The organism is Acinetobacter sp. BHS4, from assembly GCF_018454425.1.
Taxonomy (GTDB): domain Bacteria; phylum Pseudomonadota; class Gammaproteobacteria; order Pseudomonadales; family Moraxellaceae; genus Acinetobacter; species Acinetobacter pittii.
The window spans coordinates 57672-115342 of sequence record NZ_CP075323.1 but is presented as its reverse complement, the minus strand read 5'-3'; the positions used below and the strand labels follow the sequence as shown (position 1 = coordinate 115342).

The 57671-nt window shown below is 39.3% G+C and carries 56 protein-coding genes and 1 pseudogene (2 of these 57 cut by a window edge); 27 read left to right on the top strand and 30 right to left on the bottom strand.

The genetic code is table 11. The annotated features are described in order from the left end of the window. On the bottom strand, positions 1 to 919 hold the 5' portion of the coding sequence (locus tag KIP84_RS00530; RefSeq protein WP_213689125.1) for an alpha/beta fold hydrolase. It extends 278 nt beyond the left edge of the window; the window shows 919 of its 1197 coding nt (coding positions 1-919); the start codon lies at positions 917 to 919; its stop codon lies beyond the left edge, outside the window. A gap of 241 nt (positions 920 to 1160) precedes the next feature. Here KIP84_RS00530 and KIP84_RS00525 point away from each other — a divergent pair, with 241 nt between their 5' ends. Continuing rightward, the gene (locus KIP84_RS00525) at positions 1161 to 1919 is read left to right on the top strand and encodes an AcfC family putative adhesin (RefSeq protein ID WP_213689124.1); all 759 of its coding nucleotides are present in this window, start codon (positions 1161 to 1163) and stop codon (positions 1917 to 1919) included. A gap of 74 nt (positions 1920 to 1993) precedes the next feature. Here the strand turns inward: KIP84_RS00525 and KIP84_RS00520 are convergent, their stop codons facing one another. From KIP84_RS00520 to pncB, 5 genes are all read right to left on the bottom strand, one after another. Beyond that, on the bottom strand, positions 1994 to 2413 hold the full coding sequence (locus KIP84_RS00520) for a hypothetical protein (protein WP_213689123.1): 420 nt from the start codon (positions 2411 to 2413) through the stop codon (positions 1994 to 1996). Positions 2414 to 2543: 130 nt separating this feature from the next. Continuing rightward, positions 2544 to 3764 carry an acetamidase/formamidase family protein gene (locus tag KIP84_RS00515; protein WP_060465119.1) on the bottom strand — a complete coding sequence of 407 codons (1221 nt, stop codon included), beginning with the start codon at positions 3762 to 3764 and terminating at the stop codon, positions 2544 to 2546. Between the two features lie 426 nt (positions 3765 to 4190). Further along, positions 4191 to 5042 carry an archaetidylserine decarboxylase gene (gene asd / locus KIP84_RS00510; RefSeq protein WP_213689122.1) on the bottom strand — a complete coding sequence of 284 codons (852 nt, stop codon included), beginning with the start codon at positions 5040 to 5042 and terminating at the stop codon, positions 4191 to 4193. Continuing rightward, on the bottom strand, positions 5039 to 5887 hold the full coding sequence (locus KIP84_RS00505) for a rhodanese-like domain-containing protein (RefSeq protein ID WP_151302203.1): 849 nt from the start codon (positions 5885 to 5887) through the stop codon (positions 5039 to 5041). The genes asd and KIP84_RS00505 overlap by 4 nt, the downstream gene beginning before the upstream one ends. 148 nt (positions 5888 to 6035) lie before the next feature. Further along, positions 6036 to 7250, bottom strand: a complete 1215-nt coding sequence (gene pncB, locus KIP84_RS00500) for a nicotinate phosphoribosyltransferase (protein WP_017398994.1) — start codon at positions 7248 to 7250, stop codon at positions 6036 to 6038. Positions 7251 to 7418: 168 nt separating this feature from the next. Between pncB and dtd the strand changes: the two genes are divergently transcribed. After that, positions 7419 to 7862, top strand: coding sequence for a D-aminoacyl-tRNA deacylase (gene dtd, locus KIP84_RS00495; protein WP_002119296.1), 444 nt, complete (start codon positions 7419 to 7421; stop codon positions 7860 to 7862). A 44-nt stretch (positions 7863 to 7906) separates the two neighbouring features. Here dtd and KIP84_RS00490 read toward each other — a convergent pair whose 3' ends face one another. Then, entirely contained in the window at positions 7907 to 8386 is a 480-nt protein-coding gene (locus KIP84_RS00490; protein WP_002119134.1) for a hypothetical protein, read from the bottom strand. 251 nt (positions 8387 to 8637) lie between these two features. Next, positions 8638 to 8973 (bottom strand): ciprofloxacin tolerance protein AciT, encoded by a 336-nt coding sequence (aciT, locus tag KIP84_RS00485; protein WP_002119105.1) that lies wholly within the window; start codon positions 8971 to 8973, stop codon positions 8638 to 8640. A 113-nt stretch (positions 8974 to 9086) separates the two neighbouring features. Here aciT and KIP84_RS18955 point away from each other — a divergent pair, with 113 nt between their 5' ends. Continuing rightward, the gene (locus KIP84_RS18955) at positions 9087 to 9359 is read left to right on the top strand and encodes a hypothetical protein (RefSeq protein WP_081403691.1); all 273 of its coding nucleotides are present in this window, start codon (positions 9087 to 9089) and stop codon (positions 9357 to 9359) included. Between the two features lie 23 nt (positions 9360 to 9382). Here KIP84_RS18955 and serB read toward each other — a convergent pair whose 3' ends face one another. Further along, positions 9383 to 10606 carry a phosphoserine phosphatase SerB gene (gene serB, locus KIP84_RS00480; RefSeq protein ID WP_213689121.1) on the bottom strand — a complete coding sequence of 408 codons (1224 nt, stop codon included), beginning with the start codon at positions 10604 to 10606 and terminating at the stop codon, positions 9383 to 9385. Positions 10607 to 10665: 59 nt separating this feature from the next. Between serB and KIP84_RS00475 the strand changes: the two genes are divergently transcribed. From KIP84_RS00475 to glmS, 8 genes are all read left to right on the top strand, one after another. Further along, the gene (locus KIP84_RS00475; RefSeq protein WP_014207968.1) at positions 10666 to 11973 is read left to right on the top strand and encodes a hypothetical protein; all 1308 of its coding nucleotides are present in this window, start codon (positions 10666 to 10668) and stop codon (positions 11971 to 11973) included. Between the two features lie 240 nt (positions 11974 to 12213). Then, a complete protein-coding gene (gene ribBA, locus KIP84_RS00470) occupies positions 12214 to 13335 on the top strand; it encodes a bifunctional 3,4-dihydroxy-2-butanone-4-phosphate synthase/GTP cyclohydrolase II (RefSeq protein ID WP_002119278.1) in 1122 nt (373 codons plus the stop codon). A gap of 11 nt (positions 13336 to 13346) precedes the next feature. Beyond that, on the top strand, positions 13347 to 13817 hold the full coding sequence (gene ribE / locus KIP84_RS00465; RefSeq protein ID WP_002119264.1) for a 6,7-dimethyl-8-ribityllumazine synthase: 471 nt from the start codon (positions 13347 to 13349) through the stop codon (positions 13815 to 13817). Positions 13818 to 13820: 3 nt separating this feature from the next. Then, entirely contained in the window at positions 13821 to 14270 is a 450-nt protein-coding gene (gene nusB, locus KIP84_RS00460) for a transcription antitermination factor NusB (protein WP_002119137.1), read from the top strand. 16 nt (positions 14271 to 14286) lie between these two features. After that, positions 14287 to 15204, top strand: a complete 918-nt coding sequence (gene thiL / locus KIP84_RS00455) for a thiamine-phosphate kinase (protein WP_213689120.1) — start codon at positions 14287 to 14289, stop codon at positions 15202 to 15204. Next, entirely contained in the window at positions 15182 to 15697 is a 516-nt protein-coding gene (locus KIP84_RS00450; RefSeq protein ID WP_213689119.1) for a phosphatidylglycerophosphatase A, read from the top strand. Before thiL ends, KIP84_RS00450 begins: the two co-directional genes overlap by 23 nt. Positions 15698 to 15712: 15 nt before the next feature. Then, a complete protein-coding gene (glmU, locus tag KIP84_RS00445) occupies positions 15713 to 17077 on the top strand; it encodes a bifunctional UDP-N-acetylglucosamine diphosphorylase/glucosamine-1-phosphate N-acetyltransferase GlmU (RefSeq protein ID WP_068564620.1) in 1365 nt (454 codons plus the stop codon). 12 nt (positions 17078 to 17089) lie between these two features. Continuing rightward, positions 17090 to 18928: a glutamine--fructose-6-phosphate transaminase (isomerizing) gene (glmS, locus tag KIP84_RS00440; RefSeq protein WP_032023095.1), complete on the top strand. Its 1839-nt coding sequence runs from the start codon at positions 17090 to 17092 to the stop codon at positions 18926 to 18928. A gap of 241 nt (positions 18929 to 19169) precedes the next feature. Here glmS and KIP84_RS00435 read toward each other — a convergent pair. Continuing rightward, positions 19170 to 19400 (bottom strand): annotated as a pseudogene (locus tag KIP84_RS00435) (hypothetical protein). Between the two features lie 1037 nt (positions 19401 to 20437). On the opposite strand from KIP84_RS00435, the gene KIP84_RS00430 reads away from it, so the two are divergent. Then, the gene (locus KIP84_RS00430; protein WP_063097652.1) at positions 20438 to 21655 is read left to right on the top strand and encodes a hypothetical protein; all 1218 of its coding nucleotides are present in this window, start codon (positions 20438 to 20440) and stop codon (positions 21653 to 21655) included. Positions 21656 to 21841: 186 nt separating this feature from the next. Then, positions 21842 to 22465 carry a LysE family translocator gene (locus KIP84_RS00425; protein WP_130119609.1) on the top strand — a complete coding sequence of 208 codons (624 nt, stop codon included), beginning with the start codon at positions 21842 to 21844 and terminating at the stop codon, positions 22463 to 22465. Here the strand turns inward: KIP84_RS00425 and murI are convergent. From murI to hutC, 10 genes are all read right to left on the bottom strand, one after another. After that, positions 22452 to 23246: a glutamate racemase gene (gene murI, locus KIP84_RS00420; protein ID WP_213689118.1), complete on the bottom strand. Its 795-nt coding sequence runs from the start codon at positions 23244 to 23246 to the stop codon at positions 22452 to 22454. The two genes, KIP84_RS00425 and murI, sit on opposite strands and share 14 nt — an antisense overlap. A 23-nt stretch (positions 23247 to 23269) precedes the next feature. Continuing rightward, complete coding sequence (locus KIP84_RS00415; protein ID WP_213689117.1) at positions 23270 to 23908, bottom strand: HAD family hydrolase; 639 nt, start codon at positions 23906 to 23908, stop codon at positions 23270 to 23272. A gap of 104 nt (positions 23909 to 24012) precedes the next feature. Further along, entirely contained in the window at positions 24013 to 25839 is a 1827-nt protein-coding gene (locus KIP84_RS00410; protein ID WP_213689116.1) for a DUF885 domain-containing protein, read from the bottom strand. A gap of 254 nt (positions 25840 to 26093) precedes the next feature. Then, the gene (hutG, locus tag KIP84_RS00405) at positions 26094 to 27014 is read right to left on the bottom strand and encodes a formimidoylglutamase (RefSeq protein WP_151767031.1); all 921 of its coding nucleotides are present in this window, start codon (positions 27012 to 27014) and stop codon (positions 26094 to 26096) included. Positions 27015 to 27024: 10 nt separating this feature from the next. Then, positions 27025 to 28230, bottom strand: a complete 1206-nt coding sequence (hutI, locus tag KIP84_RS00400) for an imidazolonepropionase (RefSeq protein ID WP_213689115.1) — start codon at positions 28228 to 28230, stop codon at positions 27025 to 27027. A gap of 51 nt (positions 28231 to 28281) precedes the next feature. Further along, positions 28282 to 29694: an amino acid permease gene (locus tag KIP84_RS00395; protein ID WP_213689114.1), complete on the bottom strand. Its 1413-nt coding sequence runs from the start codon at positions 29692 to 29694 to the stop codon at positions 28282 to 28284. 64 nt (positions 29695 to 29758) lie between these two features. Next, entirely contained in the window at positions 29759 to 31297 is a 1539-nt protein-coding gene (gene hutH, locus KIP84_RS00390) for a histidine ammonia-lyase (protein WP_000421598.1), read from the bottom strand. 87 nt (positions 31298 to 31384) lie between these two features. Continuing rightward, a complete protein-coding gene (gene hutU, locus KIP84_RS00385) occupies positions 31385 to 33061 on the bottom strand; it encodes a urocanate hydratase (protein ID WP_213689113.1) in 1677 nt (558 codons plus the stop codon). A gap of 251 nt (positions 33062 to 33312) precedes the next feature. Next, a complete protein-coding gene (locus KIP84_RS00380; RefSeq protein WP_213689112.1) occupies positions 33313 to 33888 on the bottom strand; it encodes a HutD family protein in 576 nt (191 codons plus the stop codon). After that, complete coding sequence (gene hutC, locus KIP84_RS00375) at positions 33885 to 34637, bottom strand: histidine utilization repressor (RefSeq protein ID WP_005300446.1); 753 nt, start codon at positions 34635 to 34637, stop codon at positions 33885 to 33887. Before hutC ends, KIP84_RS00380 begins: the two co-directional genes overlap by 4 nt. A gap of 356 nt (positions 34638 to 34993) precedes the next feature. Here hutC and KIP84_RS00370 point away from each other — a divergent pair, with 356 nt between their 5' ends. Further along, positions 34994 to 36106: an acyltransferase gene (locus tag KIP84_RS00370; RefSeq protein ID WP_213689111.1), complete on the top strand. Its 1113-nt coding sequence runs from the start codon at positions 34994 to 34996 to the stop codon at positions 36104 to 36106. Between the two features lie 32 nt (positions 36107 to 36138). Here KIP84_RS00370 and zigA read toward each other — a convergent pair whose 3' ends face one another. From zigA to KIP84_RS00355, 3 genes are all read right to left on the bottom strand, one after another. After that, on the bottom strand, positions 36139 to 37404 hold the full coding sequence (gene zigA / locus KIP84_RS00365) for a zinc metallochaperone GTPase ZigA (protein WP_213689110.1): 1266 nt from the start codon (positions 37402 to 37404) through the stop codon (positions 36139 to 36141). Positions 37405 to 37545: 141 nt separating this feature from the next. Next, a complete protein-coding gene (locus tag KIP84_RS00360; protein WP_213689109.1) occupies positions 37546 to 38232 on the bottom strand; it encodes a D-Ala-D-Ala carboxypeptidase family metallohydrolase in 687 nt (228 codons plus the stop codon). A 164-nt stretch (positions 38233 to 38396) separates the two neighbouring features. Further along, positions 38397 to 39785, bottom strand: coding sequence for an amino acid permease (locus tag KIP84_RS00355; protein WP_213689108.1), 1389 nt, complete (start codon positions 39783 to 39785; stop codon positions 38397 to 38399). 356 nt (positions 39786 to 40141) lie between these two features. On the opposite strand from KIP84_RS00355, the gene fahA reads away from it, so the two are divergent. The 4 genes from fahA to KIP84_RS00335 all read left to right on the top strand — a co-directional run bounded on the left by fahA (position 40142) and on the right by KIP84_RS00335 (position 43708). Beyond that, positions 40142 to 41449 carry a fumarylacetoacetase gene (gene fahA, locus KIP84_RS00350; RefSeq protein ID WP_213689107.1) on the top strand — a complete coding sequence of 436 codons (1308 nt, stop codon included), beginning with the start codon at positions 40142 to 40144 and terminating at the stop codon, positions 41447 to 41449. After that, a complete protein-coding gene (gene maiA / locus KIP84_RS00345) occupies positions 41436 to 42068 on the top strand; it encodes a maleylacetoacetate isomerase (protein WP_017398972.1) in 633 nt (210 codons plus the stop codon). Before fahA ends, maiA begins: the two co-directional genes overlap by 14 nt. Before the next feature lie 17 nt (positions 42069 to 42085). Beyond that, positions 42086 to 42634 carry a VOC family protein gene (locus KIP84_RS00340; protein ID WP_002119119.1) on the top strand — a complete coding sequence of 183 codons (549 nt, stop codon included), beginning with the start codon at positions 42086 to 42088 and terminating at the stop codon, positions 42632 to 42634. A gap of 294 nt (positions 42635 to 42928) precedes the next feature. Next, entirely contained in the window at positions 42929 to 43708 is a 780-nt protein-coding gene (locus KIP84_RS00335; RefSeq protein WP_002119135.1) for an IclR family transcriptional regulator, read from the top strand. A gap of 70 nt (positions 43709 to 43778) precedes the next feature. On the opposite strand, the gene hppD is transcribed toward KIP84_RS00335, so the two are convergent. Next, positions 43779 to 44834 (bottom strand): 4-hydroxyphenylpyruvate dioxygenase, encoded by a 1056-nt coding sequence (hppD, locus tag KIP84_RS00330; RefSeq protein ID WP_002119157.1) that lies wholly within the window; start codon positions 44832 to 44834, stop codon positions 43779 to 43781. Positions 44835 to 45362: 528 nt separating this feature from the next. Between hppD and KIP84_RS00325 the strand changes: the two genes are divergently transcribed. Further along, entirely contained in the window at positions 45363 to 45812 is a 450-nt protein-coding gene (locus tag KIP84_RS00325) for a DUF523 domain-containing protein (protein ID WP_213689106.1), read from the top strand. A gap of 41 nt (positions 45813 to 45853) precedes the next feature. Here the strand turns inward: KIP84_RS00325 and KIP84_RS00320 are convergent, their stop codons facing one another. From KIP84_RS00320 to pncA, 3 genes are all read right to left on the bottom strand, one after another. Beyond that, positions 45854 to 47197 carry an MATE family efflux transporter gene (locus KIP84_RS00320; RefSeq protein WP_213689105.1) on the bottom strand — a complete coding sequence of 448 codons (1344 nt, stop codon included), beginning with the start codon at positions 47195 to 47197 and terminating at the stop codon, positions 45854 to 45856. 176 nt (positions 47198 to 47373) lie between these two features. Beyond that, positions 47374 to 48312, bottom strand: coding sequence for a bile acid:sodium symporter family protein (locus KIP84_RS00315; RefSeq protein ID WP_130625728.1), 939 nt, complete (start codon positions 48310 to 48312; stop codon positions 47374 to 47376). A 53-nt stretch (positions 48313 to 48365) separates the two neighbouring features. Beyond that, positions 48366 to 49010 carry a bifunctional nicotinamidase/pyrazinamidase gene (gene pncA, locus KIP84_RS00310; protein WP_213689104.1) on the bottom strand — a complete coding sequence of 215 codons (645 nt, stop codon included), beginning with the start codon at positions 49008 to 49010 and terminating at the stop codon, positions 48366 to 48368. 328 nt (positions 49011 to 49338) lie between these two features. Between pncA and dapA the strand changes: the two genes are divergently transcribed. From dapA to KIP84_RS00285, 5 genes are all read left to right on the top strand, one after another. Further along, on the top strand, positions 49339 to 50232 hold the full coding sequence (dapA, locus tag KIP84_RS00305) for a 4-hydroxy-tetrahydrodipicolinate synthase (RefSeq protein WP_017402863.1): 894 nt from the start codon (positions 49339 to 49341) through the stop codon (positions 50230 to 50232). A gap of 15 nt (positions 50233 to 50247) precedes the next feature. Next, entirely contained in the window at positions 50248 to 50850 is a 603-nt protein-coding gene (locus tag KIP84_RS00300; RefSeq protein ID WP_002119179.1) for a hypothetical protein, read from the top strand. Between the two features lie 36 nt (positions 50851 to 50886). Beyond that, complete coding sequence (gene purC / locus KIP84_RS00295) at positions 50887 to 51606, top strand: phosphoribosylaminoimidazolesuccinocarboxamide synthase (RefSeq protein ID WP_002119240.1); 720 nt, start codon at positions 50887 to 50889, stop codon at positions 51604 to 51606. A gap of 191 nt (positions 51607 to 51797) precedes the next feature. Continuing rightward, complete coding sequence (locus KIP84_RS00290; RefSeq protein ID WP_032036259.1) at positions 51798 to 52001, top strand: hypothetical protein; 204 nt, start codon at positions 51798 to 51800, stop codon at positions 51999 to 52001. Positions 52002 to 52150: 149 nt separating this feature from the next. Beyond that, positions 52151 to 52987 (top strand): formate/nitrite transporter family protein, encoded by an 837-nt coding sequence (locus tag KIP84_RS00285; protein ID WP_057085416.1) that lies wholly within the window; start codon positions 52151 to 52153, stop codon positions 52985 to 52987. A gap of 13 nt (positions 52988 to 53000) precedes the next feature. Here KIP84_RS00285 and KIP84_RS00280 read toward each other — a convergent pair whose 3' ends face one another. The 3 genes from KIP84_RS00280 to KIP84_RS00270 form a co-directional block, all read right to left on the bottom strand. Continuing rightward, entirely contained in the window at positions 53001 to 54266 is a 1266-nt protein-coding gene (locus KIP84_RS00280) for a replication-associated recombination protein A (protein ID WP_032057143.1), read from the bottom strand. Between the two features lie 105 nt (positions 54267 to 54371). Beyond that, complete coding sequence (locus tag KIP84_RS00275) at positions 54372 to 55544, bottom strand: PQQ-dependent sugar dehydrogenase (protein ID WP_213689103.1); 1173 nt, start codon at positions 55542 to 55544, stop codon at positions 54372 to 54374. 110 nt (positions 55545 to 55654) lie between these two features. Continuing rightward, the gene (locus KIP84_RS00270; RefSeq protein WP_213689102.1) at positions 55655 to 56113 is read right to left on the bottom strand and encodes a YcgN family cysteine cluster protein; all 459 of its coding nucleotides are present in this window, start codon (positions 56111 to 56113) and stop codon (positions 55655 to 55657) included. A gap of 193 nt (positions 56114 to 56306) precedes the next feature. On the opposite strand from KIP84_RS00270, the gene KIP84_RS00265 reads away from it, so the two are divergent. The 3 genes from KIP84_RS00265 to KIP84_RS00255 all read left to right on the top strand — a co-directional run. Beyond that, on the top strand, positions 56307 to 56465 hold the full coding sequence (locus tag KIP84_RS00265; protein WP_002053759.1) for a DUF1328 domain-containing protein: 159 nt from the start codon (positions 56307 to 56309) through the stop codon (positions 56463 to 56465). 171 nt (positions 56466 to 56636) lie between these two features. Continuing rightward, positions 56637 to 57374 carry a dienelactone hydrolase family protein gene (locus KIP84_RS00260; RefSeq protein WP_213689101.1) on the top strand — a complete coding sequence of 246 codons (738 nt, stop codon included), beginning with the start codon at positions 56637 to 56639 and terminating at the stop codon, positions 57372 to 57374. Positions 57375 to 57558: 184 nt separating this feature from the next. After that, positions 57559 to 57671 carry the 5' end (the start) of an HIT family protein gene (locus tag KIP84_RS00255; protein WP_002119132.1) on the top strand. The gene runs 250 nt beyond the window's last position, so only the first 113 of its 363 coding nucleotides appear in the window; it begins with the start codon at positions 57559 to 57561; its stop codon lies beyond the right edge, outside the window.

Genomic DNA, 57671 nt, shown 5'->3' with positions numbered 1-57671 from the left:
TTAAGTCTGCGTTAGGGCGAAATATGCTAGAAGGAGACTTCTTCAAATCAGATTGAAGTTCAGATAAACAGCGGCTACGTGCTTGAGTTAGCACCATATTCATTTCTGGACTGACTAAGTTTTCAGGAACAATGCTTGGTTCTGCTGCTTGTGCTCCCAATAACACAATTGGGAAAAAAGCAGCCACACTAGGTTCTGGGTTTGGATTAGTTTTCACATATTCTGCAATGCCTTCGTATTGATAGCCGCCTGGCGCAAGAGCGATTGCCCCTTTTAAATCTAGTTCGGGAGCATCTTTTTGACCATAGGCAGACACTGCAATTGCCGCAGCCCCGCCTTGACTATGCCCCATCACCAACCACTGTTTATTAAAATTCTTAGGCTTAAGCATATGTAATGCCCGCACTGCATCGACCACCGTATGCAGCTGGCTCTTTGCATTCATATAAGGATGTGCGCCTAATGTACCTAAGCCCTGATAATCCGGTGCAACAACTGCATAGCCACGTGCAAGCCAACCATCTAAAGCTTTGGAAGCAACTTCTTGATATGAGTGAACTGGCCCACCCACATAATCATCCGAAGGTGCACAAGTATCAGCAACCCCAGTCGTACCATGCGCCCAAGCAAGTATCGGCCAGCCATTTTTTGGTGGCGTTCCTTTTGGTAATAAAATAAAAGCCGATGCAACAATAGGTTCGCCCTGAATACCTCGACTACGATAATTTACTAATAAGCGCTGATCTGCATGAGGAAACAAATCCGTCACAGCTTGCTGTTCTAGCGACAATATTGAACCCGGTTTTTCGCTCACAATTTGCTTACCCAAATCTGTAATTGGAGCAGCCATAGCAGAACCAGATGCCAAACAAATACTGCTAAATAAAATTTTTAAAAAAGAATTACTTTTTCTAATCAAGGGATTACTCCTCTATTATTTACATTACATCTATTTAAATAATTAATTTATAAAATATAAATTACCATAAAATTATCTATATTTATATTCAACTCAAAATAATTTACATTTATATAGTCTCTTAAAATCTCATTAAAATATATTTTAAAGAAATGTATTATAAATATCGTTTCAAAAATTAATCCCATTTCAATAATAAAAAATATATGCTGATATTTTCTTAATTACGATAGCGATTAAAATGCCAAAACAAAAATTTATACCCTACCTGATTTTTCTTATTCTCGGTTCTCTATCTATCCATAGTTTTGCAGATGTACAAGTATATGGTCCGGGTGGGCCAGCACCCGCTATGAAAGAAGCCGCCAAACAATTCACCAATAAGACAGGAATAGCAGTTCATGTGACTTCTGGTCCTACTGCTCAATGGTCTGAAAAAGCGAAACTAGATGCAGATGTTATCTATAGTGGTTCCGAAGCCATGATGTCTGATTTTGAAAATGTTTTTCCTGAGCAAATTATAAAAGACTCGGTAGAACCTTTATATCTACGTCCCGCAGCGATTTTAGTGAGAAAAGGAAATCCTAAAAATATTAAAGGATTTAAAGACCTCGCTAAATCTGGCGTTAAGGTTTTAGTTACACATGGTGCAGGTCAAGTTGGTATGTGGGAAGATATTGCTGGCAGAACCGGAAATATCCAATTAACAAAAGCTTTTCGAAAGAATATTGTTACCTATGCAGCCAACACAGGGATTGCCAAGAAAAACTGGGAAGAAAATAGCAGCTATGATGCTTGGTTAGTCTTTAATATTTGGGGAATCAGTAACCCGGACGTTGGACAAATTATCCCTATCGAACCAGAGCTAGTTGTCTATCGTGACACAGGTGTAGCCTTGACTAAACATAGTTTAAAAGACGCTGAAGCTAAACGTTTTGTAGAGTTTCTATCTTCACAACAAGGCAATACTATTTTCAAAAAATATGGTTGGACTAAATAATTAAAAAAAAGGGAGCCAAGCTCCCTTTTATTTTTTAAAATTATTCACTCTAGTTCACCTAGAATATATTCGTTTCAAATTAAATATACACCTGCGGCATATAAAGCGCCCAATATTAAACAAAAGGCTGAGCTGACATACCAAAATAAATCACTATTACCGACAAATTTTGACTTTAACCATGGAAAAGCAAAACCACGGATAAGAAACACTGCTGCAACAAGCGACAAAATAATTTTTGTAAAAGGTAATACCTGTATTCCCTTTGCTGCAAAGAAGGCATATGTAGCACATACTGTTAGAATTAATCCCACAGTTATAGCTGTAAAATTAGGATACCAGTGCCCTCTTTCAACCATCTGGACAATACTTTTCCCCGCCCCTAAAAACCGAAAACCATTTGCTCCCCAGAACACACAAAAAAAATGAAGTAATGCGGTACAGAATGTTAATAGTGCAGCAAGATATAGTAGAACGTTCGGAAGTGATTGCATTAGATTTTATACTAATCAATATATGTGAGATTTATTATACTTAATTATAAAATATATAAAACTTATAAATAGTTAAAATAAAATTAACTTGGTATTTAATATTTTAAATACCAAGCTTGGGTCATCTCAATTATTTACTCTCAAACTCTTTAAAATCAGCTTTTCTGATTTTTGCATGGATCCCTTTGGTTTTATCTACTACTTGTGAAACTTCAAAATCAGTCGCGGCACTTAAATAGGCATACGCTGTCGCTTCATCAATACCGTATTCTTGGTTTAAGAAACGAATGGCTTCACGTGTAGATTTCTTCATCGCTTCATCAAGATCTTCATCAAGTCCCGGTGTAATCCAAAACTCAGCATTTTCAGCTAAAGGTTGTTTTAAATCTTTGCCCGGTATTTTGTCCTTACCTGCTTTAAGTAAGGTAAATTTCAACGTGGCGCGGGCTGAAGCTTCTAGTGCCGTTAATGCTACTTCGCCATCCCCTTGCGCGAAATGACTATCACCCGTATAGAATAATGCACCTTTAACCTGAACAGGATAATACGCAGTTGAACCTGCACCTAGTTCATTAATATCAATATTTCCGCCATACATTGCAGGTGGTACAGAGTGAACAGGCTCAGACGTATTGGCTGCTACCCCCATAATCCCCATAAAAGGATAGAGCGGAAAACGTATTGATTTACCAGATTCTGTTTTTAATACACCTTCGTATTCACCTTTAGCATTTTTTTCGATTGGGGTGAAAATCGATACATTTCCATAGCGTTCAGGATGCTCAGCCGATGCATTTTCTTGCTTTGCTTTTTTAGGAAACTCCCCTACTAAAGCACCTTTACCATGTCGATTTGAAATCACACCGTAAGGAACACGTGGCTCAACTTTAAGTACTTCAACTTTCAGAATATCACCGGGCTGTGCGCCTTCAATTGCAACAGGGCCTGTCACAATATGCGGCCCATCTTTATGAAAATCATGCTTTAAATTTGACTGCGTAATTGTTTTTGCATCTTCCAAGATTTCATTAGATTTGACACCTTTCGATTGAAAGAACTTTTCAGCATTACGCCCTTGGTCTTCAAGCAAACCTTCATGAGAAACCGTATCAAATGTCACAACACTACCCGACGGAACAGTAAGCACGGGTTTAGCATCTCGATTTGGTAAATAGCCCCATGTAATGGTATTTAAAGTAGATGGAACATAATAATTACCTTTATATTCCCCAGTTTGAAGTTGAGTAGGCTGTTTTGAAATTTGATTTAAAACTTTAAAATCATTGGCATGAGTGAGTGAAATACAAAGTACAGATAAAACTGAAGCTGTCAGACATTTAACTTTTAACATGATTTCAGAACCTAAAAAATATGAAAGTTACAGTAAAGTCCTGAATAATTAGCAAGCATTGTGCCAAGGCTAAAGTTGTGTAATATCTAAAAAGTGCTTCATGCTTATAAAAAACTAAATAAATTTTTTAGATTTAATAACTTATCCTCAAATAAAATTAAAACCTCGACTTAAGTCTAACTTAAATATTTCATTCTATTTTTATTTATTAATTTTTAATCATATTAATATTTTTGCTCTTTTCAGATACATATTTATAGACTAGCTTATATAAGGTACTCATTTAGATCACTTAATAATAATTATATTTCCATATAATATAAATCCAAACATAATTATATATTTTACTTTTATATAATTTAAATCAAAAAAACCCTGAATAATTAAAGTCAGGGTTTACTTGTTTTTAGGGAGCTATATAACGGACTAAACGGTATGTCCCATGCGCTCGCCCATTACAACTACAGACTCAGCTTTAAAACGTTGTTCCCATTCGATCTTATTTTTTTCAAATAAAATAACGGCTGTAGAACCTAAATAAAAACGTCCAAGCTCAGCACCTTTCTCTAGCTTTAACTGATGATGTTGTAATTCGATACGGCCTGAAGGTTTTACCTTGCCTGTTGCCACAGTTTCAATACCAGCAACAATCATTGCACCTACTAGAACAACAGCCATACGGCCAAGTTCAGTATCGAACAAACACACCATACGTTCATTACGAGCAAATAATCCAGGTACATTTTCAGCAGTGACCTGATTTACTGAAAATAGCTCGCCTGGCACATATAACGTTTCTGTTAATGTCCCTGCAAACGGCATATGAACACGGTGGTAATCACGCGGTGATAAATAAACTGTCGCGAACTCACCGTCTTGGAATGGCTGAGCAAGTTGTGGATCGCCAATGAGTTTCTCTACAGAGAAACTTTGACCTTTTGCTTGAAAGACTTCACCTGCAGTAATCTTACCAATTTGAGAAATTGCGCCGTCCGCTGGTGACACAATGCTATCTGCATTTTCGTCAACGAGACGTACACCTTCTTTTAATGCACGGGTAAAAAAGTCATTAAAAGATTTATATTTCAGTGCATTGCCTTGTTCAGCAATCGATAAATCAATCCCATATTTAGCTTTAAACGCATGAATAACAGCGTTTTTCACAACTGGATTTTCACTCGCAGCAACTTTACCTACCACACGGCTCAATTGATGCTGTGGTACAAGGTTTTGTGCCTTAATAAATAATTCTTTTTTTAATCGAGATGTGAAACTCACGACGGTGATTCTCCAGTAATAATAGGACTATCGAGGCGATTGCCCCATTCACTCCACGCACCATCATAGGCTTTTGCTTCCCAGCCCAAGAGTTTAGCCAGAATATAGGCCAAACCGGAACGGTGATGTGACTGGCAGTACACAACTACAGGTTGTTGTAAATCGAACCCAAGTTGTTCAAGGCGCTGCCGCGTGCGTTCAAGCGGATGCAATTTTAGATGATTTTGACGATTAAGTGCAGTACTCCATTCAAAATGGAGGGCATTTGGAATGTGACCGCCGCGTCGCGCTGCTAAACGGACACCACTATATTCATCACTCGTCCGGCAATCCCACAGTTGCACACTTTCTTGCTCAACTTGATTGCGTAGCTCTTCATAGTTCACACGGAACTGAGCGGCATGTGATAAATCAATTTGAATTAAGTCTGTAACAGGAGAAACTTTTTCGACTTCTGCTGTAGTGGGTAAGCCTGCACCTAACCATGCATGGATACCCCCGTTAATTAAACTGGTACGGGTGAATCCTAAGCAATGCAAATTCCAGATTAAACGTCCAGCCCATGCTCCACCTTCATCGTCATAGACCACAACATGATGATTCGGTGAAATATTCAATTTCTCAATTAGTGCTTGTAAACCTGCTTCATCTGGCAAAATGCCAGTGGCTTCTTCGTGTTGAGACACTAACCATTTTGGTTGTAAATGAATAGCATGCGGAATATGAAGTTGCTCATAAACAGATGCACGGCTCAAATCTACAATACGAATATATTCGTTGCCTAGATAAGGCACTAATTCTTCTGCTTCTATTAATAAATCGAGTTTAAAATTCGGGAGTGTCATCGTCATGCTTTCTTTTTATACCAGCTTATTTTCAATCTTAACATAACCATATATCTAACAAACTCTGATTTTCTGCTACGCTTTAGCAGAAAATCAGATATCAGCATTCTCACTTTTAAAAATAAAAAATAGCGAGACTACTTTTTACTTAAACCGCTTCTTCAAGTTCTTCGATTTCAAAAACCTGACGTAAATAGGCCAAGAAAGTATCGTTGTCGGTCATGGTTTTACCCGGACTATCAGAGATCTTCGCAACTGACTGACCATTACATTCAACCAGTTTCAACACAATATTCAGTGGCTTTTGCCCCATATCGTTAGTCAAATTAGTTCCAATACCGAAACTCACCTGAAAACGATCTTTAAAGTATTGATGCAACTCCCATGCCTTTGGCAAATTAAGACCATCACTAAATGTCAACATTTTAGTTTTGGTATCAATTTTTAATTTACGATAGTGCGCATAAGCCTTATCACCCCATTCATACGGGTCGCCACTGTCATGACGTAAACCATCAAATAGTTTGGCAAAATACAGGTCAAAATCACGTAAGAAAGCATCCATCCCTACCACATCAGTTAGGGCAATTCCTAAATCTCCACGATACTCTTGTACCCACGTTTCTAAAGCAGCTTTTTGGAAATCACGCAAACGTACATCAAGTGCCTGAAAAGCTTGTAGGAATTCATGTGCCATGGTCCCGATTGGAGTAATGTTAAGCTCTTTAGCCAGCAACACATTACTTGTACCACGGAACACATTTGGCACAGTTTTATGAAATGCCGCTACGACATGTTTTTGCCAAGCAAAACTATAACGACGACGTGTACCAAAATCAGAAACTAAAAACGGTGGATCATTTGGTTGTTGAGATTTTTCATATTGCTGAATCAAATCGAGTTTGGCTTGTAAACGGCGTTCGCCTTCGGCCCAAACTTGATCTGTTTTGATACGGCTAAAATACAACTCGTTTACAATGGCTAGGACAAAAATCTCGAACATCATCGCCTGAACCATCGGTCCTTCAATATGAATATCTAAACGGCCTTCTGCATCAATACTAGCCTGAATAAAACGACGTTTGAGTTGGAATAATTCTAAGTAATCGACAAAGTCGCTTTTAATAAAGCGTAATTTTCTTAAATATTGTAGCTCGTCTTCTTTATATTTGAGATTACATAAATGGTCGAGTTGCTCGTTTAAGTCATCCAAAATATCCACTAATGGATAGACTGTATCTTCTAAGTTTCTGCAACGAAAATGATAGACACTATGTGTTTGCGGGAATTTATGCAGAACCACTTGTAGCATCGTAAATTTGTACAAGTCTGTATCTAGTAAAGAATGGATAATTGGAGACATAGTCAATGATTATTCGCTTGCTTCTTAGCATTAAAGCATATTTTTATGGATGAATTGCGAGGTTTTATACCATTGTTGCAGTTCCATGAAATTTCCTTCTAAAAATCACTTAATTTAAATTCTGCTAAACTATGTTAATTCAATTAATTATAGAAATTTGCTTTAACTATGCGCGCTTTAATACAACGAGTTCTTGAAGCCAAAGTGGTTGTAGACGGTGAAACTACAGGCGAAATCCAACACGGCCTACTGGTGTTTTTAGGCATTGGCCGAGATGATACTTTGGCTATTGGCCAAAAGCTTATTGATAAGATTTTGAAATATCGAATTTTTGATGATGAACAAGGCAAAATGGGCTGGAACGTGTCTCAAGCAAATGGTGGAATCTTGCTTGTGTCACAATTTACCTTGATGGCACAAACACAAAAAGGTCTGCGTCCAGACTTTGGCCCAGCAATGCCACCTAGCGACGCAAAAGCGTTATACGAACAATTGGTTGAATATGCACATTCTCAATTTGAAAACGTTCAAACCGGAATTTTTGCTGCGGATATGAAAGTTCATTTGATTAATGATGGTCCGGTGACATTCAATCTAGAAGTCGAAGCATAAATATAAAAAAACTCCCAAAATGGGAGTTTTTTTATATCTGGATATTAACGTCCAGTTTTCTCTTTAATAAAAGCACGTGCCTGACGTACTTTATCTTTTACTGGTTTTGGTAACTTAGGCGGAATGAGCTTAGCAACTTGGTTGAACCACACCAATAGGCTGAAGTCACCTTCCATTTTAATGCTGCCATCTTGCATACCCGTCATAAATGCTGTTGGGTCACCTTTGATCAAAGTTTTTACACCTTGCTCACTGTCTGCAAATTGCAAAATAAAATCAGCTTTTTCAGGTGCGCCTGCAACAGTATCAATCTGACCATTATTAATAATGATCTGACGTGCAACACCTAAATCTGTACCGATCTGAATACGGAATGCGCGGTCATGAATCAGTTCAATAAACTTAGGGCTAGTACGCGCCAACTGCTTCATACGCAGCACTAAACCTGCTACCAACAAATCTAATGGGTCTGTACTGACATCAACAAGAGGTAACTTGACTACAGGTATGGAAGAAAGTTTCATGAACATTCACGCCTATTGTATTTTTATGAAAACTTTAGAGCAAAACTTAGCAAGGAAATACCATTGCCTGTGTTTTATGCATCAATTGATATTTTTTAGCTGGCAACGCAATCTAGATGAAACGTCAACAGACCCATCTATCGTAGCATAACTGGCTATTTTTTAATAAATGCTTTGTATAATAAAAATCACGTTTCGTAAATGAAAAAGGCATGCTGTGCATACCTTTTTACCGTTAGATAACAATTTAATTATCGGCTAGAACATTGCTGCTGATCATCTTCATATACTGGCGTGTGTTCTATATATTGGCGATTTGCCAATGCCTTTTGTGCTTGTTTATCCTCACGTAACAAAATAAATGTAACCATTACCATCGCTAGACTTAATGCAGTTAAATAACTATATGTGACTGGCATTTCAAAAGTGACTTGAACTCCAAAACGGACCACTTCCAATAGCCCCCAAAAGAACATCCCTGCAAGCATAAAACCAAGCCAACGACGGTAAGGAGAAAAGAAAACAGCAACAAGCGCGACAGCAATTAAGCTGAATCCGGCGATAGCGGCAAAATTCGCTGTTACCATAGAAACCTCCGTCTTAATGAAAACGTCTAAAAACATTCGGTCTTTAATACCCGACCTCATTCCAAAAACAACTTTAATTCATGATTTGTGTTGAAGCTTACGATGCATTATGGATGTTTTTTTTTAGAAAAAAAGACCCGTTTTTTCTTAATGCGACATACTTTGTCGCAACATTCTTTTGTCATTACATTTTTGTAAAATTCAAAAAGTTCGATTCCCTATATGGCATCAATTCTGGCGTGTCATTACAAAAAAATATGCCGTTTTTAAGGACCAAAATAAGTTTTTTTCAGATTTTTTTATTGCCTTTTTTCTGTGCAAAATTTTGTCATAACTTGCTTGTTTTTATGACTATTCTGCATAAAAAAAGCGCTACTCTGAAGTAGCGCTTAAAGCTTATCCATATAGGTTAAGCACGATTTAAATCTTTATCATGCATACCGAGTAAATAAAGCACACCATCTAAACCAACACTTGAAATCGCTTGATTTGCGTTTTGGCGTACTAATGGTTTTGCACGATAGGCAACACCTAAACCTGCAATCGCAAGCATCGGTAAATCGTTTGCACCATCGCCTACTGCTATCGCTTGCTCTAGAGAAATCCCCATCTTATTTGCAAGCTCGCGTAATAACTCAGCTTTAAGGGCACCATCTACAATCGCACCTTTCACTTCGCCTGTTACGAAACCGTCTTGGACATCTAAAATATTAGCGTGAACTTCATCAATACCGAGTTTGCCTTGTAAATATTCAGCAAAATACTGGAATCCACCAGATAAAATTGCCGTTTTATAGCCAAGTGCTTTTAAAGTCGAGATAAGACGTTCTGCACCTTCGGTAATGGTTAAACGCTCTGCAATTTTAGGTAAAACAGCAGCATCAAGTCCTTTCAATAATGCAACACGTGCACGGAAGCTTTGCTGGAAATCAAGCTCACCTTGCATTGCTCTTTCAGTAATTTCAGCAACTTGTGCGCCTACCCCTGCTTCAATCGCCAACTCATCAATCACTTCTTGTTCAATTAACGTTGAGTCCATATCGAAACACACCAAACGACGGTTACGGCGATAAGCGTTGTCTTCTTGAACAGCAACATCAATATTTAATTCGCTTGAAAGAAGTAAACAAGCAGCACGCATGGCTTGTGCATCTAAAGTTGGGCCGCTGCTTAAACCAAACTGTACACAGGCACGACGTGGGAATGCGCTATCTCTTTCGAAGTCTACACGACCTGATAAACGCGTTACTGTTTCGATGTTAAAGCCTTGGCTAGACACAATTTTTGTAACTGCTTGTAAGTGTGCCGCAGTGAGTTCTGGGGCTAAAGCCGTGACGATATAACGAGTCCGACCACCTTCACTTACCCATTGATCGTATTCTGCGCCCGTGATTGGTTTAAAGCGCACTGTTAAGCCAATATCATGTGCTAAAATCAGAATCTCTTTCATTGCCAATGCGGTCGCAGTTTCATTATCAGAAGCGACCACAATGCCTAATGTAAGTTGATTATGAATAACAGCCTGACCTACATCCAGTATTTGCAATGAATGTACGGATAGTACTTGCATTAATCGGGTAAACTGGTTTGGTTGGTCCGGTCCTAAAAAGGATATAAGAATGATTTCTCGCATGAATTGACTCTAGTCTGAGTGACAACTATTGTAAGAATCATAATCGAATTTCAATATAATTGCCTTGGAAGTTTAACTTGATTGCGCCTAGACAAGGGCTATTTGCTAGCCTACTGATCGTTAGTTTTGCATTGCATACCTTTTTATTGGTCATTGCAACGACACACCAGCTTAATGAAAACCGTGCGAGTCAAGGTCAGCTCATGACCAGTCAGCTCGTTGCAGACAGCTTATCTGAGCTTGAACCTGCTAATACGGTGTCTTTAGCTCTGATTGCCAATCGCTATGCGACCAATCCAAGTGTTGCGTCTATTCGCATTCTTGATGCGAACAAACAGGTTCTAGCAACGAGCGGAATTTCAAAAACCCGCCAAGGCGAAATTTTTGCTCGTGATGCCCTTCAAAATGAAAAGAAAGTCGGATCTATCGAAGTTACGTTGATTCAGCCAAGTATTGGAGAAATTCTTCGTACTCAATGGCTTGCCATTTTAGCTTCTCTGTTTTTGCATGTTTTATTATGGCTTGCCTATCGCGCGATTGCTCGTCCAACACGAAGCGAATATTTGGCACGCATTAATGAAGAAAACCGCTTGAAGCATGAAATTCAGCAGTTAACTCAAGCATTGGCTCTAGAAAAACAAAATACGGTAACTTTGGTTGCACAAGCGCAGCAACAAGCGAAAGCGAAACCAGCAGCTCGCCAACAAGCCGAGAAAACTTCAGATTCAGCTGACCAACATACGTTGGCACTCAATATTCAGTTTTATGATCCTAAACAGTTATTAAGCAGTGTTAACCAATCGGTATCTGTTCCTTATTTCAAACTCTGCCAGCTCTTTTTAAACAAGAGTATTGAGTTATGCGTTAAGCATTATCAATTGAAGCTCACAGATATTGAAGTAGTAGATGAGTTTAATGCCGAAGGCGCGACACTTGCGATTTCAACCTCTCATACGCATGCCGTAGAATGTCTGCTTATGATTGGAACCGTATTCCAATTACTTTCAGATGTTTTATATAAACGTTACCGTGAAGATAAACGTTTTGCGCTGCAAACTCGTAGTGCAACGTGTAATGCTGTGGAAGCTATGCAAATCGATGCAAAAGAAGCTGCTCAACGTTTAGCACAGCATCTTCACGCTAAAGAGTCAGCTTTATATCTCGAAAATGAACAGCTTAAAGCAATTCAAGACAGCTACCAACTTGTTGCAATGCCAAACCCAAGCAATGTGATGACACGTCATGCATTTATGATCAATGGTATGAATGCAGAATGTGCTGAACTTGCTCAAAATATCCGGACTGAAATTTTAATGGGGAAAAAATCAATCCCACAAAATGATAGTCCAAGTAGTGCAGCTTCATAAAAAGTAACTACGCGCATCAGAACCTAGCCTTTTGGCTAGGTTTTTTTTATTTAAATTCATGGCTTTTATTTAAAACCACTCCATTTTCTTATGATTTATTTGTATAAATAAATCTCGATCTATTCTTAGATGTCACAAATTTGGATAAATCAGAATCATAGGCAAAATTCTCTAAACAGCGTAAACTATGCAAAATTTATTAAATAGAAATTGTCTTACGACAAAAAAAGGTGAAAGCGAATGCCGCTGAGTCGTGTTGAAGATCTTGTCGCCGATATTCGTGCAGGCAAAATGGTTATCTTGATGGATGACGAAGATCGCGAAAATGAAGGTGATCTTGTCATTGCAGCAACGCATGTTCGTCCTGAAGATATTAACTTCATGATTACCCATGCACGTGGTCTAGTTTGCCTAACGCTAAGCCGTGAGCGCTGTAAACAGTTAAACCTTCCGTTGATGGTTGACCAAAACGGTGCTCAGCACAGTACAAACTTTACCTTATCAATTGAAGCCGCTGAAGGTATTACCACGGGTATTTCAGCAGCAGAGCGTGCACATACAATTCAAGCTGCTGTCGCAGCGCATGCAAAACCAACTGATATCGTACAGCCGGGTCATATTTTCCCGTTAATGGCACAACCAGGCGGTGTTTTACACCGTGCAGGCCATACCGAAGCAGGTTGTGATTTAGCTCGTTTAGCAGGCCTTGAACCGGCTTCTGTCATTTGTGAAATCATTAATGAAGATGGCACAATGGCACGCCGTGCAGATTTAGAAATTTTTGCTGAGAAGCATGGCTTAAAAATTGGTACAATTGCGGACTTGATTCACTACCGCATGACCAATGAGCAAACGGTTGAACGTCTGGATCAAAAAACCATTCAAACAGAATATGGTTCATTTGAACTCTATCGTTATCGTGAGATTGGTAACCCTGACATTCATTTGGCTTTAGTTAAAGGCGAGCCAAAAGAAGGTGTTACAACAGTACGTGTGCATGGTTTTAGTCCAATTCGCGATTTGCTTAAGCTGAATAAAGCTGATGGTGAACCTGCGTGGAATTTAGACCGTGCCCTACAGACGATTGCAGCGAGTGATCGCGGTGTTTTAGTCTGGATCGGACAAGATCATTTGCAAGACTTGGGACCAGCGTTGGATGATTTAAATAAGCCAAAACCGGTGAAATCCAATGCAGCACTTTCACATCAATATCAAACCATTGGTGTCGGTGCTCAAATTTTGCGTGACTTAGGTGTTGAAAAAATGAAGCTTCTCAGCTCACCATTACGTTTCAATGCCTTATCTGGCTTTAATTTAGAAGTAGTGGAATATGTCACTGCTGATCAAATCACAACGAAATAATCGAGGTTGCTATGGCAATTCGCCGTATTGAAGGTTTATTACATCTCGCAAGCGAAGGTCGTTATGCGATTTTAGTGGGTCGTTTCAACAGCTTTGTTGTTGAACACTTATTGGATGGTGCAATCGACACATTAAAACGCCATGGTGTAAATGAAGATAACATTACTGTTATTCACGCTCCTGGCGCATGGGAACTCCCGATTGTTGCTAAAAAATTAGCTACATCAAACCAGTTTGATGCCATTATCGCACTTGGCGCAGTGATTCGTGGTAGCACACCACACTTTGACTTCGTTGCCGGTGAATGTGCAAAAGGTTTAGGTGTAGTCGCGTTAGAAAGCAGCTTGCCTGTCATCAATGGTGTCTTAACTACTGATAGCATCGAGCAAGCCATCGAACGTTCAGGTACAAAAGCAGGAAACAAAGGTAGCGAAGCTGCATTGACTGCTATTGAAATGGTTAATTTATTAAAGGCAATTTAAAGCATGTCTCAAACACTGCAAGCCGCTTATGCAGCAAAACGTAAAGCACGTCGTTTTGCTGTACAAGGTATTTATGAGTGGCAAATGAGTCACAACCCTGTACATGAAATCGAAGCACGTACCCGTGCGGAAAATGCAATGCACAAGGTAGACTTAAACTACTATCACGAACTGTTAACACAAGTGATTGCACAGCACGAAGATCTTGATGCATTACTTATTCCGGTTCTTGACCGTGAACTTAGTGCACTTGATGGTGTAGAGCTAGCAACATTACGCTTGGGTGCTTACGAGTTACGTGATCATTTAGAAGTACCTTATCGTGTCGTTCTAGATGAAGCTATTGAACTCGCTAAACACTTTGGTGGAGCAGATAGCCATAAATACATTAATGGCGTTCTAGATCGTTTAAGTTCAACACTACGTAGTGCTGAAAAACAACAAGCAAACTAATAGGTTTGAAGTTGATATGGCTGAGTTTTCTATTATTGACCAATACTTTAACAGACAATCTTACACAGATGTCACCTTGGGTATTGGAGATGACTCAGCCTTAATTACCCCTCCCGCAAACCAACAATTGGTGATCTGTGCAGATACACTGGTTGCTGGACGTCATTTTCCTCTTGATACTTCTGCCCATGCAATTGGCTGGAAAAGCGTAGCTGTTAATCTTTCAGATATTGCAGCAATGGGGGCAAAACCGCATAGTATTTTACTGGCGCTCAGCCTACCTACAATTGATCATGAATGGCTTGAAGGATTCAGCCAGGGAATTTATGACTGCTGTAATCAATTTGGCGTTGCTCTTATTGGCGGAGATACGACTCAAGGCCCTCATCTCACTATTACTGTTACGGCCATGGGCTGGATTGAAACCGGACAAGCCGTGTTACGTTCAGGTGCCAAAGTCGGTGACTATGTTTGTGTGAGCGGTCAAGTTGGTGATGCCGCGTATGGTTTACAGCACCTAGGTCATCCATTACAAGAAAGACTAGACTACCCGACACCACGTTGTCAGCTTGGACAACAATTGAAGGGATTAGCCTCTAGTATGATTGATATTTCTGATGGATTAGCCCAAGATTTAGGTCATATTTTAAAAGCTTCAAACGTCGGTGCCCGATTACTTTTAGAAAAGTTACCGATTGATTCAACACTACAAGCACTACCGGAACAGCAGCGCTGGCAATATGCGCTTGCTGGTGGCGATGACTACGAATTATGTTTTACAATAACACCGCAAAATTATGAAAAACTTTTGCAAAAACAACTAGACATTAAGATTACAATGATCGGAGAGATCGTTGAGCAAACACAACTAACTTTTGAGCATTTGGGTTCAGATTACCCATTGCAAATTCATGGATACCAACACTTTGCATAAGCCACCGATTCATTTTAAGGACATGTCTTGGTTCAACCGCTGCATCGTTTTCTGTGGAGTTGGTTTCGGATCTGGTCTCGCACCTAAAGCTCCCGGTACTTTTGGCTCTGCCTTTGCCCTACTTTTCGTTCCAATCTGGTTATCGCTTGGCTTTAACTTAAGCTTGATCGCTATCCTTATCATGTCCTTGGTCGGGATTTATATTTGTGGTCAAACTGCGAAAGTCATAAATGTACACGATGATGGTCGAATTGTGTGGGATGAATTTGCAGGGCAATCTATTACCTTTCTTCCTCTCATTTACTTACAACAAATGAACTGGATGTGGGTGATCGTCGGCTTCATATTATTTCGAATTTTCGATGTTTGGAAACCTTGGCCTATCCGTGTTATTGATCGTCAAGTGCATGGTGGTTTTGGTATTATGCTTGACGATATTATTGCCGGTGTATGGGCTGCTCTTTGTACACTAATTATTATCCATTTGACTTAATCATTAGAGTTATTCATGTCAACTACCGTCATTATTCTTGCTGCTGGTAAAGGAACGCGTATGCGTTCTCAGCTTCCTAAAGTATTACAACCTTTAGCGGGTCGCCCACTATTAGGGCATGTCATTGAAACAGCAAAACAATTACAAGCTAAAAATATTATTACGATTTATGGTCATGGTGGTGACCGCGTACAACAAACATTTGCTCAAGAAAATGTTCAATGGGTTGAGCAAGCTGAACAACTTGGTACAGGTCATGCAGTACAAATGACCTTACCTGTACTTCCTAAAGAGGGTGTTTCACTGATTTTATCAGGCGATGTGCCATGTATTAATGCAAATACGCTACAAAAATTATTAGACGCATCGACCCAAACAGGAATTGGCTTAGTTACCCTCACTGTAGATGATGCTACAGGCTATGGTCGTATTGTGCGTCAAGATGGCAAAATTCAAGCCATTGTTGAACATAAAGATGCAAACGAAGCACAACGCCAAATTAAAGAATTCAATACGGGCATTTACTGTGTTAGCAACGCAAAACTTCATGAGTGGTTGCCTAAACTTTCAAATGAAAATGCACAGGGTGAATATTACTTAACTGACATCGTTGCAATGGCAATTGCAGATGGCTTAGAAGTTGCCTCTGTTGAACCAGAGCTTGCTTTTGAAGTTGAAGGGGTTAATGACCGCTTACAACTTGCAGCTTTAGAACGCCAGTTCCAGCAAGAGCAAGTCAAAAAGCTCATGCAGCAAGGTGTAATGTTCTTTGACCCTGCACGCTTTGATTTACGTGGTTCTGTAAAAGTTGGACAAGACGTTCGTATTGACATCAATGTTATTATTGAAGGTGAATGTGAGCTTGGTGATTTTGTAGAAATCGGCGCTGGCTGTATTTTAAAGAACACCAAAATTGCAGCAGGCACTAAAGTTCAGGCCTATAGCGTTTTTGATGGCGCAGTTGTAGGTGAAAATGCTCAGATTGGACCATTTGCACGCTTACGCCCAGGGGCTAAATTGGCAAATGAAGTACATATTGGCAACTTTGTTGAAGTTAAAAACACATCGATTGGACTAGGTAGTAAAGCCAACCATTTCACATACTTAGGTGATGCGGAAATCGGTGCTGAATCAAATATTGGGGCAGGTACTATTACTTGTAATTACGACGGTGCAAATAAACACAAAACCACTATTGGCGATGCCGTTTTTATCGGTTCTAATAGCTCGCTGGTTGCTCCGGTGACCATTGGGAATGGCGCAACAGTTGGTGCGGGTTCTGTGATTACGAAAGATGTAGCCGAACAAAGTCTCTCCTTTGAACGTGCGCAACAAATTTCAAAAGCAAATTATCAACGTCCCCAAAAGGTTAAAAAATAAGAGGATTGAAGTATGTGTGGTATCGTCGGAGGCGTTGCAGAGCGTTGTGTAACCGAGATTTTAATTGAAGGTTTAAAACGTCTTGAATACCGCGGTTATGATTCTGCGGGTGTTGCTTTACTGAATAACCAACAAATTTTACGTGAGCGTCGTGTAGGTAAAGTTATTAATCTTGCCGATGCAGTTGCTGAACACCAGCTTACAGGGGCTATCGGGATTGCGCATACCCGTTGGGCAACACATGGTAAACCAACTGAAAATAATGCTCACCCACATATGTCGGGTAAGGTTGCTGTTGTACATAACGGTATCATTGAAAACTACCAAGAATTAAAAGACGACCTTCAAGCTTTAGGTTATGTTTTTACTTCTCAAACAGATACTGAAGTTGTTGCACACTTAGTTGCTGAAGCTCTAAAAAGCACAGATAGCCTTTTAGATGCTGTTGAAACTGTTGTACCTCAGCTTAAAGGTGCTTACGCACTCGGTATTATCCACAGCGATTATCCAGATGAACTCATTACTGTACGTGAAGGTTCACCTTTAGTCATTGGCGTAGGTATTGGTGAAAACTTTATTAGTTCAGACCAACTTGCACTTCTACCAGTGACTAACCGCTTTATGTACCTAGAAGAAGGCGATATTGCACGTCTTACTCGCACTTCAATTGAAGTATTCGCAAATGGCGAGCGCGTTGAGCGTCCAGTACGAGAGCTTGATGCAACCGTAAGCAGTGCATCAAAAGGTGAATACAAGCACTACATGCTCAAAGAAATTTATGAGCAACCAGAAGCAATCAAGCAAACGATTTCTCAAGCACTTGATGGCAATAGCTTACGTGATGATTTCTTGAAAAATGCTGATGCAGATTTCAACAAAATTCAAAGCGTACAAATCATTGCTTGTGGTACAAGTTACCACTCAGGAATGATTGCAAAATATTGGTTTGAACAACTGATTGGCGTGCCTTGCCAAGTTGAAATCGCGAGTGAATTCCGCTATCGCACCCCTGTAATTGTTGAAAATACACTTTATATTTGTATTTCACAGTCAGGTGAAACTGCCGATACTTTAGCTGCACTACGTGAAACTCAAAAGCGTGCGAAAGCAAACAATATCGATATTCAGACTTTGACTATCTGTAACGTTGCTACGTCTTCAATGGTTCGTGAAACTGATCATCACTTATTGACTCTTGCTGGTCCTGAGATTGGTGTTGCTTCAACTAAAGCGTTCACGACTCAGCTCGCTGCGCTTATGTTGTTAATCTTGAAAATTGGTCAAGTGAAACAACGTATTAGCCCTGCTCTTCTTGAAGAAATTACACGTGAGCTATGGCACAGCCCGAAAGTTATTCTTGATACGCTTAAACATGATCCAGAAATTTTGCGTTTGTCAGAATTATTCGTTGAAAAAAATCACTGCTTATTCTTAGGCCGTGGTACGAATTATCCAATCGCATTAGAAGGTGCATTAAAGCTAAAAGAAATTTCATATATTCACGCAGAAGGCTATGCAGCTGGTGAGTTAAAACACGGCCCATTAGCACTTGTTGATAATGAAATGCCGATCGTGATTCTTGCTCCAAATGATGAAATGCTTGATAAGCTAAAATCAAATATGGAAGAAGTTCAGGCACGTGGTGGTGAATTATTTGTTTTCGCGGATGAAAATAGCGGAATCAGTGAAAAAGACCGTCAACACGTTGTACATATTCCAGCAGTAAACGAATGGTTAGCTCCAATCGTTTATAGCGTACCAGTTCAGTTGTTGTCTTATCACGTTGCTGTATTACGTGGTACAGACGTTGACCAGCCACGTAACTTGGCGAAATCAGTAACTGTAGAATAATAATCAGACATGCTATCTATGCCATAAATGGTGTAGATCGCTTCTGTTGATTAGAAAGCCCGATATGCATTAATTCCTATCGGGCTTTTTTATTGCGTTCATACGACTACACAGACGCTTTTACGTGTAAAAAATCTAGTTTGATAGTAGAAAACTCCCCTAGGACCCTGTGTCACAACGGACTTTTACTTTTGCGCTGATTTAAAGTTTGAGAGATCATTGCGACACAGAGATAAAGGAGCTAAGCGAACTTAGCCCATTTCATTTTTGTCGCAGCGTTGAATGCTGCTGAATAAGTTAGGGGCAAAGTCCTGTGGGAGAACAGGACTTTGCAAACTGGTATGTTTTAAACGTTGTACGGGTTGAGGTGAACAAACCTTTTAAATTCCTGCTGACCATTGGCATCATCATTTGTAATACTGCAAGCACCGACCACAAGGTTTAAAACTAATATAAATTTATGAAGTTTCATATTATTCTCATGATTATTTATATCTTTAGATAAAATAAAAATATGATTAATTCAAATATTAAAATAATTTTTTAAATAACAGTTAATCCTCCCATAAATATAGGAAAATATAATAATTGAAATTTTAAAATAAAAATAATTTATAAATTTAAAAAATCAGGTCGCAAAAAACCTAAATTTTAAATAAATAAAATAGTTAAATGAGAGAGAAAATGAGTTTGAATAATGGCATGGCCAACTCCTTAAAAATGGAGTCCTACCACCAGATCACCGCGAATTAATTTATGGTGGTAGAACGAAAGAGGGTTGACAGACTAGACTTAGCGACCAGCACGCGCGAACGCGTCCCCCTTCCGCCCTACCATAGAGAAAAAGGGGGCACAAAGGTTCCACATGGGAAATACTAAGGAAGTATAACCCATTTGCTAAGTACGGTCTGTCAAAACCGTCTGGCAATGTAGGCCAGCAACGAAATATTAATCGGTATAATAAAGAACGTCAATTTATTTTAATGAAAAAGTTTAAATATAATAATTTTATTTATATTTAAATAATATTATTCTCTTTATTACATTTATGGCTTTTAATTAAATTTAAAATGTAAAATTGAGTTATATATATTTAGCTAACAAAATAGATTAATCGTTAATTTTAATTTAACAGTTTATATAAATATATAGAGAGATATTGCCCGATCATGTAACTTGGCTAAGTCAGTAACTGTAGAATAATTTAAAAATATCGTGTTATGAAAGTCACCTTTGTTCTGATAATTCATCTATTAAAAAGCCTAATATGTCTTTGAAATACCTACTGGACTTTTTTATTACGTTCATGAAACTTTAGAAAATAGTAGTATCTTCTTCTTAAGATATTCTAATAAATACAACTAAATCAATATGTTATATACAAAAACCAACAAAAATTCTTGGATTTATATGTGAAAAATTATGGTATAAATCACGCTTCGAAGTTTACTTGATAATTATTAATTTCGACAATTACAAAAACTTTCTAATTATAAGGAGCAACTCATCATGGCTAATGGATTTCCAGGTGGAAACTTTAGAATCGTTAACAAAGAAACAGGTGCGTGTATCGCAAGCGCATACGGTGGACAAACCCATGGCTTACAAGATGCTGTAAGTTCACTTGGAGAAACGGGTAAGATAGCTTACTCGCATACGAATGATCGACTATTTACAGTACATGACAAGGTTAAAAACATAGAAGAAGAACTTTGGTATTTTGACAGCCGCGACTATCGCAGTGGGCGAGAGAATAAGCTATACAACAAAGTTAAAGATATTCGTTCTAGTTGGGTGCTGGGTGCTTATGTTAAGACAGATGCGATTGCATATAAATTATTAGACAAGGACTTAGAGCATTTCCTCAGTCTTTTACCACAGCAAGATGAAGAAACACTCGCCCACTTAAAAACCAGTGATTGTCTTGATATCGTTAGTCTATTAGATACCTTTATTGATAGTAACGGCGAAGAAACGATTAAATCGGAGCTTGTTGGTAAACTTGATGAGACTAAGCTGAATGACTTTTTAGATGCAGTACTCGCTCATGAGTCAATTCGTCACATCGAACAAAAGTTCCATGAATATGCTTCCTCTCCGTTGCTATTTTTAGATATTCCTGAACTTAAAGATTTACCTAATAGCCCTTTCACTCAGCATAACGAACAACTCTATAAGATTATTCTTGCCTCTGTGCAATTAGATGTCTTGGATCAAAAAGATTGGACTACAAGGTCAGAGTTCCGATTGCATTTACGCCATGACAATATCGATGCTCTACTAAAAAATATGAAGAAAGAGAGCATGGCGGAGCTTCATGTAAAAGCATATAAAGAATATGAAAATACTCAAGACCTCAAAAAAGAAGCCGTAAAAGTCCTTTTAGAGCTTAGAAAAACTCTAAATTTACATACGAATGAAAAAAATATGGATACGGTCAAAAAGATTTTAAAAGTCAGCTTAAAATCAAATGAATCTTTTGAACAACTGCAAACAGCATTGAACAGTACCAATGGTAAAGAAATAAAACCAGTGAATTGGCATAGTGGCGATGTTTTCTTACAAGGCGCGGGTCGTCAGTACCAAACTAATTGGGCATTTGAAGATGGTTATATCTTTGTAGAAGGCCAACCAGATGCTGTACTGACACATATCTGGGGTTCATCTGTAGGTATTAGTCAACGATCTGATGACCCAAACCAACGTTGGGAACTTAAAAGTGCTTAATAGACAGTGACTCTAAAAGCTAAATAAGCTTATTTTCAATCATCCAAAGAATTTAAATCATTCTTTGGATGATTTTTAGTTTTTATAGCCATAAATCTGATTATAAAATTGAAGTACTTATCAATTTCTTATACTTTAAATTGTTTAAAATTCATTCAAAAATAGCAACAATAAGATAGGTAAAACATGATTTCTTTAGAGCTTTTCATTACATTTTTAATTACTACGATTATTTTTGCTTATATTCCGGGTCCGGCAATGCTGTATACCGCTGCGCAGACACTTTCTCGTGGTAGAAAATCTGGTTTGATGGCTGCATTTGGAATTTTCTTAGGAGGCTGTTTTCATATCATTGCAGCCTCTTTAGGCTTAACGACCATCTTTCAAATTATTCCAAAACTCTATGATATTATTAAAATTTTAGGTGCTTTGTATTTAATTTGGTTAGGCATTAAATTAATTAGATCTACCTCGTCCCCGACTCTTCAACAAAATCTTGAAAATGGTCAGTTATCTTTGAAGCAGAGCATTCTGGTTGAAGTTTTAAACCCTAAAACCGCTATTTTTTATATTGCCTTTTTACCTCAATTTATTAATACATCATTAGATTTTCCAGTTTGGTCTCAGTTCATTATTTTAGGACTGATTGTGAATCTGATCTTTGTTTCTGCTGATGTGGTTTGTGTGTTTTTAGCTAATTACATTAGCCAAAAATTAACTAAATCAAAGAAGCCCCAAAAATCTATGTCAGTGATGGGTGGTCTCATTTTTATGGGGCTAGGCTTTTTTCTTGGATTTAAAAATCAGTAGTTTCTACGGGTAAATGCGTACCTAACAAAGAAAAACTAACATCCGCAACTTCCAACGGGTCTGAACTGGTCCAAATAATATGATTTCCCTCATTTGGACTTTCAGAACTTAACTTATATTGATTGAGCTGCCGAATTAATTGCGCTGTTACAGCTTCCGAAGGCTCAATGATTTGAATATCACGGCCTACAATTTCCTGAATCGTATCCGAGACAAAGGGATAGTGGGTGCATCCTAAAATAATCGTATCGACTTTTTGCTCGACCAACGGCGCCAAAATATTTTCTAAATAATCTTTAACTTCCGCGGTATGTGCTTTGCCCGTTTCAATTTTTTCAGCTAAGCCAATACACGGCACTAAAGACACTTTAATATGTTGCGCATACGTTTCAATTAAACTTTTTAAGTTTTTGCCCTTCACCGTAGTTGCGGTTGCCAAGACAGCAATATGCTTACTTTGTGTGATTGCTACAGCTGGTTTTACCGCTGGTTCTATGGCAATAAGTGGCACATTAATTTGCGCTCTAATCGTTTCAATCGCTACTGCCGTCATGGTGTTACAAGCAACCACAATCGCTTTGCACTTCCCGTCATTTATAAGATTTGAAATTAAATGCGTGGTTCGTGAAACAATCCAGTCGCTATCCTTATCTCCATAAGGGACATATTTTGAGTCTGCAAAGTAAATAATATCTTCATTCGGAAGCGCCTGCCGAATGTGCTTAAAGAGAGACAACCCGCCTAAACCAGAGTCAATCATTCCAATCGGGTTGTTATTCATGGTTTATCCTGTATTTCATATATTTAGAAAAATTCTTTCATGGTTGCCAAGTCATTGAGCACGACTTTGGGTTGAATGGTTTTTAATTTTTCAGCCGATGTATAACCCCAACCTACCGCAGCAAAATCAATGCCTGCTTTATCTGCAGCTTCGCCATCAGTCGTTTGGTCTCCGACATAAATAGCCTGCTCTTTATTTAAATTCAAAATATTGAGAACACGCTTAATTCGTTTAGCTTTGCCAAATATAGACGAGCCACCATCAATATGGCTAAAAAGTTCACATAGTTCTTTACCAAGAATACTTTGACAGTTTTCTTTAGAGTTTGAAGTAATAATTGCGAGCGTATATCCTCGATTGTGGAGTTCAATTAAGTGGTCCCGCATACCTTCAAACATGTAAACTTCTTGGTCTCTTTCTTTCATTAAACGAATGAAATCTTTGGCAATCCAAGGCAGTTTCCACCTAGAAACCTTCATCTCTTTCATAATTTCTTTTGGTGAAAGATGTTTGTACTGCTCTACTTCATGTAGCTCTACAGATTTAAATTTATATTTCTTGGCAAGCTGATTTAAAGCACCTAAAAAGAAGCTAAAGGAGTCGACTAAAGTACCGTCCATATCAAAAATAATAGCTTGGTATTCTTTTAAAGATTTTTCCATTTTAAAGTTCTGAAATAAAATATATTTTTTATAATTATATTCTTTTTTTTATTGGTTTTTAAATCAGGCCCAACGAGGACCTGACCTAAATTTCGGATTTTATTTTAAGCTGCCGCTTTTTGTTCTTTTATCCAATTTTTAATACGGGCATCGAGTATATTTAAAGGCAGTGTTCCTGCATTTAAGATCATGTCATGGAACGCTTTGATATCAAAACGATCTCCAAGCTCATGTTTCGCAAGCTCCCGTAGCTCTAAAATTTTGAGTTGGCCCATTTTGTATGCCAATGCTTGGGCAGGAATAGCAATATAGCGGTCTGCCTCTGCCTGAATATCAGGTTCATCTAAAGCTGAGTGTTCACGCATAAAATCAATCATTTGCTGACGGGTCCACTTTTTATAATGTACACCCGTGTCCACCACTAAGCGACAAGCACGGAACAACTCACTCGATAGTCTTCCATAGTCTGAAAGCGGGTCTTTATAGAAACCAACATCTTTACCCAGTTGCTCTGCGTAAAGTGCCCATCCTTCAATGTAGGCGGTGTGGTTGGGTTGCTTTCGGAACATCGGTAAATTTGGCAAGTTTTGGGCAATATCAATCTGCATATGGTGCCCAGGAATCGCCTCATGATAAGCGGTCGCTTCCATTGATATTTTGGAACGTTCAGAGAAGTCGCCAGTATTTACATATACCTGTCCGGGGCGTGAACCATCAGGTGTGCCTTGGTGATACTCCGCACCTGCCGCTTCTTTTTCTCGATATTGCTCTACAGGTAAAACTTCGACTTTATTTTTTGGTAATAAACCAAAGAGCTTCGGCAACTCTGGCTGCATTTGGGCAATATATCCTCGATAAATCTCTAAAATTTCTTCACGGGATTTTGGGAAAACAGCGGGATTTGTTTTTAAGGATTGTTGGAAACTTTTTAAATCGTTAAAACCTTGTGCTTTGGCAATTTTCAGCATTTCCGCTTCTATACGAGCAACTTCTTTTAACCCAAGCTGATGAATATTTTCAGGGCTTTCAGAGGTTGTCGTATTGTTTTCTACATAAAAGCGATAGAGCTCGTCACCGTTTGGCAAGCTCCATATACCCTCGTGTTGTCGTCCATAGGGTAAGTAATCTTTCTGAATAAACGTCCCGAGTTTTTGATAGGCAGGCCGAACATTCTGGTCTATGGCTTGTAGCACTTCACGGCTTAAACGCTCTTGTTCTGCTTTCGAAATATTTTTTGGAAATTGCTTTAATGGAGAGGCAAAAACACTGTCTGCCCCTGCGGGAACTGCAATACTATTAATCTGCTTTGCCACCTTTTCAATTAAATATTTGGGTGGCATCAAACCATCTTTTTGGCCTTGTTTCGCTAACTGAATACCTTGATCAAGAATAAGAGGAATTTGTTTTAAACGAGAAATATAGTCTTGATATTGCTTAGTATTATCAAATGGAATCGAACTAATAAATCCCGGAAATTGTAAATGTAGCCCCCACATTTGATTAAAAGGCATCTCATACAATTTCAAATCATAATTTTTAAGTGTTTCTTTCAACTGATAAATCATTAAATCTTTATTTAATTGATCAGTTGCTGAAAACCCAGTGCTATCAATTGCTTCAAAACGTTTTAAAAAATTTTGCGTACTTTTTTTATCTTTCTCGATCTGATTTTTTGAAAGCTCAGTCCATCGATTGTTATAGCGTAAATCTCCTAAAACGGTTGCAGTTTCAGGACTATTTTTCAAAGTATATTCCCACTGTTCTTGTAAAAGCTGGTTTAAAACTTTCACCCGAACAGAGACATGACTATTTGGTTTAGATTGTGATTTTTCGATGGTATTTGTATTTGTTTCGGGGGGTGCAGCATTAGAAGAATGAGACATCCAAAATAAAACACTGATACAAGCCAATTGTAAGGTTCTGTTTTTCATTTAATTATCCAGAAATATTTAACGAAGGTTAAAATAAAGACAAAACAAATTACGTGCCAAGCAGCATATAAAATGGTGTAAAAATCGAGTATTTTTTTAACTAAATGATTTTATAAATTAATTTTCTTTTTAATTATATTATTTATAGTTGCTATCTATATTCCACATCTGACTTTAATAGACCAAGAACTTAAAAAAAAGTGCACATGAACGATCTCAGTGCACTTTTTTATTTCTACATTAAAAATTGTTTCTCAAGAAAACAAATATTGATAAACAATATAGGCAGCCAACTTTGCAGTTCTATTGTCTAAATCAAATTTTGGATTGCATTCAGCAATATCTAAAAGTTTAATTTTGCCAGTCTCTTGAATATGCTTAAAAATCGCTTCAAAAGTCGCTAAATCAATTCCTTTAACAGCTGGTGCACTGACCCCCGGTGCAACCGCAGCCGCGAAGACATCTAAATCAATCGTAACGTACAAACAGTCTACTTTTTCAATAAAAGCATCAACCGCTGCGAGCACGTTGTTTAGGTTAAAAATATTAACCTCATGGTCACGTAAATATGAACAATTTAGAGCATCGGCTGTATCAAACAAAACTTTAGTATTGGCATGGTTGGCGACCCCAATACATAAATAATTAAATTGTTTTTGATGCTGTTCTGAAAGTCGAGCTGCCTGTAAAAATGGTGTTCCAGAGGTGGCATGTTCAGCTTCACGCAAATCAAAATGGGCATCGAAGTTAATAATGCCTATTTTTTTATCTGGCGCGTGGGCTTGTACATATTGGAACAGACCGCTAAAGCTGCCAAATGCAACTTCATGTCCACCACCCAGTACAATCGGTTTTAAACCATTTTGTAGGCTAGTTGCGACTTGCTCAGCCAACTCTGTTTGGGCTTGCTCTAAATTGTCATATTCGCAGGTCACTGTACCCAAATCGACAATACTGACTGGACGATGAATAGGTAAATTGGCAAGCTGATTACGGATTGCGTCTGGCGCATCGGCAGCACCGACTCGACCTTTGTTACGTTTCACGCCTTCATCAGAGCTAAAACCAATCAGCGCAAATTCAGCATGTTGGGTTTTATTCATAATATGATGAATACGTTGGTGTGCTTCACCTTCGCCATCATGGCGGCCTTGCCATTTAAATGTGTGATTCATGTGACACCGTTTAAAAAATAACTTCTTGTCCATGCTGAACGACTCGCTTAGGCAAATCTCCGCCAAGCCAGTAAACAATTTCAGATGGATGCTCAATATCCCAAGCCACAAAGTCAGCGACTTTACCCTGCTCTAAACTGCCGTGTGTTTGCTCTAAACCGAGCGCTTGTGCAGCATGAATGGTGACACCCGCTAATGCTTGCTCTGGCGTTAAACGGAAGAGCGTACTGCCCATGTTCAGCATTAAACGTACAGAAAGTGCTGGAGATGTGCCCGGATTTAAATCACTCGAAAGCGCAATACGCACGCCATGTTTAATAAGACTTTCAATTGGTGGGTATTGTGTTTCACGCAATAGATAAAAAGCGCCCGGTAGTAACACCGCAACCGTACCCGACTCTGCCATGGCTTTAACATCATCTTCAGTCATGTACTCTAAATGGTCAGCCGACAACGCATGATAACGTGCTGCCAAACTTGAGCCACCTAGCGATGAGAGCTGCTCAGCATGAAGCTTAACGGGTAGACCTAATGATTGTGCCGTTTTAAAAACACGTTCGACCTGAGCAGGTGAAAATGCCAAATGCTCACAGAATGCATCAACTGCATCGACTAAACCTTCAGCATGCAGTTTAGGCAGCATTTCTGTACAGATATGCTCGATATAAACATCGCTTTGGTCTTTGTACTCTGGCGGCAACGCATGCGCAGCTAAACAGGTACTTTTGACCGTCATCGGTAAAGCTTCACCAATTTGACGAATCACACGCAGCATCTTGCGTTCATTTTCATAATTGAGTCCGTAACCAGACTTAATCTCGATAGTTGTAACGCCGTCTTTTTGCATACAGCGAATACGTTTAAGTGCTGAGCTTAGTAATTGTTCTTCGTTTGCTTCACATGTTGCACGTACTGTACTGGCAATGCCACCACCGCTTGCTGCAATTTCAGCATAGCTCACACCTTGCAAGCGTTTTTCAAACTCAACACTACGGTTGCCACCAAAAACACTATGCGTATGACAGTCGATCAACCCCGGGGTTACCCAAGCGCCATTTAAGTTAACTGTTTCGGAATAAGTGTCGGCAGGAAGTTGTTGTTGTTTTCCAATCCAGTGAATCAGATGCCCTTCTGTGACTATTGCTGCATCTTCAATATAGGAATATTGCCCATTTTGCATGGTCGCAATGTGGCAATTTTGCCAAAGTTTTTTCATTAGCCCTTCCTCAAAACTGCCCAATAGTTCAACCATTGGGCAGTTCATTTGTTAGCTTTCTATCTCAACATTTTGCTGGATAGGATTACTTTCCTTTCCCAAGCTTTGCTCTGGCTTTACCCAAATGCGATAAGCAATCGTTAAGAGAGCAAGCCAAGTGATTCCTACATAAATTGCAGGACGTGAATCTGGGAAATACCCCATCATGACTAAGATGAACGCCATAAAACCAATCGCAAACGCAGGTGCATATGGCCAACCCCAGATAGGGAAATCAAGTGCTTTAATCTCAGCAGTAGATAACTTACGGCGCATTGCGACTTGCGAAAGTAAAATCATGAGCCACACCCAAACAGTTGCAAAAGTTGCAATTGATGCAATGATCATGAATACATTTTCAGGAATCAGGTAGTTCAGCACCACACCAATTAATAGCACACCTGCCATAACCACTACGGTCATCCATGGCACGCCATTACGTGATAATTTCTGAAAAACTCGAGGTGCTTGACCACGATTTGCCATGCCATAAAGCATACGGCCAGCACCAAACACATCACTATTAATTGCCGAGATTGCAGCGGTCACCACCACCATATTTAAAATATGCGCAGCAGATGGAATTCCTAGATTTTCAAAAATTTGAACGAATGGACTACCTTGGCTACCAATTTGATTCCATGGGAAAATCGACATAAGTACAAAAATGGTCAGTACATAGAAAAGTAAAATACGTACTGGAACAGCATTAATTGCTTTTGGTAAAGTGGTTTTCGGATCTTGTGATTCACCTGCTGTAATACCAATAATTTCGATACCACCGAAAGCAAATACAACCACAGATAAACATGCAACTAAGCCGGCAATCCCATGTGGCATAAAGCCATCATAAATCCATAAGTTTTGAATACCTGGAACTACACTGCTATGTTCAGCATGGAAGCCGTAGAACATTAAGCCTATTCCACCTAAAATCATGGCAACAATGGCGCTCACCTTGACAATAGACAGCCAAAACTCGAGCTCACCAAAGACTTTAACGTGAATAAGGTTAATTGCACCTAAGAACATAATCAGGGATAAAATCCAGATCCACCGTGGTACATCGGGATACCAGAACCCCATATAAATACCAAAAGCAGTCACATCGGCAATTGCAACAATCACCATTTCAAAGACATACGTCCAGCCTGTCGTAAAACCAGCCAATGGACCAATGTACTGTGATGCATAGTGGCTGAATGAGCCAGAGACGGGATTATGGACAGCCATTTCACCTAAAGCGCGCATAACGATATAAATTGCAATCCCTGCAACGATATACGCAAGTAATACTGAAGGCCCTGCCATTTTAATCGCAGTTGCCGAACCATAGAAAAGCCCAGTTCCAATTGCTGAGCCCAATGCCAAGAAACGAATATGGCGGGTGTTTAAACCCCGCTGTAGTGTGGAGTTTTGTGACATTATAATCTCCAATCCTTGAGGATATTTAGTTAGATTCGGCCACTCCATGTGACCGTTTTATCAATCACACTTCAGATAAACTAGGGAGTAGTTTTGGAATAATTAACTCGTTTAAGCAGCCGCTTGAGAGTAATTCACTTGCTTGCTCAATATCAGGAGCAAAGAAACGGTCTTCACTGTAGTAAGGCACTTGAGCGCGCAAGATTTTACGAGCTTGTTCAAGTTTAGGCGAGCTTTTTAGGCCTTCACGGAAGTCTAGACCCTGACAAGCGCCTAACCATTCAACAGCTAAAATGCCACGGACGTTGTCAGCCATATACCAAAGACGTTTACCCGCATTCGGAGCCATTGATACATGGTCTTCCTGATTCGCTGAAGTTGGCAAGCTATCCACACTTGCCGGATGTGCAAGCGCTTTATTGTCACTTGCAAGAGCAGCAGCGGTAACTTGAGCAATCATAAAGCCCGAGTTAACACCACCATTTGCCACCAAGAACGGTGGAAGTTGTGACATGTGACGGTCCATCATCATCGAAATACGACGTTCAGACAGTGAACCAATTTCTGCAATTGCCAAAGCTAGATTATCGGCCGCCATTGCTACAGGTTCTGCATGGAAGTTACCACCAGAAATCACGTCACCTTGTTCAGCAAAAACAAGCGGGTTATCAGATACAGCATTCGCTTCAATTTCTAGTACTTCAGCAGCCTGACGGATTTGGGTTAAACATGCACCCATCACCTGTGGTTGGCAACGTAAAGAGTATGGGTCTTGAACTTTGCTACAGTCTTCGTGCGAATGTGCAATTTCACTTGAGTCTGTTAAGAGATCACGATAAGCCGCAGCCACATCAATTTGGCCACGTTGACCACGTACTTCGTGAATACGAGCATCGAATGGTGCACGTGAACCCAGCATTGCTTCAACGCTTAAGCCACCACAAACTGTTGCAGCTGCAAATAAATCTTCCGCTTCAAATAAGCCGCGTAAAGCATAAGCGGTTGAAACTTGTGTACCATTTAAAAGTGCTAAACCTTCTTTAGCTGCTAAAGAAATCGGTTCTAAGCCTGCAACTTTTAAAGCTTCAACTGCGGGTAACCATTCACCTTTATAACGCGCCTTACCTTCACCAAGTAACACTAAAGACATGTGTGCAAGTGGTGCCAAGTCACCTGAAGCACCGACTGAACCTTTAAGTGGAATGTGTGGGTAAACTTCGGCATTAATTAAGGCCAACAAAGCATCAATCACTTTACGACGAATACCAGAGAAACCACGCGCCAAGCTATTTGCTTTCAATAGAATAATTAAACGAACCATTGCATCATCGAGTGCTTCACCAACACCTGCGGCATGTGAAAGAACCAATGAACGTTGTAACTTTTCTAAATCTTCAGGAGCAATTTTGGTTGAAGCAAGTAAGCCAAAGCCTGTATTAATGCCGTAAGCTGTACGTCCTTCATTTACAATTTTCTCAACGCAAGCCACGCTTGCATTAATTGCAGATGAAGCACTTTCATCTAATTTAACTTTGATCGGGTTGAGGTAGGCTTGACGTAAATCGGCTAAGGTCAGTTTTCCCGGTTGGATCAATAATTCCATGTTGGCTTCCTAATTTTTTGCACTATATTCTGCTGAGACGGTGCTTTTCACAATTGCAAAAAGCACCGCTAGTTCTTCCGTGTATTTTTATTGCGTGATCATTGGCAAGTGTAGGCCTTGCTCTTTCGCACAGTTAATCGCAATTTCATAACCTGCATCGGCATGACGCATAACACCTGTTGCAGGGTCATTGGTCAGTACGCGAGCAATACGTGCAGCAGCTTCATCTGTACCATCACACACAATCACAACGCCTGAGTGTTGAGAGAAGCCCATACCTACACCACCACCGTGATGTAAAGACACCCAAGTTGCGCCGCCTGCTGTATTGAGCAACGCATTTAATAAAGGCCAGTCTGATACTGCATCTGAGCCGTCTTGCATTGCTTCAGTTTCACGGTTTGGACTCGCAACCGAACCTGAGTCTAAATGGTCACGGCCAATCACAACTGGAGCTGATAATTCACCGCTACGAACCATTTCGTTAAATGCCAAACCAAGTTTTGCACGTAAGCCTAAACCTACCCAGCAAATACGCGCTGGTAAGCCTTGGAAGCTAATACGTTCACGTGCCATGTCTAACCAGTGATGTAAATGTTCATCATCAGGAATTAACTCTTTAACTTTGGCATCTGTTTTATAAATGTCTTCTGGGTCACCAGAAAGCGCTGCCCAACGGAATGGACCAATACCACGGCAGAACAATGGACGGATGTATGCAGGTACGAAGCCTGGGAAATCAAAAGCGTTTGCTACACCTTCTTCTTTCGCCATTTGACGGATGTTATTACCATAGTCAAAAGTTGGAACACCCATTTTTTGGAAATCAAGCATCGCTTGTACATGCTTCGCCATCGACTGTTTTGCAGCTTTTACAACAGCTTCTGGTTCAGTTTTCGCACGTGCACGGTATTCATCCCAAGTCCAACCTATTGGTAAGTAGCCATTAAGGGGATCGTGCGCACTTGTTTGGTCAGTCACCATGTCTGGACGTACACCACGGCGTACAAGCTCAGGTAAAATTTCAGCAGCGTTACCATGAAGCGCAATTGAAATTGCTTTACCTTCTTTTGTATAGCGGTCAATACGCGCTAAAGCATCATCTAAATCAGTCGCTTGTTCATCTACATAACGCGTACGTAAACGGAAATCGATACTTGCTTGTTGGCATTCAATGTTTAAAGAACACGCACCTGCAAGTGTTGCAGCTAAAGGCTGAGCACCACCCATACCGCCCAAACCAGCAGTAAGAACCCAACGACCTTTTAAGTCACCGTTGTAGTGTTGGCGGCCTGCTTCAACGAAAGTTTCGTAAGTACCCTGCACAATGCCTTGGCTACCAATGTAGATCCATGAACCTGCTGTCATTTGACCGTACATAGCCAAAGCTTTAGCGTCTAATTCGTTAAAGTGTTCCCAGTTTGCCCAGTGTGGTACAAGGTTTGAGTTTGCAATTAAAACGCGTGGTGCATCTTTATGAGTTTTAAATACACCTACTGGTTTGCCTGATTGAACCAATAAAGTTTCGTCAGTTTCAAGATTTTTTAGCGTATCTACAATTTTGTCGAAACATTCCCAGTTTCGTGCTGCACGACCAATACCGCCGTATACAACTAACTCTTTCGGGTTTTCTGCAACGTCCGGATCAAGGTTATTCATCAACATACGTAATGGGGCTTCAGTTAACCAACTCTTAGCCGTTAATTCAGTGCCGCGTGGTGCACGAATTTCTACATCACGAAATTTTGTTGTCGTTGTTGTCACAGTCGGACTCCTTCCTTTGAGCTTACATCAGCAGAACATCACTTGTTTCTGCATTTGTATAGTAATGTATTAACTTGTATATACATCCATATACTACACAAATATTTTTCGGCGTGAAGAGGGTGACTCATATTTTTTTAAAAAAATTGAATAAGCTTATGAATTAAATTAATTTATTTTTATATTAGGTATAAAAAAAGCACATATCTTTTAAATCGACATGTGCTTTTTAAGTCGTAAATGATGTCTTTTTATCTTTGAATTAACTCAATGACATAGCAGCTTTTGAGTTGTTTTTTGGGAAAACTGATCGATGTCACGCCAGTATTTTTCTCAATTTTTAGCGTCTCGTGAGCAGCAAGCTGAACGGAATGATCATCCACCTTTACTTGTGTCTCACCACCCTGATTAAAAATGAAAATCAGGTCTGCCGAGCTAATAAATGCCTGCTCCGCTGCATCATTCAACCACTGAAAGCGGGCATGAAACCTTGCAGGATCATAAATTAAATTTAAATCTCGAATTACCCCATCGACCAGTTCACTTTGAACCTGACTATCACCATGAAAAGCAAAAATATCGCCTTGGTTCAGCATTTTAGCAGGAAGATCATCGACATGCAGCACCATGCCCTGCCCATCAAGTACGCTAATAATGCGCTGCTTATTGGGAAATAGCGAAAATGGCCCAGAAGTGGACACATCTGCCATCGAAATGCGCCAGTCAAAGTCGCCTTCACCTTGGCTTCGCGCAATTTCTAAAGTAAAGCCTGCACCATTTTTCCAAAGCATTTTTGTATATTGATCGGCCCTGATCAATTTAATCATGGGTTAAATTTCCCTTCGAGATAATAGCGACTACCCGGATAAATCAAACGCGCACTTGAAATGAGTTGTTTGTTTGACCATGTGCGGCGACGGATGAGTAAACACGGTTCAGCTTTGGTAATCTTTAACCATTTACACTCTTGCGGAGATGCTAAAACTGCCTCGACAATATGCTCACCTTCTGACACAGGTGCTTTTGCCATGAGGTAAGCATTAGGCGTAATGGTTTTAAAATCTTGTTGTAGATAATCTGGAATCAGCGCTGCATCAACTAAACGATCTTCGACCTGAACAGGCACATCATTTTCATAATGCACAATAATCGAGTGAAATAATCTTTGCCCTTCACGAGTCTGCATTAACACGCTTTGCTCTGCATTTGCATAAATTTGTTCTAAGACTAAAACTTCAGCGTGGTGCTTATGATTTCGTGCAATAATCTCATCGGCAATATTATTAATTTGAAACAGTGCAGTTCGGCCTTGCCCTTCGGCAACGAAAGAACCAACACCCTGAATACGTACCAATAAACCTTCAGTTGTTAGCTCCCGTAATGCACGGTTTACCGTCATACGGCTACAACCGAGTTGATTAACCAGTTCACTTTCCGAAGGAATTTTTTTATTTACAGCCCAAGTACCTTCATAAATTTTTTGTGAAATCAGTTGTTTTACACGTTGATATAAAGGAACTGGACTATCAGCTTCAATCGAAAGCTCAGTATGTTCTTGTTTTGATGTTCTGGGCATAACTAATTACTCAAAAAAGGCAGCAGGCAAAAACAGTATTTTAGTTGACATGCTATGTATATACAACCACATACAACATGTTAATTTATGAATTAAATAGATTTTAAAAAGTTTAAAAAATAAACATATCTCAATAAGAGCTAATTTAAAGTTTTATGTAGAGAAATTCAAATATATTAGGATTTTATCAATATTTATTTAATAGTTATTTCTGCTAAGTCTATGCTCAATTCAAGGATATAAAAAGTATCGCCTTTTCTAATTTACGAAATGATGCTTAAAACTTTTATTTAAAATAACTGATCGATAGTATTCTTCTGCCACACAGTATATTAATAAAACTGGAAGCACATCGAATGCGTAATTATAAAATAGATATTCTTCGAGGAATCTCTATCCTTTTGGTTCTTTTACACCATTTTAATATTCCCTATAAACTTAAAGATACATGGTTAGGTTTTGATTTCTTAGGTGAAGCATTTAGCACAGTCATCGCAAGAAATGGAAATTATGGCGTTACCATGTTTTTTGTGATTTCGGGTTTTTTAATTACCCATCACACTTTAAAAAGAGATAAACAATTTTCCGCAATTAACCTCAAGCATTTTTATATCCGACGGGCAGCGCGTATTTTACCGTGTCTGATATTACTCATTTTAGGTGTAAGCATACTTGGTTCATTTGACTTAAAACCCTTTATGAACCAAGCACCGAATGGCATTGAGGTTTCCTATCCACTAACAATTTTTGCGGCTTTAACCTTCTGGATGAATATCCTGATTATTAAATTTGGTTGGGTAAACTACGCTTTGGGGGTGTTGTGGTCACTCTCTGTAGAAGAAGTTTTTTACTTTGTTTTCCCATTATTGTGCCTGCTCACGCGTAGTAATAAGGTCTTTATTGCTTTACTTGTTGGCGTAATTTTATATGGCCCTTATTTTAGATCTCTGCATTTTGGAGAAGAAAGCGGCGCTTATTTATATCATTATTTTTCAAGTTTTGACGGCATAGCAATTGGCTGTTTAACGGCGATTTTTTCTCATACATATCGCCCAGATTGGACTTATAAGAAACCTCTTTCATGGTTAATTATTTTGAGCATGACCGCTCTATATTTATATGCGCCAATTAAAGAAGTGAGTACATGGGGTATTAGCTTATTTGCTCTTGCCACAGGCTTGCTGATTTTGTGTTTTCAGCATCCTTCCGAAACGCAAGCGCATGACCTATTTACCAAAGTGATGGTCTGGTTAGGACAAAGAAGTTATGAGACTTATCTGTTTCATCTGGTTGTATTGGGCCTTATGAAAGTTGCGTTTATTCCTGTTCAAACCGACTCTAGCATTAAAATTATGCTTTTAATTAGCTATCTGGTTTTGACTTTTATCATCAGCGCAGCGATTGAAAAATACTATTCAACTCCGCTTAACAGCTACATTCGAAAGGTTTTCATTAAAGACAAATCATAAAAAAAGCCCCTTTAAAATAGGGGCTTTTTTAATTAAGCAATCAACATGGTTTCATCATCTTGCTTAAAAGGATTAGACCAACTCTGCCAAGCTTGTGGCCCTAAAGCCATTTCTTCATCGTTTAACAAGCAGCGATCTAAGCGTTGTATTAAAGCCTGCTCATCCATTTGCATACCAATTAAAACCAGTTCCTGACGCGCATCACCTGTGCGGGCATCCCAGTTTTTCTTGATTTGTTCAATGCTGGCTAGGTCACTCGGCCAATCTTCTTCTGCAACGGCGGCCCACCAATAACCTGCCAAGCCGTGTCGAGCCATTGCACCTGCTTGTGACCATGAATAAGCCAATGTCGGTTCGGCAGCCAACCAGAAAAAGCCTTTCGAACGCACGACTCCCGGCCATTCAGCCTGTACCAAATCATAAAAACGCTCTGGATGAAAAGGTCGACGCGCGCGGTAAACAAAGCTACTGATTCCATATTCTTCAGTCTCTGGCGTATGCTCACCACGTAACTCTTTTAACCAGCCTGGTGCTTGTGCAGCTTCATCAAAATCGAATAATTGCGTATTTAAAATTTTATCTAAAGCGATCTTTCCAAATTGAGCAATTTCAATTCGGACACGCGGGTTTAAAGTTTTTAAAATGGCGATGAGTTGGTCTTGCTGAGCCTGATCAATCAGGTCAATTTTATTCAGCACAATCACATCACAAAACTCAATCTGGTCGATAAGGAGATCAACCACAGTTCTCTCATCTTGTTCGCCTAATGACTCGCCGCGTTGTTGCAGGGAGTCAACTGAACTGTAATCTTTAAGAAAGTTAAAAGCATCGACTACCGTGACCATGGTGTCGAGTCGAGCGAACTCATTGAGTGAGTTTCCATCTTCATCTTCAAAGGTAAAGGTTTCTGCCACAGGTAAAGGTTCTGAAATGCCAGTTGACTCAATGACTAACTGGTCAAAGCGTCCTTCATCAGCTAAACGTCTTACCTCAACCAATAAATCTTCTCGTAGCGTACAACAGATACAGCCATTACTCATTTCAACCAGCTTTTCATCTGTTCTTGAAAGCTCCGCCCCACCTTCGCGTACTAATGCCGCATCAATATTCACTTCAGACATATCATTGACAATCACGGCAATACGGCGGCCTTCACGATTATTTAAAATATGGTTGAGTAATGTGGTCTTTCCTGCACCTAAAAAGCCCGATAGAACAGTGACAGGAAGCTTGGCAAATGAGTTGGCGATTGCAGTGCGCATGGCTTGATCTCTTTGAATAATATTTAAACTGATCATGGCTGGCCATTTAATATGACCAGATCACAGGCGTAATCTATTTCTAAACCACAATAATGTTATGTTATAACATAACTATTGATCAAGTTTTTATTCCGCTTTTATTCAAAACAACTCAGTTAGTCTTTGAAAAAATTGCTTTTATAGTCCCTGACAAATTGAGGTTTTGTAGTGATGGTCAGGCCCCCATGCACGGAATCCTTGGCTATCAATATGAATTTGTCCCGAAGCATAAACACCTAGTCCCATATTAAGCGCTTGACCTTTTGTGGCCCAAAACTGACAAAGTTTGGTTTTGGTTTGTTGAATATTAAACTGGTCTAAATCACTCGGCTGTTCTGGCCCAATTCGAAAATCAAGCGCTGCATTAAAGACATGTCGGGAAGCATCAGCACCACCTGCACAGCGGTTTAGATATAACGCTCGGTAGACCGAAGTCACTTCAAAATCATTAATTACACCATCCTCAACTAACGCTTTTAAAATACTAAGTGTCGGAACGATATTGGACCAAATCTCGCGTGGTGGCACTGCGTAAGGCTCAACTCCACATTTTTGCCAATCTCGAGCTGAGCGTAATAACTCATGGTCTGGCACTAAATCGGCAAGTCCCTTTTGCTTAAGAAATTGCTTGTAAGCTTGCACAGACTGTCGATGGTCTGCTGTTGCTAACCACGCAACATACGCCTCGGGTTGAGGCTTTATTCTGACCACTGTTTTTGTAGGTTGAGGTAAAGTTGTTTGGGTATGCAGAGGAATTGTTGGCTTGGGAGTTTGAGTGCTACATGCTGTGAGAGATAATAAAATTAAACCGAAATAACGCTTCATAAATATGCTCTATCTTCACCAAAAATGGGAAAATTGCTCATCATTAAATTAATGAAATGTTATATTATAACAATAATAAAATCCTTTAATTTCTGTTGCTAAATTTTAAAAATAAAAAAGGACGTATGAGATACGTCCTTTTTTAAATACAACTCAATAATTTATTAAATATCTGCTTCTAAGGCAGGTACAGACTGCTCAGCTTTTAATTTTCGGCGTTTAAATTGATACGCCACCATTAAACATAAGATCCAACCAGGAATCATCATGACCGCAACACGCATATCTGGTGTTAAAGACATCACGATCAAAATGCCAAGCATAAATAGTATGCATAGATAGTTGCTAAACGGATACATAAAGCTTGGGAACTTCGTTGTTTGCCCTTGGCGCTGCATATATTTGCGGAATTTTAAATGCGTCCATGAAATTACAACCCAGTTAATTACAATCGCTGCAACCACCAGCATCATGAGTAAACCAAATGCTTTTTCAGGGAAAATATAATTTAACAGTACACATAAAATAGTGACTGCCGCAGAAAGGATCACTGCATTGGTTGGAATACCGCGTTTATTAATACGTGCAAATACTTTTGGTGCATTTCCTTGTTGCGCAAGGCCTAACAACATACGGCTACTGCAATAACTTGTCCCGTTATAAACTGAAACAGCAGCAGTCAAAATCACAAAGTTTAATAACGTTGCAATTCCTTGGCTATCTAAAGAAGCAAAGACCATTACAAACGGACTTCCGCCTTGTGCCATTTGGTTCCATGGGAACAGCGAGAATAAAACAAAAAGCGTCGCAATATAGAAAATCAAAATACGATAAATAATTTGATTCACAGCTTTAGGTAAAGTTTTATCAGGGTCACGTGCTTCAGCTGCAGTAATACCGAAAAGCTCAATACCACCAAAAGCAAAAATAATGACCGCCATTGCCATCACTAAGCCTTCAACACCAAACGGGAAGAAACCGCCAATTGCCCAGAGGTTTGAAATGCTTGCCTGTGGACCTGCTGTGCCTGTTGCAAGTAGATATGAACCAAAGCCAATCATTGCAAGAATCGCTAAGATTTTGACAATAGAAAACCAAAATTCCATTTCGCCAAAAAACTTAACGTGTAGCAAATTAATGCCGTTAATTAAGACAAAGAAGGCTAAAGCAGATGCCCACGTCGGGATTTGCGGCCACCAATATTGAATGTAAAGACCAATTGCGCTTAGTTCTGCCATACAGACGAGTACATTGAGTACCCAATAGTTCCATCCTGACATGAACCCTGCAAATGGTCCCCAATATTTGTAGGCAAAATGACTAAAAGATCCACTAACTGGCTCTTCTACCACCATTTCACCAAGCTGACGCATCATTAAAAAAGCAATAAATCCTGCAATGGCATAACCGAGGATGACCGATGGACCTGCTAATTTAATCGATTGTGATATACCAAGAAAAAGCCCTGTGCCAATCGCCCCACCCAATGCAATAAGCTGGATGTGCCGATTACTCAAACCATGTTTCAGGTTTCCTTGCTCTTGTGCTGACATATGATTATTCTCATCCGTGTCACGTAATTTTTTTCCAATAAATTACGTATATCATAAATTGATCAAACTTTCATAGAGATTCATGAAAAAATAATTGCGTGACTTTTCTCATGACCGCGAATGAAAACAGAAAATACAAGAAATGACAATTATTATGAAATGTGTAATTAAATTATGTATTGCGTAATTTGATGAATTCAGTATTATAGAGACATGAAGCAATTGGTTGTGCTCGGTCTATATCAAACTCATAAGACAAAAGATGATCTAAGCAAAGGTTAAAACTTATTGAGTAGCTCAGTCCTAGACCGAACTTTTATTTGTATAAGACCCGAGATAAAGACAAGGAAGCGAAAATGGAACAAAAACTAAACTCTTTTATTGAAGTTTCACCTCAATCAGATTTCACTATTCATAATTTGCCTTACGGTGTTTTTAGCAGAGCTAACGAAAGTGAGCGTCAAGTTGGTGTAGCTATTGGTGATTGGGTGATTGATCTCGCTGCTCTTGAAAAGCACGGTCTTTTAAAACTTTCAGAACAAGACACATATTTTAACCAGCCTACTCTGAATAAATTTATTGAGTCTGGCAAAGCCAACTGGTCAAAAGTTCGTAAGACACTACAGTCTCTTCTCTCGGTTGAAAATTTAACGCTTCAAGAAAATGAAGCATTGCGTCAGGAAGTTTTGGTTAAGCAAGACAATGTTACTTTGCATTTACCACTTCAAGTATCTGGTTATACCGATTTCTATTCTTCTAAAGAACATGCCACCAATGTAGGCTGTATGTTCCGCGACCCTAAAAATGCTTTACTGCCAAACTGGACTGAATTGCCTGTTGGTTATAATGGTCGTGCTAGTTCTGTTGTAGTCAGTGGCACTCAAGTCGTACGTCCATCTGGACAAATTAAACTTCCAAATGAAGAGCGCCCAGTTTTCTCAGCTACGCGTAAACTCGATTTCGAACTTGAAACAGCATTTGTTATTGGTAAACCAACGGAGCTTGGCCAGCCAATCTCAATTGAAAATGCTTGGGATCATATTTTTGGAATGGTATTACTCAATGACTGGTCAGCACGCGATATCCAGCAATGGGAATATGTGCCTTTAGGCCCTTTCAATTCAAAATCATTTGCTAGTGCCATCTCACCTTGGGTAGTCACACTTGAAGCACTTGAGCCATTTAAAGTGGAAGGCCCAAAACAAGAGCCTAAACCTTTAGCGTATTTACAAGAAAATATCGCGAATAGTTATGACATTAATTTGAGTGTTGAAATTCAAAGCCCGAAATCGGCACAAGCTGACGTGATTTGCCAAACTAATTTTAAATATATGTATTGGTCTATGGCTCAACAGCTCACTCACCACACCATTGGCGGCTGTAACGTTCAGGTTGGTGATTTAATGGGCTCAGGTACTATTTCAGGTTCTACACCAGATTCGTATGGCAGCTTGCTTGAGCTTACATGGAACACCACCAAGCCTTTAACACTTGCCAATGGTGAAACTCGTGGTTTCTTGCAAGACGGCGATACACTCATTATGAAAGGTCACTGTGAGAAAAATGGTATTCGCATTGGCTTCGGTGAAGTTCGAAATACAGTCCTTCCTGCATTAAATTTCGATTTTGCAGAAACTTCGGAGCCTGACTATGAAGCTGTATAGTTACTTTCGTAGCTCTGCAGCCTACAGAGTACGGATTGGTCTAAACATTAAAGGTTTAGCTTATGAGACTGTTCCAGTTCATCTGGTAAAAAACGAACAGCAAAGCGAAGACTATTTAAAGTTAAACCGTAGTGCTCTAGTTCCGACTTTAATTGACGGCGATTTAACCTTGTCTCAATCGTTAAGTATTTTGGAATATCTAGATGAGCAATATCCAGAAACCAAACTACTTCCAAGTGATGTGCAAGAGAGAGCAAAAGTTCGCGCTTTTGCTCAAGCAATCGCTTGCGATATTCATCCATTAAATAACTTACGCGTACTGAAATATTTAAAAAATGACTTAAATGTTTCAGATGAGCAGAAAAATTATTGGTATCAGCACTGGATTATTGAAGGCTTTCAAAATCTCGAACAGCTACTTCAAGATTCAAATGGACAATTCTGCTTTGGACAACAAGCAACAATTGCTGATTGCTGCCTGATTCCACAAGTCTACAACGCGAAACGCTTCAAGATTGATTTATCTGCGTTTCCAAAAATTGAATCGATTTATCACCATTGTTTGTCTATCCCAGCCTTTTATAACGCGGCGCCAGAACAACAACCAGATTGGGAATAGTAAAAAGGAGTTTTAATATGACATTTGCCATTAAAAAAATACATCACGTTGCATATCGTTGTAAGGATGCGAAAGAAACTGTTGAGTGGTATAAAAAAATGCTCAATATGGATTTCATTTTAGCTTTTGCTGAAGACCATGTGCCGTCAACTAAAGCCTTTGACCCATACATGCATTTATTCTTAGATGCTGGTCAAGGCAACGTTTTGGCATTTTTTGAATTGCCAACTCAACCAGAAATGGGCCGAGACGAAAATACGCCTCAATGGGTACAGCATATTGCTTTTGAAGTTGAAGACTTAAATGCGTTGATGGCTGCCAAGCAACATTTAGAAGAAAATGGTGTGAAAGTCTTAGGTGTGACTAACCATGGCATTTTCCACTCAATTTACTTCTTCGATCCAAATGGCCATCGTTTAGAACTAACTTATAACGATGCTCATGCTGAAGAAAAAATTGCAAAAATTACTGAAGAAATGAAAACTGAAATGTTAGAGGAATGGAGTAAAACCAAACGCGCTCCGCACCACACTCATTTCTTACATGAAGAAGAGTTAGGAACCTAATTTTAAAAGAGCGAACTAAAAAGTCGGCATTGATTAGAATTGTTTTAAGATCAGTTCTATATCAATGCCGATTTATATTATTTAAAAACGCTAAATTTCTAGAAAATTGCGCTATAAATAAGTAAATAGTGATTTTAGAAAATTGTTGGTTATTAAACATGTCAATTTCGCTAATAGAAAAAGGTGATTTCTATTTTTCACTAGGCTCAGGCATGATGTAAAACGCACCAATTTCAATTTATGTTTTGATCGTCACTGTTTAACAGCTGAAGTAAATTTATTAAGGGTATTTAAATGATTGAAGAAAAAGTATCTGGGGGGGTTCAATCACTTGAAGTCGGTTTATCTGTACTAAACGCCCTTTTGGAACACAATCAACCTATTATTCTCAAAGATCTGTCTAGCAAGCTAGAAATGCATCCTGCAAAGGTTCACCGCTATCTGGTTAGCCTTATTCGAATGGAATATGCAAAACAACTTGATGATGGGCAATATGCTTTAGGTGATCAGGCATGGCGCTTAGGTCTCAACTGTGTCCAGCATAGCGACACACTACAGCTGGTACAGCATTTAATTTACGACCTACAAAACAAAATTGGTTGCGGTATACAAATTAGTAAATGGTCACCAAAAGGCCCTGTCGTGGTTCAGTCGATTGAATCAAACCACCCTATTTCAATTGTGACTAAAGTCGGCTCGATTATGCCTTTAGTCAATTCTGCTGCGGGACGTCTATTTGCTTCTTATCTTCCAGAACATTTTGTTCGTCCCTTAATGGAAGCAGAATGGCAAAAGCATCAGGAACTTGGTCTGCACATCGCACCACAAAACTGGCAAGCATTTACAGAGCTTAAAGACACTATTCGCCAGCAACAAATGTCGGCAGCGAAAGGTGATTTACTGACAGGAATTAATGCGGTGGGTTTACCTGTGTTTAACTCAAATCAAAGCATTGAGTTTTGTATTGTCGCACTGGACAGCGAAATGTTTTTACCAGTCGACCCTCACAGTAAAACAATTGAAATCTTGAAAAATGAAGTGAACCTCATCAATCAATATATTAAAAGCCGCTAATCAGTAGCCATAAAAAAACCAAGAGATCAAACTCTTGGTTTTTTAAGATCAGGAATAAAGCTCAGCTTATTTATTTAGTTTCTAAAACACCACGACGGATCTGGTCACGTTCAATCGACTCAAATAACGCCTTGAAGTTACCTTCTCCAAAGCCATCATCATCTTTACGTTGAATAAATTCAAAGAAAACTGGACCAATCATATTTTCAGAGAAAATTTGCAATAACAGCTTTTTCTGACCATCTTTAGTATTACCATCAAGCAAAATACCGCGCTGTTTTAATTCATCAGTCGGTTCACCATGCTCAGGTAAACGATCTTCTAACATCTCATAATACGTATTTGGCGGCGGTGTCATAAATTTCAGACCAAGACCTTTTAACTTATCCCAAGTCGAGATTAAGTCATCACAAATAAACGCGATATGTTGAATACCTTCGCCATTAAAGTCAGATAGGAACTCTGCAATTTGACCGTTTCCTTTGTCCGAATCTTCGTTTAATGGAATACGGATCTTGCCGTCTGGTGCTGTTAAAGCTTTAGACGTTAAGCCCGTATACTCGCCCTTAATATCAAAGTAGCGAATTTCTTGGAAGTTAAAGATTTTTTCATAGAAGTTTGCCCAATACTCCATACGGCCTTTGTAGACATTATGAGTTAAATGGTCAATTTCATTTAAGCCTGCCCCTACTGGACGTTTCTCGGCATCATCAAAGAAAACAAAGTCATTTTCATAAATATCACGATCAACTAAAAAGATTGGCATCCCACCAATACCTTTAATTGCCGGAATGTTGAGCTCCATTGGCCCAACTTTTGAATACATTGGTTCAGCACCAAGCTCTACTGCTTTTTGGAAAGCTTTTGCTGCATCACGTGTTTTAAAACCCATCGCACAAGCAGATGGACCATGTTCATTAAAGAAGAATGAAGCATAAGATTCTGGCTGATAATTCAGGATAATATTGATATTTCCTTGACGCCATAAGTACGCTTCTTTCGATTTATGCTTGGCTACTTTTGAAAAGCCGATTGTTTCAAAAACTGGATCTAATTCATTTTCTTTTGAAACAAACTCAATAAATGCAAAACCGCATAATTCTAATGGGTTCTCTAAAATATCCATCTAGTTTCCCTCTGGTGATTACCTGTTCCGTTTATCTCTATTGCTGATGAACTCAGCTCCTTTCTCTATAGAATACGTTGCTATTGGGTAAAGACTTGAACCGTCAAATTGGCTTAACCCAACGCATCCTATGAGAAAAAAACGAGTCATTAAAACGAAGATATGATGAGCGTAGAGCCTTTAATGATTAATTTCCGTTCCATGTGGTGTTTGTTTTCCATACACACTATCCTTTGTTATCTAAAAGTACGATTGAGATTTTTCAATAAACCCTTAAAAATCGTCTTTTCCTAAAAATCATTTATAGATTTATGGAGACCAACATCCTTGTTGGATCTCCAATGGCCATTTACCTTGAATTAGATGCTACTAAAAACAATTAAATTATGCAATACATAACTTAATTATGAATTGCATAATTTTAGTAATCTTTTAATTTGCCTGTTTCTAAAATCAATTGTCATATTCGATATTCTGTTTATGATTCTTTATCTTCAAAAATCTCTCTTGCTTTGAGTTTGGAAAACTATGCTTTTAGTCAGCGCATGTTTAATTGGTGAACATGTTCGATATGATGGTAAATCCTGTCCAAATACCCGACTTAAGCAGCTATTAATCAATAAAAAAGCCCATGCATTATGCCCAGAGCTATTAGGTGGTTTTACCACTCCCCGTTTACCCGCAGAAATTGTGGGCGGAACAGGTCAAGATGTGCTTGATGGCAAAGCAAAAATTACTGATTCATCTGGTTTAGATGTGACAGAGTTATATTTAAAAGGTGCTTACCGCACCCTAGAAGTTGCGCAGCAAATAAAAGCGACTTGTGTGGTTTTAAAAGAGAATAGCCCATCTTGTGGTAGCCAAAAAATTTATAACGGTACTTTTCAAGGTGAGAAAATTACGGGAGTTGGAATCACCACGGCGCTTTTGCAGCGCCACGGCTTTGAAGTAATTTCTGAAAACGAGATTGAAGATTAGTTAGTAGAACATCCTCTTTAAGAGTGTGTTGATCTACCTAATCAAAAACCTCTTAATTGTTTTCTAAAATGGAAACAGATGGCACTCATTAGACAAGCCACTAAATAACTTATAGCAGCCATCCACCAGAAGCCATAAATTCCCATCGCAGAAATCGAGATATCCTGCCAATGCAGTCCTTTATAGGCCATCCACCAACCACCGCCTAATCCGAAACATAACACCACGACCAAGAAAATCAGCATTGGTAAAATCGACACATCCCAACAGCGCAACAAAGAGGTCAATAACGTCATTAAGCCATCTAAAAAGTGAGACAGACACACAATCAACAACAACGATGCAGCCAAAATCTGCACAGCCAAATCATCTGAATATAACGTGACAATTAAGTCCCTCTCCAGCCATAAACACAGGGATAGACTGCCGCTTACTGCCATAATCACCCATATACTTTGTCTGGCAATTTTGTTTGCTTCTTCCATGTTTCCGCTGCCCATAGATCGTGACACTAAAATGCTATAAGCCGAGGCAATTGACGAAGGAAAAATAAACATGAAGCCGCCAGTACTCGCGACAATTTGATGTGCCGCTGACACCACACTCCCAAAAGGCAAAATCAGAATAGCAACCGAACAAAATGCAACGACGTCCATCAACGCCATAATTGCTGTCGGGATACCTATTTTTAAAATCATACGCAAACTGTGACGGTTGTCTTTGGTCGACTGCTCTGGTTGTTCAATAAAGATGTATCCTTTCTCTAGGAAAAACAGGTAGTAAACAGCCAACATAAACCACCGTACAATGAGAGTAGCTAACAAAGCCCCTATCGCACCGAGTGGTGGAATTGAAAATAAAGCGACACCATAAATTAAAAGATAGGACAAAATAATTTTAAGAATGAAGAAAATGCTATCTGATAGTAAAACCTTATGCGCATTTTCAGTGACCTGAGATAAAGCTGTAAATAAGCGCATCAGTAAATGGGCAGGTAAAATAAATACCAAAGCCCAAATACAGTTTTTAGTAATTGAAACAACATGTTCCGATGCACCAAACAACTTGGGCAAATCACGGAACAAGTAGAGCAAGCCAATACTTAGCAATGCCGAACATAACATTAGCCAGATGCCTTGAATAAAAATTTGACGAATGCGTGGTATGTTATGGCAACCATAAGCTTCTGAGAGCTTGAGCATCACACCTTGCAGAATCCCCATACCAATGACATAAACCACTGTATATAAAGATAAGGTCACCGATAATGCTGCTACATGATCGTTACTAAAATGCCCTACATAAGCAATATCAACTAATCCACTTAAAACTAGAATTAAATTGCTTGAGAGCATGGGAATAAATAATTTAAAAATCTGATTCATCAAGGAAATGCCTTATTTTTCTTTACGATTTATACTCATATTCACGTTATTTTTAGTGCATCAATTCAAAGCAAAAGACATACCAGTTCTAGCTTTAGCTCCCCTAAAATATGCTTTAAATGAAAAGGCCAAACTATTCGTTTGGCCTTCTTTTGTCATGTATGTTGTTTATACAGTTATTCTTGTTTGTGTTTACTTGCCCAATAAGTCGCAAGCGCAGGCCCAGAAATATTATGCCAAAGACTGAAAATTGCGCTTGGTACAGCTGTAATCGGAGACGCAGCAAAATGTACTGCTGCGAGCGCAACACCTAAGCCTGAGTTTTGCATCCCTACCTCAATAGCAATGGCCTTACTGTCCGCATAAGGTAGTTTAAAGAAACGCGCCGCGGTAAAACCTAATAAATATCCAAGCCCGTTATGTAAGATCACCACAGCTAAAATAAGCAAACCCGACTGTAAAATTGCTGCTTTGCTTCCACCAATAATGGCTGCCACAATCGCGACAATTGCAATGACCGAAACTAAAGGCATCACTTGAATATAAGATTCGACCTGACGTTTAAGCCATGTTCTTAAAATCAAACCAATCACAATAGGCAGTAGCACCACCTGCGAAATCGAAATAAACATTGAAGCTGCATCAATCTTTAACCATTGGCTGGCAAGCAGATAGAAAATCGCAGGGGTTAATACAGGTGCTAAAAGCGTTGATACCGATGTACAGGCTACCGATAAAGCGACATTGCCTTTGGCCATATAGGTAATCACGTTTGAAGCGGTTCCCCCTGGGCAACAGCCTACCAAGATGACTCCAACCGCAATTTCAGGCGGTAAGTTAAATAATTTACATAGAACATATGCTAAGCCAGGCATTACGACAAACTGCGCTACCACGCCAATCAATACCGCTTTAGGGCTTTGTAATACACCTTTAAAGTCGTCTACAGTCATGGTCATTCCCATGCCAAGCATAATAATGCCCAAAATCCATGGAATGTACGCTTTGAGCCAGACAAAAAGTTCAGGCTGCCATAGCGCCAATGCTGCAAAAATAATCACCCATAGGGCAAAAGTTTTTTGAATAAATTGGGTAAAGCGCAGGAATGCATCCATACTTTCTATCCCTAAAAATTAAAATATGAAAGTTAAAAACTAGAGCAATATACTTAAAACTCGCTCAACAGATCATTCGATTGGATACGGATAACGCCTTGTTGCTGCATGGTTTGCCAAGCTTGTTCTAAAGAACCATTCAGATCAATCCCTTTACAAGCATCTTCAACCACTAAAGTTTTAAAACCTTGCTTAACTGCATCTAAAGCAGTCCATGCTACACAAAAGTCCGTAGCAATTCCGACCACATAAACCGTATCAATACCGCGCTCTTTTAGATAACCTGTTAAACCCGTCGTTGTAGAGTGATCAGCTTCTATAAAAGCCGAGTAGCTATCAATATGAGCATGAAAACCTTTTCGGATAATCAGTTGAGCTGTCGGAATATTTAAATCAGGATGAAACTCGGCATCTTGAGTACCTTGTACACAATGCTTAGGCCAAAGCACCTGCTGTCCATAGTCGAGTTCAATGGTTTCAAATGGTTGCTTGCCAAAATGATTGGCTGCAAAAGAGATATGATTATCCGGGTGCCAGTCCTGAGTCAGGACGACATTTTCAAAACAACCAGCAAGTTGGTTAATAGTTGGAATAATTCTATCGGCATCAGCAACTGCTAAATTTCCACCCGGTGTAAAACCATTTTGTACATCAACTACGATTAAAACCGCATTTTGTGGTTGTTTATTCATTTCCATGTCATCTTCAATCCCAACTGGGAAATTGCATTCTATCTTGCCATAAAAAAAGTACATATTAAGTAAGGCTCAGCTGAATCCAACTGTATTGTTGTGTTTATTGGGTGTTCTTAATGCGCAATAACGAAAACATCCTATCTTTTCCTCAAGTTTACATCGCGATTATCCGTTAGGCGTATTGTTCTTATGCGTCTGATCAGTCATAATTTGCATAATTGTCATTCAACAATCTGTTATTGTTAGAACTGGACAATCAAAATACTGCAACCATCCCACATTTTGTTTTTCTTACCTCAGATTCGGATGGATAAATAGGATATTTTTAAAAATGACTCAGCAAGCACAGACCATTCAAGGCTCAATCGTCGCAATCGTCACACCAATGTTGAAAGACGGCGGTGTAGATTGGAAGGGTCTTGAGAAGCTGGTTGAGTGGCACATAGAACAAGGTACAAACAGTATTGTAGCCGTCGGTACAACCGGCGAAGCCTCAACATTGAGCATGGAAGAGCACACACAGGTTATTAAAGAAATTATTCGTGTAGCCAATAAACGTATTCCAATTATTGCCGGTACTGGTGCAAACTCAACCCGTGAAGCAATCGAATTAACTAAAGCTGCTAAAGAGCTTGGCGCAGATGCTGCTTTACTTGTAACACCATATTATAACAAGCCAACCCAAGAAGGCCTTTACCAACACTATAAAGCGATTGCTGAAGCTGTTGAATTACCACTTATTCTCTATAACGTACCTGGTCGTACTGGCGTAGACCTTTCAAACGACACAGCTGTACGTTTAGCAGAGATCTCGAATATTGTTGGCATTAAAGATGCAACAGGTGATGTACCTCGTGGTAAAGCTTTAATTGAGGCATTAAACGGCAAGATGGCTGTGTACTCAGGTGATGATGAAACAGCATGGGAACTTATGCTTCTTGGCGCTGACGGTAACATCTCGGTTACTGCAAATGTTGCACCTAAAGCAATGAGTGAAGTATGTGCTGTCGCGATTGCCAAAGATGAACAACAAGCGAAGACGCTTAACAATAAGATTGCAAATTTACACAATATTCTATTTTGCGAATCAAACCCAATTCCTGTGAAATGGGCACTACATGAGATGGGACTGATTGATACTGGTATTCGTTTACCACTCACTCCTCTCGCTGAGCAATATCGCGAACCTCTCCGCAATGCCCTAAAAGATGCGGGAATTATTTAATAAGAGCAATTTATGATGCAATTACGTCTTGGTTTAGTCCTTGCAGTTTCAGCCTTAAGTTTAGCTGGTTGTGGTCGCTTCGCAATTAATAATCACTCTTTAGATTATAAAAATGCCAAGCAACTCGCCCCGCTTGAATATCCTGCCGATGCAACTGTACGACCAGCGACACCTTTGTATCCTGCACCAACTGTAGAACAGCGCGCTATCGATAACGCACCGAAGTTTGAAAATAAGCGTGGCAACCGCTATGCACTGCCACGCCCTGAACAAACGCAAGGTAATGCGACACTAGATGCCTCTGCTCAAACGACGACTGCGCTTGGACGTCCTCAGCTTGTGACTGACGGTAATAAAAACCCGTTGTTAAAAGTTGATGGAAATACAGCCGAGATCTGGCAATACACCAAAGCAACTTTAAGTACTTTAAATTTCAACATCATCGCTCAAGGCAGTAATCAAGCGACGATTAAAGTAAATGACAATACTTATGTGCTTAAACTTACTGGTGTAGGTTCTAGTCATACTCTTGCTCTATTTAATGTAGATAACACTTTTGCAAGCCCAGATGTGGCTGCTGAAGTGCTAAACCAGATTTACCAAAATTGGCCAGCCTAGTCGTTTACTAGGCATTTTTTTTAAAAAGGTTCCCTCATGTTAAAACAAACCTTGCTCTATACTGGTAAAGCAAAATCTGTATATGAAACAGACAATGCCGACCATCTGATTTTAGTCTTTCGTGATGATGCCTCTGCGTTCAACGGCGAAAAAATCGAACAACTAGATCGTAAAGGCAAGGTGAACAACCGTTTTAACGCCTTCATCATGGAAAAACTTGCTGCTGCGGGTATTGAAACGCATTTTGAAAAATTGCTTTCTCCAACTGAAGTGCTTGTTAAAAAACTTCAAATGATTCCAGTTGAATGTGTAATTCGTAACTACGCAGCTGGTTCTCTATGCCGTCGCTTAGGTGTAGAAGAAGGTAAAGAGTTAACTCCTCCTACATTTGAATTGTTCTATAAAGATGACGGTCTAGGCGACCCAATGGTTAACGAATCTCAAGCGATTGCTTTAGGTTGGGCGACTGCTGAACAGTTAGAACAAATGAAAGTTTTAACTTATAAAGTAAACGATGTATTAAAAGCATTATTTGCTGAAGGCAACATGATTTTGGTGGACTTCAAGCTTGAATTCGGTGTTTTCCATGACCGCATCGTGCTTGGTGATGAGTTCTCTCCAGACGGCTGCCGTTTATGGGATAAAGACTCTAAGAAGAAACTCGACAAAGACCGTTTCCGTCAAGGGTTAGGCGGTGTTGTTGAAGCTTATGAAGAAGTTGCTGCTCGTTTAGGCGTAGATTTATCTGACATCTAATCAGTAAAACTTCATAAAAAAACCGGGCCAAAGCCCGGTTTTTTATATTCAGCGCCATGCGCCCCAAACAATGTAGACAGATTTGTCTATTTCAATAAATTAACACTTGCATAAGCTTAATTTAAAACACTAAAATCTAAAAAAACACAAAGCACTTCACAATAATTAAATTTAAAAACTCGGATGAACCTATGGAATTATCTAAGCTTGAAAAGAGATTAATGAATCATCCAATCCATTTTGGTGAAAATCCATTGGTCTTATTAAACAACTTTAGCACTTCTGCCTTAAAACAAGGATGGAGCGAAGCTGAGGTAGAAACCGTCATTTCTGAAGCTTCTCAAGGCGACTATATGGCACTCATCCGTACTTTAAGAGCTTATACTTTTCTTTGATTTTGTGATTGATGATCCAGCCATTGTGCATTCAATTTATAAAAAAACACATAAAGCTGTTATGAATAGACTAGATTTATCCTGAACACTGCCTTAACAATAAATAAAACAATAAATATAAGATATTTATACAGTGAGGAGTAAACCTGATGGACCATGAAATAGAGGAAAAGAAAGTCGAGAAAACTTTAAGCTGGCGTGAAAAAATGGCAGTCGAAGAACATGAGAAACTGTCACCCCGTCTGGTTTATGAAATTATCCGCCGTGATGGTGCCGAAGAGCTTGATCGTCCAACAACTGCATTGATCTTTTCAGGGATTGCCGCGGGTTTAGTCATCAGTTTTTCATTTGTATTTAAAGCGATTATTGCTGCTTATCTCCCAGCTGATGCAGTCTGGACCGATTTAATCACTAATGTTGGTTATACCATTGGGTTCTTGATCGCTATTTTGAGTCACATGCAACTCTTTACCGAGAATACTATCACCACAGTTGTGCCTTTATTTAATCCCTTTACTTTCGATAAATTACGAGCAGTGGGCCGCTTATGGGGCATTGTGATTCTATGCAACATCATTGGAACAGCTTTGGCGAGTTTATTTTTCCTAACTACTCACCTGTTTACGCCAGATATTGATAAAGCACTAGATGAACTCGCACATCATGTGGGTTCCTTTTCTGCAACCCAGAATCTGCTCAAAGGCATTATGTCAGGGCTGTTAATTGCTGCATTGGTCTGGATGTTGCCTTCAGTCAGTAATAAGTTTCTGCTCATCTTTTTTATGACGTATTTGATAGGACTGGGTGACTTTACCCATGTAGTAGTTGGTTCTACAGAAATGTCCTATCTAGTCTGGCAAGGAGAAGCCTCTATTAGTAAGTATCTGTTTACTTTCCTCGTCCCCACCACCATTGGTAATATTATTGGCGGTACAGGTGTGTTCACGCTACTGATTTATGGTCAAGTCACTGAAGAGCTGGAATAGCATAAAGCAGGAACTATTGTTCCTGCTGCCATCTGCGTTGCTGTAAGCGCTCACCTTCAACCTCACGCTTATTTCTTGCAGACTCATAGAGTTTGGTCCCTTTTAACTCAGGCGGCAAATAGTCTTGCAGCACAAAGTGCTCAGGGTAATCATGAGGATAGAGATAATTAATTCCATAGCCTTGCTGTTTCATAAGCTTGGTCGGCGCATTTCTCAAATGTAAAGGCACAGGTAAATTTGCTGTTTTTTCAGCAAGTTCAAGAGCCTTATTAATCGCTAAATAAGTACTATTACTTTTTGCACTCGTTGCTAGGTAAACTGCTGTTTGGCCTAGAATAATTCGAGCCTCAGGCATACCTACCGCTTGTACAGAGCGGAAACACTCACCTGCAAGCAATAGTGCATTTGGATTGGAGTTTCCAATGTCTTCTGAGGCGGCAATCAGCATACGTCTTGCAATAAAAACTGGATCTTCTCCGCCTTTAAGCATACGAGCCATCCAATATAGAGTTGCATCTGGATCACTGCCGCGAATTGATTTAATAAAGGCAGAAACAAGGTCGTAATGCTGCTCGCCAGATTTGTCATAACGCGCAATATTTTGCTGAGCGACTTTTACCACAACCGCATTAGTAATCGTGTTTTCAACTTCGGGTTCAAAAGTACTTGCGATCAAGTCCAGTAAATTAAGCGCTTTACGTGCATCACCTGCTGCAAACTGAATCAGCGCATCATATTCTTCTATATGAATGTAACGTTCTTTTAAGAATCTATCGCTTTGAAGTGCATTGTTGAGTAGTGTCTGAATTGCCTCACTGTCTAAACTATTTAAAGTATAGACCTGACAACGTGATAAAAGCGCGCTATTCACCTCAAAAGATGGATTTTCAGTTGTCGCACCAATTAAGGTAATTTTGCCTTTTTCAACTGCACCCAATAAAGCATCTTGCTGTGATTTATTAAAACGATGAATTTCATCAATAAAAACTACAGGTGTCAGTAAATCACCACTTTCTGCAATCACTTCACGTAATTCTTTTACGCCCGTATTCAGCGCAGACAAGCTCACAAATGGACGGTCTATCGCCTGTGCCAAAAGTAAAGCAATCGTTGTTTTACCAACGCCTGGTGGTCCCCAAAAAATAATAGAAGGCAAATGTCCCTGATCAATCATTTGACGTAAGGGCGCATGTTCACCTAATAAATGATCTTGCCCAATAATTTCAGACAAGTCTCTTGGGCGCAGGCGTTCGGGAAGTGGAATATGGGTGTCTGACATCTCAAATGGCTTTATCGTCTTTTCACTATAGTCTATTGTGTCTCACAGAAATCTACAATTTGAATCTATGAGACACGTTCTTTATTTACAGGCTCTTGCTTAGCATTAAGAGGGTTTCTTACTCAGCTTAAGTAAACGCGCATTTGGGCCGTCTTCAATGACCCAAATCGAGCCGTCTTGTGCTTCATGCAATCCACGAATACGTTTTTTCATATCCAATCTTTGCACTTCTTTCACGGGCTTATGTTGTAAATCCACCACAATAATCGCTTCGGAAGATAACCCGCCAATTAAGGCTTTATTTTGCCATGCAGGAAATTGCTGACCACGATAAATGATCATACTCGATGGAGAGATAACAGGAGTCCAGTCAATTTCTGGTGCTTTAAACTCTGGCCGAGTGTGATGATCTGGAATATGCTGGCCCGAATAATGATCTCCATTTGAAACGATTGGATAACCATAATTTTCACCTTTGGTAATAATATTAAGCTCATCACCACCTTTAGGCCCCATTTCAACTACCCACAACTGTCCTTGGCGGTCAAAAGCCATACCTAACGGGTTACGGTGTCCCAGTGACCATATTTCAGCAGTGACCCCGCCTTGCTTATAAAAAGGGTTACCTACAGCCGCGGTGCCATCCTCATTTAAACGCAAGATTTTACCTAAGTTACTTTTCATGTTTTGGGCAGGATCAAACTTTTGTCGCTCACCTGAACTGACCCACAGCTTACCATCTGTACCAAAAAGCATTCGATGTCCGTAATGGCCTTGTCCTGAAACTTTGGGTACTTGCTGCCAAATCTGCTTTATCTCGTTAAGTTTTGGCTGATTAGGATGAAATAAATCTAGTTTCGCACGTGAAATCACTGCCCCAGATCCACCCTGTCCTTTCGTAGCATAGCTGAGATAAACCCAGTGATTCTTGGCAAAGTCAGGGTGTAAAATGACATCTCCTAAACCACCCTGTCCTCCATAGTTCACCGCTGGAACACCTTGCACATCCAACATTTGCTTATTTTTTGGGTTAAAAATTTTTAATTTACCTTGCCGTTCAGTCACTAATAAACGCTGATCAGGCAGACTGGTCACAGCCCAAGGCTCATTAAAGTGTGAAACTGCTTCAACCTGATAAGTTTGTTTGATGGCAACAGACTGATCTGCTTTTGCAGTCGTATTTTGTTCAGGATTTTTTGAATTGGTATTATTAGACCCACAGGCCATTAACAAAAAAAAGCTACTACATAATAAGGGGGCTGCTAATCGTCTCATCATTTTTATCTCCTTTTGTTTTTATTGTTATATTACGGAGATGAGCAAAAAAATTACGATAAAAGTGTTACTTTATTATACGCTGTAATCAAACATTCTCATTTAAGACTAAATTAGCGCACCCACCGCACAATATAATCTTCAAGATCATCTTCATGGATATCAACTTCAGAAATACAACGTCCTGCAACTGACTTTTTCGCTTTAACCACGCTTTGTCTCGAACCCGTATTTAAATAATGCCAAGAAGGTAAATTCTTGCCTTCATTCAATCGCTTATAGGCACAGCTTGAAGGCAACCAGTGGATTGTTTTTAAAGACTCTACCGTTAATTGTAGGCAGTCAGGTACTTGCTGCTGACGATTTGGATAGTCCGTGCAACGCCCTGTACCACAATCAAGTAACTTACAGGCCACTTTGGTATAAGCCACCTCATGTGTATCTTCATCTTCTAGTTTTACCAGACAGCATAAACCACAGCCATCACATAAAGCTTCCCACTCAGCCTGAGTCAGTTGCTCTAACGGATAGTTTTTCCAAAAGAGTGGTCGAAGTGAGGTCTCGGTAGACATAATCTTTTAACAGCTGATGAGATAAAATGATGTATCAGTATAGCATTGAAGTGGTCTGTACTAAAAAAGAAGCTTTATTTATGACATCACAAAATGATTGTTTAATATACATTTCAACCACATAAACGACACATTCCGAGTAAAAAACACGCTATATAGTTAAATGACAATGAAAAATAAGGAGGACAGCATTATGTTCCGTTGGGCGATAATTTTTGCAGTAATTGCACTCATTGCCAGTCTATTAGGGTTTGGTGGTGTTGCAGGGCTATCTAAAGACTTTGCCGTGATTTTATTAGTTGTAGCTGTAATTCTAGCTGTAATTGGGTTCATTTCTCGAGGCCGAACTTAATTTAATCATGATCACATAAAAAGAAGGAACTGGTTTCCTTCTTTTTTATTGCTTATAACTTTGTATCTTTTTCTTTTGATGTAGATTTTTACATAGTTATTTATTTTAGTTCTTAATTTTTATGCTTTAATCAAGCGTATTTAAATCGATTTAAATTTCAGGATTAATGTCATGAGTACTGCAATTAAAACCCGTGAAATTCAATATACTGCACCAGACGGTAGCCATTTAATTGGTTACTTTGCGGCTCCAGATAGCGAAACACCTGTTGCGGGTGTGATTGTTGCTCCTGAGTGGTGGGGACGTAACGAATATACAGAGCAACGCGCACGTGAACTTGCTGAACACGGCTATGCTGCGCTTGCAATTGATATGTATGGTGATAAAAAAGTTACAACCACCGCAGCTCAAGCCTATGAATGGATGATGCAGACATTTGAAGAGTTAGACACGGTGACTGATCGTGCCAATGCTGGGCTTCAAACTTTAGCTGCTCAACCGGAAGTAAACAGTGAAAAAATTGCCGCTGTCGGTTACTGCTATGGTGGTAAAGTCGTATTAGATCTTGCGCGTTCAGGTGCTCCACTAAAAGCAACTGCAACTTTCCATGGCACATTAACGCCTAAAGCTCCTGCTCAAAAAGGCGACATTCAAGGTGAAGTTTTAGTTCTACATGGTGAATTAGACAGTATGGTCACCTTAGAAGATATTGCTAATTTCGAAAAAGAGATGCAAGCTGCTGAGGTTAAACACGAAGTAGTGGTTTTAGAAGGTGCTAAACATGGCTTTAGTAACCCGCTTGCCGATGAAAGAGCTAAAGCGAACGGTGTGGACCTTGGCTACAATAGCGAAGCGGAAAAACAAGGCCTTGCTAAAATGTACGCTTTATTAGATCGTACTCTAAAATAAAAGAAGCAAATTTGGAGCAAATGGTTTTTTTGCATTTGCTCCCTTAAATGTTTATGACTTTGCAATATTTTTACTGTATTTTTTAAACCATACTTCAATAACTATACTCCCGTTGAGCTAGAGCAAAGCCTAGTCTTATTTCCCGCACTCGGGGTTTAATGGAATAACATGAGAGGATACAACAATGACTGACAAGAAATGTCCGTATTGCGAATTTGATGAATATGACATCATTGATAAGAATGAATTTGCCGTAATTTTGCCTGATTCTAACCCGTTATCTAAAGGCCACTGTGT

Bases quoted from the DNA above. Each gene is read 5' to 3' on its own strand.
- KIP84_RS00525 (WP_213689124.1), top strand. From the start codon at position 1,161: ATGCCAAAACAAAAATTTATACCCTACCTGATTTTTCTTATTCTCGGT.
- KIP84_RS00520 (WP_213689123.1), bottom strand. From the start codon at position 2,413: ATGCAATCACTTCCGAACGTTCTACTATATCTTGCTGCACTATTAACA.
- KIP84_RS00515 (WP_060465119.1), bottom strand. From the start codon at position 3,764: ATGTTAAAAGTTAAATGTCTGACAGCTTCAGTTTTATCTGTACTTTGT.
- KIP84_RS00505 (WP_151302203.1), bottom strand. From the start codon at position 5,887: ATGACACTCCCGAATTTTAAACTCGATTTATTAATAGAAGCAGAAGAA.
- pncB (WP_017398994.1), bottom strand. From the start codon at position 7,250: ATGTCTCCAATTATCCATTCTTTACTAGATACAGACTTGTACAAATTT.
- dtd (WP_002119296.1), top strand. From the start codon at position 7,419: ATGCGCGCTTTAATACAACGAGTTCTTGAAGCCAAAGTGGTTGTAGAC.
- KIP84_RS00490 (WP_002119134.1), bottom strand. From the start codon at position 8,386: ATGAAACTTTCTTCCATACCTGTAGTCAAGTTACCTCTTGTTGATGTC.
- aciT (WP_002119105.1), bottom strand. From the start codon at position 8,973: ATGGTAACAGCGAATTTTGCCGCTATCGCCGGATTCAGCTTAATTGCT.
- KIP84_RS18955 (WP_081403691.1), top strand. From the start codon at position 9,087: ATGTTTTTTTTTAGAAAAAAAGACCCGTTTTTTCTTAATGCGACATAC.
- serB (WP_213689121.1), bottom strand. From the start codon at position 10,606: ATGCGAGAAATCATTCTTATATCCTTTTTAGGACCGGACCAACCAAAC.
- ribBA (WP_002119278.1), top strand. From the start codon at position 12,214: ATGCCGCTGAGTCGTGTTGAAGATCTTGTCGCCGATATTCGTGCAGGC.
- ribE (WP_002119264.1), top strand. From the start codon at position 13,347: ATGGCAATTCGCCGTATTGAAGGTTTATTACATCTCGCAAGCGAAGGT.
- nusB (WP_002119137.1), top strand. From the start codon at position 13,821: ATGTCTCAAACACTGCAAGCCGCTTATGCAGCAAAACGTAAAGCACGT.
- thiL (WP_213689120.1), top strand. From the start codon at position 14,287: ATGGCTGAGTTTTCTATTATTGACCAATACTTTAACAGACAATCTTAC.
- KIP84_RS00450 (WP_213689119.1), top strand. From the start codon at position 15,182: ATGGATACCAACACTTTGCATAAGCCACCGATTCATTTTAAGGACATG.
- glmU (WP_068564620.1), top strand. From the start codon at position 15,713: ATGTCAACTACCGTCATTATTCTTGCTGCTGGTAAAGGAACGCGTATG.
- glmS (WP_032023095.1), top strand. From the start codon at position 17,090: ATGTGTGGTATCGTCGGAGGCGTTGCAGAGCGTTGTGTAACCGAGATT.
- KIP84_RS00430 (WP_063097652.1), top strand. From the start codon at position 20,438: ATGGCTAATGGATTTCCAGGTGGAAACTTTAGAATCGTTAACAAAGAA.
- KIP84_RS00425 (WP_130119609.1), top strand. From the start codon at position 21,842: ATGATTTCTTTAGAGCTTTTCATTACATTTTTAATTACTACGATTATT.
- murI (WP_213689118.1), bottom strand. From the start codon at position 23,246: ATGAATAACAACCCGATTGGAATGATTGACTCTGGTTTAGGCGGGTTG.
- KIP84_RS00415 (WP_213689117.1), bottom strand. From the start codon at position 23,908: ATGGAAAAATCTTTAAAAGAATACCAAGCTATTATTTTTGATATGGAC.
- KIP84_RS00410 (WP_213689116.1), bottom strand. From the start codon at position 25,839: ATGAAAAACAGAACCTTACAATTGGCTTGTATCAGTGTTTTATTTTGG.
- hutG (WP_151767031.1), bottom strand. From the start codon at position 27,014: ATGAATCACACATTTAAATGGCAAGGCCGCCATGATGGCGAAGGTGAA.
- hutI (WP_213689115.1), bottom strand. From the start codon at position 28,230: ATGAAAAAACTTTGGCAAAATTGCCACATTGCGACCATGCAAAATGGG.
- KIP84_RS00395 (WP_213689114.1), bottom strand. From the start codon at position 29,694: ATGTCACAAAACTCCACACTACAGCGGGGTTTAAACACCCGCCATATT.
- hutH (WP_000421598.1), bottom strand. From the start codon at position 31,297: ATGGAATTATTGATCCAACCGGGAAAACTGACCTTAGCCGATTTACGT.
- KIP84_RS00380 (WP_213689112.1), bottom strand. From the start codon at position 33,888: ATGATTAAATTGATCAGGGCCGATCAATATACAAAAATGCTTTGGAAA.
- hutC (WP_005300446.1), bottom strand. From the start codon at position 34,637: ATGCCCAGAACATCAAAACAAGAACATACTGAGCTTTCGATTGAAGCT.
- KIP84_RS00370 (WP_213689111.1), top strand. From the start codon at position 34,994: ATGCGTAATTATAAAATAGATATTCTTCGAGGAATCTCTATCCTTTTG.
- zigA (WP_213689110.1), bottom strand. From the start codon at position 37,404: ATGATCAGTTTAAATATTATTCAAAGAGATCAAGCCATGCGCACTGCA.
- KIP84_RS00360 (WP_213689109.1), bottom strand. From the start codon at position 38,232: ATGAAGCGTTATTTCGGTTTAATTTTATTATCTCTCACAGCATGTAGC.
- KIP84_RS00355 (WP_213689108.1), bottom strand. From the start codon at position 39,785: ATGTCAGCACAAGAGCAAGGAAACCTGAAACATGGTTTGAGTAATCGG.
- fahA (WP_213689107.1), top strand. From the start codon at position 40,142: ATGGAACAAAAACTAAACTCTTTTATTGAAGTTTCACCTCAATCAGAT.
- maiA (WP_017398972.1), top strand. From the start codon at position 41,436: ATGAAGCTGTATAGTTACTTTCGTAGCTCTGCAGCCTACAGAGTACGG.
- KIP84_RS00340 (WP_002119119.1), top strand. From the start codon at position 42,086: ATGACATTTGCCATTAAAAAAATACATCACGTTGCATATCGTTGTAAG.
- KIP84_RS00335 (WP_002119135.1), top strand. From the start codon at position 42,929: ATGATTGAAGAAAAAGTATCTGGGGGGGTTCAATCACTTGAAGTCGGT.
- hppD (WP_002119157.1), bottom strand. From the start codon at position 44,834: ATGGATATTTTAGAGAACCCATTAGAATTATGCGGTTTTGCATTTATT.
- KIP84_RS00325 (WP_213689106.1), top strand. From the start codon at position 45,363: ATGCTTTTAGTCAGCGCATGTTTAATTGGTGAACATGTTCGATATGAT.
- KIP84_RS00320 (WP_213689105.1), bottom strand. From the start codon at position 47,197: ATGAATCAGATTTTTAAATTATTTATTCCCATGCTCTCAAGCAATTTA.
- KIP84_RS00315 (WP_130625728.1), bottom strand. From the start codon at position 48,312: ATGGATGCATTCCTGCGCTTTACCCAATTTATTCAAAAAACTTTTGCC.
- pncA (WP_213689104.1), bottom strand. From the start codon at position 49,010: ATGGAAATGAATAAACAACCACAAAATGCGGTTTTAATCGTAGTTGAT.
- dapA (WP_017402863.1), top strand. From the start codon at position 49,339: ATGACTCAGCAAGCACAGACCATTCAAGGCTCAATCGTCGCAATCGTC.
- KIP84_RS00300 (WP_002119179.1), top strand. From the start codon at position 50,248: ATGCAATTACGTCTTGGTTTAGTCCTTGCAGTTTCAGCCTTAAGTTTA.
- purC (WP_002119240.1), top strand. From the start codon at position 50,887: ATGTTAAAACAAACCTTGCTCTATACTGGTAAAGCAAAATCTGTATAT.
- KIP84_RS00290 (WP_032036259.1), top strand. From the start codon at position 51,798: ATGGAATTATCTAAGCTTGAAAAGAGATTAATGAATCATCCAATCCAT.
- KIP84_RS00285 (WP_057085416.1), top strand. From the start codon at position 52,151: ATGGACCATGAAATAGAGGAAAAGAAAGTCGAGAAAACTTTAAGCTGG.
- KIP84_RS00280 (WP_032057143.1), bottom strand. From the start codon at position 54,266: ATGTCAGACACCCATATTCCACTTCCCGAACGCCTGCGCCCAAGAGAC.
- KIP84_RS00275 (WP_213689103.1), bottom strand. From the start codon at position 55,544: ATGATGAGACGATTAGCAGCCCCCTTATTATGTAGTAGCTTTTTTTTG.
- KIP84_RS00270 (WP_213689102.1), bottom strand. From the start codon at position 56,113: ATGTCTACCGAGACCTCACTTCGACCACTCTTTTGGAAAAACTATCCG.
- KIP84_RS00265 (WP_002053759.1), top strand. From the start codon at position 56,307: ATGTTCCGTTGGGCGATAATTTTTGCAGTAATTGCACTCATTGCCAGT.
- KIP84_RS00260 (WP_213689101.1), top strand. From the start codon at position 56,637: ATGAGTACTGCAATTAAAACCCGTGAAATTCAATATACTGCACCAGAC.